Genomic DNA, 57671 nt, shown 5'->3' with positions numbered 1-57671 from the left:
GCGCGGATGGCCCGGAACGCGCTCGACCACCTCGCTGCCGCGGCCACCGACGGGCCCGGTGAGGTCCCCCCGGTCGCGCTGCCGGAGCTCCGCGCGCGCATCACCGACGCGGTGGCGTCGCTGCCGGCTCCGGTGCGCGTGGAGGGCGGTCCCCTCGGCCCCACGACCCTGCCGGCGGCAGCCGCTGACGCCATCGCCTCGGCTGCGTTGCAGGCAGCCGTGAACAGCGTCCAGCACGCCGGCGACGGGGTCGCGCGGTGGATCACGGTCGACGAGGTGGTGGGAGCAGTCGTCCAGGTCGAGGTCGCCGACGACGGCTCCGGCTTCGACGTCGACGCCATCCCCGCGGAACGCCTGGGCGTCCGCCGGTCGATCGTCGAGCGCGTGGCCTCGGCCGGCGGCCTCGCCGAGATCAGGACCGCTCCGGGCCGTGGCACGCACGTGGTCCTCACCTGGCCGGCACCCGCGGCGGTGGACGCGTGAAGGTCTCGGTCCCCGCCGGCGTCGCGACCGGGCTCGCCGCGCTGTTCTCGCTCTACCACCTGGTCCTCGCGACGACGACGCTGTTCTGGGTCCCGAACGTCGGGCCGATCATCGCCTGCATGGTCCTCTACGCGGCTGCCACGGGTGCGGCGCTGCTCGTGCGCGGGTCGGCGCTGCCGGTCTGGACGGCGTGCTTCGCCCTGGCGACGGCGATCATGATGCCGCTCGTCGCGGCGCCGGTGGTGGACCCGTCCCCGGGGGCGGACCACGTGAACGGCACCTGGTGGGTGGCCGCCATCGGCACGCTCATGGTCATCCTCGTCGTCCGCCAGCGAGCCCCCTTCGCCTGGGTCGGTGTGCTGGCCCTCACGATCACGACCGTCGCCTGGGCCGGCATCGACGCGTTCGGTGGCCTCGGGGTCCTCGGCAGCGTCTCGTGGGTCGTCATCGCGTCGGCGTTCACCGCGGCGATGAACCGTGCCATCCGGATCCAGCGCGACTTCATCCGCGCCGAGCAGGAGACCGTCGACTGGCAGGCCGCGCAGGACGCCCACGTGTTCGAGCGGCAGTTCCGCCTGAGCCAGACCACGCGGATGGCCCGGCCGATGCTGCAGCGGATCATCGACTCCTGCGGTGGTCTGTCCGACGACGAGCGCACCGAGTGCCTGCACCTCGAGCAGGCCATCCGTGACGAGATCCGCGGCCGCTCGCTGCTCTCCGACGACGTCCGCGACGAGGTCATGCGACTGCGGCGCCGCGGTGCCGTGGTGCAGCTCCACGACGACGGCGGGCTCGACGAGCTCGAGGTCGACGATCTCCGCCGCATCCACAGCGAGCTCGCCGACGCGTTGCGACAGGCGCACGACGCCGACAACGTCATCGTGCGGACGGTGCCGGAGGGTGCCGACGCAGCCGTGACGGTGGTCGGGCTGCGGCTCGACCTCGCCGCGAGCGAGTCTGCGGCGCTCGGCGCCGGCTCCGACGACGAGGACGACGACGACTCCGCCGTCGCCGTGTGGCTCGAGATCCCCCGGCACGAGACGGTCTGAGCCGGCGTCGCGACGACATGGTCGTCGTCGTACGACAGCGACGGTGTCGCGACGGCCTGGAGGCTCGGCGCGGGTCCGCCTCGTCGGGCGCCCGGTCGGCGCGCCGCCACGTCAAGCGACAAGGTCGAGGTCGTACGACAGCGATGGTGTCGTTCCGAGTCGGGAGCGGGGCCGGGCCCGGGAACGACGCCGCGAGCGCGGGACGAGCCCGGAAACGGGGAACGGGCCGGTCGAGAACTCGACCGGCCCGTTCACGACCCGAGGCAGAGCGGCAACCCGAATGTCGCCCTGGCTCGCAGCGGTCAGTGACGTCGTACCCTAGTCGGCCACTGACCGGCGATGTTCTTCTGAGAAGGACACCGAACACTGATTACTATGCCTGCTGCCAAGCCCCGTGTCAGTCGTCATTATGGGGGACAATTCCTGCGGGTTCTGTCCCCATCGGCGTTTCCTGCCCCCCGGTCGAGGGGTGCGCACGCGGGGAAGTGCACGCTGCAACGCGGAAACCGGCGGATACCGGTGGGTACGCGAGGGGTACAACCAGTGCCGTCGTCGTACCCCTGGTGTGCAGACGGCTCAGCGGAGGGACCGCGACCAGGCTCCCGGACCGTGCGGCAGCGGACCGCGGAGCCCGCGCGCAGCGGACTCCCACCCGACCCGCGGGGAGACCTCGACGCGTGCCGGACCCGCCGCAGCGGCTTGGTCGGCCTGGTGCTGCAGCACGGCGATGACGGCCGCGAGTTCCTCGGGCGACGGGTCCCCGGCGACGACACGGACGTCCGCGACAGCACCGCCGTCCGAGACGTCGCCGGCCGTCGCCCCGTCCAGCGAGCCCGTCACAGGGGGATGTTCCCGTGCTTCTTGGGCGGCAGCGTCGCGCGCTTGCCCCGGAGTGCCCGGAGCGCCTTGATCACGGAGACGCGGGTGGCGTGCGGCTGGATGATGCCGTCGAGCTCGCCGCGTTCGGCCGCCAGGTACGGCGAGGCCACGTTGTACGTGTACTCGTTCGCCAGACGGGAGCGCACGGCGGCGACGTCCTCGCCGGCGTCCTCGGCGCGCTTGATCTCGGACCGGTACAGGATGTTGACCGCACCCTGACCGCCCATCACGGCGATCTCGGCGGTCGGCCACGCCAGGTTGATGTCCGCGCCGAGCTGCTTCGAGCCCATCACGATGTACGCCCCGCCGTAGGCCTTGCGCGTGATCACCGTGACGAGGGGGACGGTGGCCTCGGCGTAGGCGTACAGGAGCTTGGCGCCGCGGCGGATGACCCCGGTCCACTCCTGGTCGGTGCCGGGCAGGTAGCCGGGCACGTCGACGAGGGTCAGGATCGGGATGCTGAACGCGTCGCAGAACCGGACGAAGCGCGCGGCCTTCTCGCCGGCGTCGATGTTCAGCGTGCCGGCCATCGCCTGCGGCTGGTTCGCGATGATGCCGACCGTGCGGCCCTCGACCCGACCGAACCCGATGAGGATGTTCGGCGCGAAGAGCGGCTGGACCTCGAGGAAGTCCCCGTCGTCGACGACGTGCTCGATGATCTGGGTGACGTCGTACGGCTGGTTCGTCGAGTCCGGGATGACGACGTCGAGCTCGCGGTCCGCGTCGGTGGTCTCGAGCTCGGGGGCGACGTCGTACGCGGGGGCGTCGGAGAGGTTGTTGTCCGGCAGGAAGCCGATGAGCGACCTGGCGTAGTCGAGCGCGTCGGACTCGTCCTCGGCCAGGTAGTGCGCGACACCGGACACGGCGTTGTGCGTCTGGGCGCCGCCGAGCTCCTCGAAGCCGACGTCCTCGCCCGTGACGGTCTTGATGACGTCGGGGCCGGTGACGAACATGTGGCTGGTCTTGTCGACCATGATCACGAAGTCGGTGAGCGCGGGGGAGTACACCGCACCGCCGGCAGCCGGGCCCATCACGATCGAGATCTGCGGGATGACCCCGGAGGCCGCGGTGTTGAGGCGGAAGATCTCGCCGTACTTGCCGAGCGCGACGACGCCCTCTTGGATCCGGGCCCCGCCGGAGTCGAGGATGCCGATGATCGGCACACCCGTCTTCATGGCGTGCTCCATCACCTTGATGATCTTCTCGCCGGCGACCTCGCCGAGGGAGCCGCCGAAGACGGTGAAGTCCTGCGCGTACACCGCGACCTGGCGGCCGTGGATGGTGCCGAAGCCGGTGACGACCGCGTCGCCGTAGGGCCGCTTGGCCTCCATGCCGAAGGCGTGGGTGCGGTGCCGGACGAACTCGTCGAGCTCGACGAAGGAGTTCTCGTCGAGGAGCTGCTCGATCCGCTCGCGCGCCGTCGTCTTGCCCTTGGCGTGCTGCTTCGCGATGGCGGCTTCGCCCGCTGCGGTCACGGCTTCGTGGTACCGCACGCGGAGGTCGGCGAGCCGGCCGGCCGTCGTGGAGAGATCGGGGGTGTCACCTTGAGTCACCCGCTCACCCTACCGGCGTGCCGAGACCGGGCCGTTGGAGGACCCGCACGGTTCCTGCCCGTACATTTGCACGCATGTCCACACCCGAGCTCCCGCGTTCCCGTGCCGCCGTCGAGTCCTCGGGAGCGGTCCTCGACGTCCGGGAGTCGACCGGGTCGACGAACGCCGACCTGCTCCAGGCAGCGTCCGGCCTGCCGCACGGCAGCGTCGTCGCGACGCTCGACCAGACGGCGGGCCGCGGACGTCTCGACCGCTCGTGGACGGCCCCGACCGGGCAGACCCTCGCCGCCAGCGTCCTGGTGCGCGCCGACCTCGACGACCGCGACCGCGGCTGGCTGCCGCTCGTGGCGGGCGCGGCGATGCGCGACGCGGTGCGCGCGGCCCTGGAGCCGGCACCCGACGACGTGACCGACGGAACGGACGCGAGTCGAGCCTCCCGACCGGATGGGACGGAACGGGTGCTCGTGAAGTGGCCCAACGACGTCCTGGTCGACGGCCGCAAGGTCTGCGGCATCCTCTGCCAGGTGGCGGACGACGGCGCGGTCGTCGTCGGAGCCGGCGTGAACCTCACCATCCCAGCCGACGCGCTGCCGACGCCGAACGCGACCTCGCTCGTCGCGGCGGGCGCGACCGGCGACGCGGCCGGCCTGGCAGACGCGGTGCTGTCCGGCTTCGTCACGGGCGTCCGGGAGGCCGTGGTCGCCCTGACGACGGGCGGTGCGGACGCCGACGCGGTCCGGTCCCACGTCCGGTCCGTCTGCGGCACGATCGGCGCGCGGGTCCGGCTGGAGCTGCCCGACGGCAGCGTCGTCGAGGCGGACGCCACCGGGATCGACGACGACGGCCGCATCACGATCCGGGATCGAGACGGCGTCAGCAGGGGCGTCGCCGTCGGGGACGTCACCCACCTGCGGTATGCATGACGCCATGACCGCCGAGCCCCCGCCAGAACGCGTCGTCGCGCGGCTGCGGCCGCACGCGCGCAGCCTGGTGCGTCCCGCGGTCTTCGTGGTGCTCGTGGCAGCGGCCGGCGGCTTCGGCTTCGGGGTGTTCCAGGCGCAGTACGCCTGGGTCAACGCCGTGATCGCAGTGCTCGTCGTCGCGCTGGTGCTGTTCGGCGGCATCGTGCCGCTCGTCCGCTGGATGACCCGCCGCTACGTCGTCACCACCAGGCGGCTGGTCGTCGTGCACGGCCTCGGCACCAGGACGCGTCGGGAGCTGCTGCACTCGCGGGGCTACGACGTGACCGTGCGGCGCCGTGGGCTGCAGGGGCTGTTCCGCTCCGGGGACGTGCTCGTGTTCCCGGGGGACGACCCGGCCGTGGTGCTGGCCGACGTGCCCCACGCCGACCTGGTCGTCGCGGTGCTGCACGACATGGTGGAGGCCCACGAGGCCCGGCGCCGACACCGCGAGCCGGACTGGGACGAGATCGTCGGCGGACCCGACCGGCCGTCGTGGGGCGACGTGCACCGTCGGTAGTTCCGGTACCGTCGTCCCGTGCGCATCTCAGTCATCGGCTGCGGTTACCTCGGTGCCGTGCACGCCGCTTCCATGGCCAAACTCGGACACGAGGTCGTCGCGGTCGACGTCGACCCGGTGAAGATCGAGCGGCTCGCCGCCGGCGACGCCCCGTTCTTCGAACCGGGACTCCCCGAGATCCTCAGCGAGGCCCTGGCTTCCGGGCGGATCCGCTTCACCACGGACATGTCCGAGGTCGCGGGCGCCCGCGTCCACTTCGTCGCCGTCGGCACGCCGCAGGGGCCGACCGGCGCCGCGGACCTGACGTACGTCGACGCCGCCGTGGCTGCGCTGACGCAGTACGTGGCCGCCGACGAGTTCGTCGTCGGCAAGTCCACCGTCCCGGTGGGCACCGCCGCCCGCCTGGCGGAGTCGGTGTCCGAGGCCGTGCCCGGCGCGACGCTGGTCTGGAACCCCGAGTTCCTCCGCGAGGGCTTCGCCGTGCAGGACACCATCTCGCCGGACCGCCTGGTGTACGGCGTGCCGTCGGGAGCCGCGGGGGAGTCCGCCGTGGCCGCGCTCGACGAGGTCTACGCCACGACCCTGGCCGAGGGGACCCCGCGCCTGGTGGTCGACCTGGCCACCGCCGAGCTCGTCAAGGTCAGCGCGAACGCGTTCCTGGCGACGAAGATCTCCTTCATCAACGCGATGGCCGAGATCGCCGAGGTCGTCGGCGCCGACGTCACGGCGCTCGCCGACGCGATCGGGCACGACGCCCGCATCGGCCGCAAGTTCCTGAACGCCGGCCTCGGGTTCGGCGGGGGCTGTCTGCCGAAGGACATCCGCGCGTTCCAGGCCCGGGCGACCGAGCTGGGCGTCGGTGAGTCACTGGCCTTCCTGGCCGACGTCGACGCCATCAACCTGCGTCGTCGCGCCCACGTCGTCACCCTCGCCGAGGAACTGCTCGGCGGCGACGTCACCGGCAAGCGCGTGGCCGTGCTCGGGCTGGCCTTCAAGCCGAACTCGGACGACGTCCGTGACTCGCCGGCGCTCGACATCACCGCGCGACTGCACGAACTCGGCGCCGTCGTCTCGGCGTACGACCCCGAGGCCAACGGCACGGCCGCCCGCATCCACCCCGAGGTGCACTACGTCGACAGCGCGGACGAGGCCGTCCGTGGGGCCGACCTGTTGCTCGTGCTGACCGAGTGGAACGAGTTCCGCGAGCTCGACCCGACCGCGGTGGCGTCGCTCGTGGCGCGGCCGGTCGTGGTCGACGGCCGGAACTGCCTGGACCGTGACGCCTGGACGGCCGCGGGCTTCGAGCACCACGGCATGGGGCGCTAGGCCCCCTGCCGGGTCAGCGCCGGTCGGCGACCGCGTCCCGCAGCACGGCGCGGTAGCGCTCGCCGATCCGCTCCGTCGAGAAGTCCTGCGCCGACGCCGTCGCGCCGTCCTGCCACCGCGCGCGGGCGTCGGCGTCGGTCAGCGCCCGACGGAGACCGGCGCGGAGCTCCGGCACGTTGCCCGGCGTGACGAGCACCCCGGAGACGTCCTGCTCGACGACGTCGCGGATGCCGGGCAGGTCGCTCGCGACGATCGCGGCACCGACGGCGGCGGCCTCGAGCAGGGTGACCGGCAGGCCCTCCTGGTCGCCGTTCGCCGCCGCGACCGACGGCAGGGCCACGGCGGTCGCGGACGCCAGCGTCTCGAGGACCTCGGTCTTGCCGCGCTGCCCGAGGAACGTCACCGGGAGCCCGGCGGCCTGGCGCTCGAGCCGCTCGCGCCAGGGGCCGTCACCGACCACGACGAGCTCCCACGGCAGGTCGTCGATGCCGCGCAGCGCCTCGAGGAGGTTGCCGAAGCCCTTCTTCTCGACGAGCCGACCGACGGCGACGACCCGGCCGGGGCGCCGCTCGACGCGGTCGCGTGCGGCGAGGGCCGGCGCGAGGTCGACGCCCATCGGGATGACGCTCGAACGGGCCTCGGGCACGCCCCACTCGGTCAGGCGCTCACGCATCTCGCCGTTGACGGTCGTGACGCGGGCGGAGCGGGAGAACACCCAGCGCTTCAGCGCCACGAGGGGCGCGGCGCGCAGGGCGTAGACGTCGCCGCCGTGCGTGGTGACGACGATCGGGACGCCCGGCGCGGCGAGCACCGCGACGAGGGCCTGCGGGATCGCCCAGTGCGCGTGGACGACGTCGGGGCGGAAGGCGCGCACGGCACGGCGGACGGCGACGTACTGCGCGGCGAGGAGCGCCGGCACCTGCACGATGCGCGAACGCCGTTCCTTGAGGTTGTCGAGGATGGCGCCGTCGGCGAGGTCCTCGAACCGGCGGGGGAAGTAGGGGAACCGCACGACCCGGACGCCGTCGATGGTCTCCGAGCGGGCGCCACCGGACACCCGCGGCGTGAGCACGGCGGTGTCGAACTCGGTGGCTTCCTGTCGAGCGAGGTCGAGCACGAACGCGGGGACGCCGTCGTCAGGCGTCGCGGGGAACGTCGACGCGAGGACGAGCAGACGGGGGCGGTGGGACGCGGGCATCTGGCGGTGTCCTCCGGGGATCGGTGGGCGGTCGTCGAGGGGCGCGCCGCGGTTGGTACCCTGCTGTGGGCCCGTGCCGAACGACCAGAAGGCAGGCAGCGGGCCAGACCCCGAGCAGGAGACCCGTGCGCGTACTGATCCACAATAGCGATTCCCCCCACAACCGAGGCGACCGCGCCATCCTGGCGGGGAACATCGAGCTCGCCCGGCGTCGCTGGCCCGGCGCCGAGATCGTGTCGCTCTCGCAGTACCCGGAGCGCGACGCGGCCTGGTTCGGCATCCGGTTCCTGCCGGTGTCGCCGTACAGCACGGGGATCGGGGACATGCTCCGGCTGCTCCGCGCCGCACGGGGCGCCGACGTCGTCCTGTGGGGCGGCGGCGAGATCCTGAAGGACTACACGAACAAGCTCGGGCTGGTCTACTGGCTGCTCAAGCTCGTGCTGCTGCGGCTGGTGAACCGCCAGGTCATCGGGGCGTTCCAGGGGATCGGGCCGACCTCGGCCGACGTCAGCAAGCGGCTCATCCGCGCCACCGTCGACCTGACCTCGGTCTTCATCGTGCGCGACGACGAGTCCCGCGAGAAGCTCCGGTCGTGGGGTGTCCGGACGCCGGTGATCTCCTCGTTCGACCCCGCGGTCGTCGGGACCGTGACCACGCCGGACGCCGACGTGCTGGCCCGGCTCGAGCGCACGACCGGGCTCGTCGCGGAGCGCCTCGACGGCTCGATCGGCATCGGCGTGCGCCGCTGGTTCCACTACAAGCGCAGCGGCTGGATCCCGTTCCGCTTCGTCCCGGCACGCCTCCGCGGGTCGCAGGCCGAGTCGGCCGAGCTCGCCACCTACCGCGCCGCGCTCGCGGAGCTGGTCGACCGGGTCGTCGACCGCTGGGATGCCGACGTCGTCTTCTACCCGATGCACATGGAGGCCTCCGAGGGCGACGCCGCCTTCGCCCGCGAGGTCATCGCGCGGATGCGGCACGCCGACCGGGCCTTCGTGGTCGACGCCGACGAGTTCTCGCCGGCCGAGTACGCCGGCCTGATGTCCCGCAGCCGGCTGTTCATCGCCAGCCGCCTGCACTCCGCGATCGTCGCCACCATCGCCGGGGTCCCCGCGACGGTGCTCTACTACGTCGACAAGGGCCGGCTGTTCTTCGAGCAGATCGGCATGCAGCGGTACGCCCGCCCGATCGAGCAGTCGCTCGAGCCGACGTTCGTCGAGGACGTCCTCGCCTCGCTCGAGGACCTCGACGAGCACCGCGACCAGGTCGTCGCCGACCTCGCTGCCGGGGTGGCGTCGATGACCGAGCGACTGCAGGCCGACTTCGCCGAGGGGACCGAGGGCGTCCGATGAGCCCGCGCATGCGTGCGGTGGCGCGTCGGGTCATCCCGATCGTGTTCTACGTCCTGCTCGCGCTCTTCCTGTTCCTCTACGTCCGCAGCGTGGACTGGGGGCAGCTCGCCGGCATCAAGTGGAACTGGTGGTGGGTCGCCGTCGCCACGGCAATCAGCCTCGGGTTCCGGTACTGGGGCGTCGGGATCTGGTTCTACCTGCTCCGCCGGCTCGGTGCCACGGGGCTGAAGGGCAGCGGGGTCACGCTCACGCACGTCTACGCCAAGAGCTGGATGGGCCGTTACATCCCGGGCGCCGCGACCTGGATCATCGGCAAGGTCTACTTCGCGTCGAAGCACGGGGTGTCGAAGGCGCGGCTCGGCGTCAGCGGGCTGCTCGAGGGTGCGCTGCAGATCGCCGCGACCCTGGCGCTCGCCCTGGTCCTGCTGCTCATCGACCCGAGGACGCACGCGCTCGACCCGTGGATCATCGTGCTGATGATCGTCGCGTTCGTCGGCTGCGCGGTGTGCCTGATCCCGCGGGTGTTCGTCTTCCTCATCAGCACCGCGCTGCGGATCCTGCGCCGGAAGCCCCTCGACGACGACGTGACCCCGAACCTCGGCACCGTGCTCGGCGGCGCCGGGCTCTACGTCGCCGGAGCGGTCCTGTCGGGCACGGCGTACTACTTCATCACCCTGGCGGTGTACCCGTCGCTGAAGCTCAGCGACGCGACGTTCGTCATCGGTGCGGCCAGCATGGCGTCCGCGATCAGCATGCTCGCGGTGTTCGCGCCCGGCGGCCTCGGGGTGCGCGAGGGCGTGCAGGCGCTCCTGCTCGCGCTCGTGATGCCCGGCCCGATCGCGCTCGTGGTCGTCGTCGTCACCCGCGTCTGGAGCCTGGCCGTGGACGGCCTGTTCCTGCTCTGCGCGTCGGTGCCCATGTGGTTCCGGCCGAAGCCGGACCGCCTCGACGAGCCGACGGTCGAACCGGCGGCCTGACCGGTAGCCACACCCGCACCGGCACCGGCACCGGCACCGGCACCGGCACCGGCACCTGCCCCACCGGACCCGACCACGGCCGTCCGACCCGCACCGCGCGGGTCAGGCGGCCGTCGTCGTGACCGGGGTGGGGCCTCCCGGCTGGTGCGTCCGTGACCCGCGGACGATCGCGACCACCGCGACGACGAGCCCCACGGCCACCAGGACGAGCAGCGCGGCGACGACCACCGGCGACACCGGACCGAGCGCCGCCCAGCGGTCGATGCCCGCGCGGGTCGGCAAGAGGGTAGCGGCGTTCCAGAACCAGGTCCCGACGACCACCAGGCCGTACACGCCGACGGCGGGGGCGGCGAGGGCGAGCGCCACGGCGAGCACGCGACGCCCGGCAGCCGTGCGGGGGATCCGCTGCCAGGCGACCGCGCTGAGCGCGATGAGGCAGATGACCGCGGGGAAGTAGTAGCGGCCCTGGGTGGCGGCGACCTCGGTGGTGGTGAGGTAGGCGTGCGCGCTCGTGTACGTCTGGATGCCGATGAGCAGCGCCGGGAACACCGCGAGCACGACGACGGCTCGGAGCTCCGGCCCGCGACGGAACGCGAAGCCGACCACGGCGGCCAGGGCGACCAGTGTCAGGACGCTCGTGAGGACGTCACCGATGCTGACCTGCGCCTTGATGCCGGGGCTGCCCCAGAACGTCCTGGCGAGGGTGCCCCAGCTGACGTCGAGGAAGTGCCCGAGCGTCGGGTGCTCGCCCGGTGGGAAGTCCTTCGGCGGCCGCATCGCCGCGTACCCGTTCGGCTGCAGGCGGTGGTACGCGACGAGGTTGTGGACCCACCACCAGGCGCCGACGACCGCACCGGTGCCGAGGACGACGAGCGTCCGCACCAGCCGGGTCCGGAGCGGCAGGACGCCGGCACCGGCGACGAGCACGACGAGCGCGACGAAGGGGATCGCCGGCAGCCCGGTCCCCTTGACCCAGATGAGCGCACCGAGGACGACACCGAGTGTGACCGTGGTGCGCCAGCGCAGGTCCCCGGTGAGGAGCCGGGTCGCGAGCCACACCACGACGCCGGCGAACAGCATGACGGGGGCGTCGTTCGACACCGAGGACGCGATGGACGCGAGCTGCGGCGTCGCGAACAGGGCGAGCGCACCGACGAGGGCGGCGACGGGCGACCGCGTCAGGCGGCGCACGGACGCCCACGCCAGGAGCGGCAGGGCGGTGACGGCGACGACGTCCACCAGGCGCAGCGCCAGGACCGCGTGGTCCCACCGCAGGTCCGCGAAGTGCACGGCCTTGAGCGTCACCGCGTACACCAGGTAGGCGGCCGGCGGGTGCTGGGTCATCTGGTTGACGGTGTCGGAGACCCCGGGGGCACCGCTGAGGAGGCCCGCGAACGTGGACCACTGGTCCGACGGGAGCGTCGCCTGCTGTCCGGCGGCGGCCTGGACGGCGTTCAGCACGTGCAGGTCACCGGGCGCTGACCAGGCGTCACCGAGGGCCAGGTGCACGGCGGCGTCGATGTGCGCGGTCTCGTCGGGGGCCTGGAACACCGGCACGACGAGGGCCCAGACGAGGAGCCAGAGCCCGAAGGTGACCGTGACGACGGCGATGGTGACCCGCTCCCACCTCGCGGCTGGCGGGGCGGACGGGATCGAGGACTGCACGCAGCAAGCCTAGGGGAGCGCCCAGCGGCACGGCCGGGCGGGACGGTGCGCCCCGGGACGGTCAGGCGTCGTGGGACTGACGGGCGCCCTGGTCCTGCTGGACGCCTCGGTCCTGCTGCGCGCCTCGGTCCTGCTGCGCGGGGACGTCGCCGTCGACGCGGTCGCTCTCCTGCTGGACCCGGTCGGGGTGGTAGACCCACGCCTTGTACAGCCAGAAGCGGAAGGCGGTGCCGAGGACCAGCCCGATCACGTTGCCGGAGATGTTGTCCGCCAGTGCCGAGGTGTAGCCGAGCGCGTAGTGCGACACGGCGAGGCACCCGAGCGAGATGACCATGCCGCCGAGCGACACGACCACGAACTCCAGGCCCTCCTTCGCGGCGACCGAGCGGCGCTGGTGGCGGAACGTCCAGTACCGGTTGCCCATCCAGTTCACGAAGATGGCGACGACCGTCGAGACGACCTTGGCCCAGAACGGCCCGGAGTGGACCTCGTCCGGCGAGAACACCGTCGCGCGCAGCAGGTTGAACACCGCGAAGTCGACGACGAAGCCGACCGCTCCGACGATGCCGAAGCGGGCGAGCTGTGCGATGAGACGCCGCACGCGGCCTCCTGGATCCGTAGAGTTGTCGCTGGCCGGTCCGCAGGACGGCGCGTGGTCGATCGGCGATCGGCCACCCGGAATCGTAGACGACCGGGTCTCCCGGCACGGTGAGAACGACGGAAGGAACACACAGCATGGCGTTGCGCGTCGGAGTCGTCGGTGGAGGGCAGCTCGCCCGGATGATGGTGCCGGCGGCGGTGGAGCTCGGGATCGACATCCGGGTCCTGGCCGAGGGCCCGGACATGTCCGCGGCGATCGCCGCGACGGCCGAGGGCGACTACCACGACGCCGAGACGGTGCTGGCCTTCGCGCGGGACGTCGACGTCGTCACGTTCGACCACGAGCACGTGCCGCAGGACGTCCTGCGCACCCTCGTCGCAGCCGGCGTCGCGGTGCGCCCCGGTCCCGACGCGCTCGCCGTGGCCCAGGACAAGATCGTGATGCGCACCCGGCTCACCGAGCTCGGGCTGCCGGTGCCGGACTGGGCCGCCGTCCACAGCCCCGACGAGCTGCGCGCCTTCCTCGACGCGCACGGTGGCAGGGCCGTCGTCAAGACCGCCCGCGGCGGCTACGACGGCAAGGGCGTCCGCGTCGTGACCGACCCCGCCGACGTCGACGACTGGTTCGTCGCGGTCGGGGAGACCGGCGGCGCGCAGGCGCTCCTCGCCGAGGAGTTCGTGCCCTTCACCCGCGAGCTCGCGCAGTCCGTCGCCCGCCGTTCGTCCGGTGAGGTCGTCGCGTGGCCGCTCGTCGAGACCGAGCAGCGTGACGGCGTCTGCGCCGAGGTCATCGCCCCCGCCCCTGACAGCGCCGGTCGCCTGGCCGACCTCGCCGAGTCGATCGCGGTGCGCATCGCCGAGGAGCTCGACGTCACGGGGGTGCTCGCGGTCGAGCTGTTCCAGACCGGTGACGAGCGGATCCTCATCAACGAGCTCGCGATGCGGCCGCACAACACCGGCCACTGGTCGATCGACGGCGCGACGACGAGCCAGTTCGAACAGCACCTCCGCGCGGTCCTGGACCTGCCGCTCGGTGCCACCGGCACGAACGCACCGGTGGCCGTGATGGTCAACGTCCTCGGTGGTCCGGCGGACGGTGACCTCGCTGGACGCTACCCGGCGGCCCTCGCGGCCTTCCCCGAGGCGAAGTACCACTTCTACGGCAAGGCCCCGCGCCCGGGCCGGAAGATCGGGCACGTCACCGTGACCGGCGACGACGTCGACGACGTCGTCTACCGGGCGCGGAGCGCAGCGGCGCACTTCGACGACTGACCCGGCCGGCGCGGCCGACGGCGGCGAGCGGACACCGGACGGGAGGCTCGTGGCTGGCCCGCCACGAGCCTCCCGTCCGGTGGGTCCCCACGTCCACGGCGGCTGCCACCCGTCCAGGTGGCACCCGCTCTGGCGGCTGGTCGGCGTCCGCACGGCGTGGTGCCATGGACGGGTCAGGGGAAGTCCGTCCAGGGGAGCCGTCCATGCCACGCCGTCCGCGCGCCAGCGCCCGTACCGGTGCTGCCACCGTCGCAGCGGCCGTCGTCGCGCTCACCGTCGGGGCCGTCGTCCTGCCCGCGGCACCCGCCGGTGCGCTGACATCAGCGGCCGTGCACACCGCGTCCTCAACCGCGCTCTACGGGAACGGGCAGTACACGTCGCCGACCAGTGAGGCGGCGAAGGCCGCCACGGCGCTGGCGTCGTCGGACCCGGCCGGTGCGCGGGCCGCGTCGACCATCGCGCGGTACCCGGTCGCGACCTGGCTCGGCGAGTGGACGACCGGTGCCGCGCTGGACCGGACGCTCGACACCGCGACCGCCGGGGCCGCCGCGAACGGGACCACCGCCGTCTTCGTCACCTACGCCATCCCGCAGCGCGACTGCGGCGGGTACTCGGCCGGTGGGTTCGACGAGACGTCCTACGACGCGTGGGTCGACCGGATCGCGTCGAAGCTCGCGGGCAAGCGCGCTGCGGTCGTCGTCGAGCCGGACTCGCTCGCGATGCTCAGCAACGACCGGTGCACGGCAGCCCTCGACCAGCAGCGGTACCGGATCCTGTCCCGCGAGGTCGCCGCGTTCACCGCCGCCGGGGTCCCCGCGTACCTCGACGCCGGCAACTCGAACTGGGTGCAGCCCGCGACGATGGCCGCCCGGCTGACCAGCGCCGGCGTGCGGGACGCCCGCGGCTTCTTCACGAACGTCGCGAACTACTACCCGGCCGCGCAGGAGCAGGCCTACGCCGAGAAGGTCTCCGCACTGACCGGCGGCGCGCACTACGTCATCGACACCTCCCGGAACGGACAGGGCTGGCGCGGCACCTGGTGCAACGCCCCCGGCGCCGGTCTCGGGACGTCGCCGCGGGTCGTCGCCGACGGCACGGCGCTCGACGCGCTCCTCTGGGTGAAGACCCCGGGTGCGAGCGACGGCACCTGCAACGGCGGCCCGACCGCTGGGGCGTGGTGGTCCGCGTACGCGCAGGCCCTCGTCGCGAACGCGCGGGTCGGCACGCCCCCGGCGCTGCGGTCGCCGATGGGGACGCTCGACGCCGCGACCGGTGCCGGCGAGGCCGTCCGGGTGCGCGGGTGGGCGTTCGACGAGGACGCCCCGAGCCGGGCACTCGGGCTCCGCGTCACCGTGGACGGGCGGGTCGCCGCTCGGTCCACCGCCGCGCTCACCCGGCAGGACGTCGCCGACACGTACGGCGTTGGGGCCGAGCACGGGTACGACCTCGTGGTCCCGGCGAAGCCCGGTCCCCGCACCGTCTGCGTCACCGCGGTCAACACCGGACAGGGGCGCGACGTCCGGCTCGGCTGCGAACGGACCACGGTCTTCGGCCACGACCCCGTCCTCCGAGTGTCGTCGGCGACGGCGACCACCGGCGGCATCACCGTGCAGGGCTCCGCGTACGACGGCGACGACACCGCGGCGTCCGTCAGCGTCACGCTGCGGGTCGACGGGGCGGTCGTGCGGCGGTTGGCAGCGTCGCGCACCCGGACGGACGTCGACGTCGCCGTGGGGGCCGGACCGTCGCACGGGTTCCGGACGGTGCTGCCGGCGCGGGCCGGGAAGCGCTCGGTGTGCGTCCGCGCGACGAACATCGGTGCGGGGCGGGACGTCACCACGAAGTGCCGGACCGTGACCGTGCGGGGGCGGTAGGCGGGGCGGTCGCGTCGGGTCGGCTCGGTAGGCTCGTCGGGTGACCGACTCCACCGCTCCCGCGCCCCTCGTCTCGATCATCATGGGGTCCGACTCGGACTGGCCCACGATGCGCGCCGCCGCCGACATCCTCACCGAGCTCGGCATCCCGTTCGAGGCCGACGTCGTGTCGGCGCACCGCACGCCGGACAAGATGATGCGCTTCGGCCGCGGCGCTGCAGCCCGAGGCATCCGCGTGGTGATCGCCGGCGCCGGCGGTGCCGCGCACCTGCCGGGGATGGTCGCGTCGGTGACCACGCTGCCCGTCATCGGCGTGCCGGTGCAGCTCGCCCGGCTCGACGGGCTCGACTCGCTGCTCTCGATCGTGCAGATGCCCGCCGGGATCCCGGTCGCGACGATGGCGATCAACGGCGCGGCCAACGCCGGGCTCTTCGCCGCGCGCATCATCGGGTCGTCCGAGCCCGCGGTCGCTGCCCGGCTCGCCGACTACGCCGCGGGCCTCGAGGAGCTCGTCGAGGCCAAGGCGGCGGCGCTGCGCGACCAGCTCTGACGGCGGCGGGACATGCCGCCTGCTGCCTGTCGCTCGTCACGGCTTCCCTGAGCGGCGTCGTGCCGCTCGGGGTGGCCGCGCGGCCGTCGGGGTGTCTCGACGGCCGCGCGGCGCGCTGACCGACTACTCGCGCTTCGCCGCGAACTGCCGCAGGTTCGTCATCGAGGACCGGTAGACGTCCTGGTCGCCCGGGAACACGCCCTCCGCGGCCCACTGCCAGAACCGCCACTGCGACCAGCTGCGCCCGAGCGTGCCCGGCGAGGAGAAGTCCCGGCTCGGCCACATCGCCACGAACAGCGGGTTCTTCGAGAACGCCCGGCTGTCGTTCGTGCACTTCTGCCACCAGTCCGTGGTGGTGTAGATCGCCGGCCACCGACCCGTGCGCTGGTGCACGGTGTCCGAGAAGCTCCGGATCCACGTCCGCATCCGGCTCCAGCTGAGCCCGTAGCACGCGCCCTGCGCCGCGCTGCCGTACTCGATGTCGAGCAGCGGGGGCAGCGTCCACCCGTCGGGGTTCCACTGGCCCATCGACTTGAAGAAGAAGTCCGCCGTGGCGCGGCCGCTCGCCTGTGCGGGCTGTGCGTAGACGTACCCGCCGCGGATGAAGCCAGCGGCGCGGGACTGCTCGTACTGCTGCACGTACGTCCGGCTCTGGTAGGTCACGCCCTCGGAGGCCTTGATGTACGCGAACCGCGCGCCGGTGCGGTAGGCGGCGCGCCAGTCGACGTCGGGCTGCCACGCGCTGACGTCCATGCCCTGCACCTGGTACGGCGGCGGTCCGCCCGCAGCGGCCGAGGTGGTGGCCTGCGGGCTGGTGCGCATGGTCGTGCCGGCAGCGGCGCCGGCCTGGGCGGCGCGAGCGGCGATGCTCGCGCCCATGGTGTGGTCGCCGACGGCGTCCATCGTCGCGAGTGAGGGGTCCGGCGTGCCGGTGGCGGCGGACGCCGTCGAGGCGGGGCTGGAGCTGGCGGTGCTGACGGTGCTGGCAGTGCTGCTGGTGGCGGCGTCAGCGGAGGGCAGGGAGGGTCCGGCGACGAGCACCCCCGAGCACACGGCGACCAGGGTGGTCATCCACCAGCGACGGGACAGCCCGGCTGCGGGCATGTCGGAACGGGGTGTGGGCATGACGTCTCTCCTCGTCGAGCTCAGCACGACGAGGCCTGACCCCCGGCGCGTCCGATGATGCTACCCAGGGCTTCCGACAGGCGCGATGCCCCCGTCCGCGCCGACGAGTGGTCAGGAGGCTCGGGTCGCCCCCGACAGGCCGTCCACCGTCACCGTCGTGGTGGCGCCGGACACCGACACGGACGCGGTCCAGACGGGAGCCGTCCCGGGGCCGCCGAGCACGAGGGAGCCCAGGGCGCTGCCCGGGACGGCGGCGATCGCCTTGGTCGCCGCCGCGGCGGCGTCGACCTGCAGCGACTTCGCCCTGGCGGCGTTCACCGCGGCGGTGGCGGCGTCGGCGTCCTTCGGGAACGGTCCGGAGGTGACGCGGCCGAGACTGGCGGACACGACGGACTGGGTCTGGGCGCCGTCCGGACCGGCGACGAGGACGGTCCAGGAGTCGCCGGACCCGATCAGCGAGACGACCGTGCCGCCACCGGCAGCGGCGACGCCCTGCTTCGTGACGTTCGCCCAGTCGATGGTCGCCGGCGCGTCGGCACCCCCGCCGTTGCCCGTCCCGGTGCCGCTGCCGCTGCCGTCGCCGGGGTCGTCGGTCGGCTGGGCTGCTGGCGTCGACGGGGCAGGAGCCGGGGCCGCCGTGGCGGTCGAGGACGGTGCCGTCGTGGGGGCGGCGGTCCTGGTGGCGGTCGGCGTGGGGGAGGCGGACCGAGTCGACGTCGCCGAGGTGCTCGGGCTCGGGGTGTCCCCGCCCGTGCAGCCGGCGAGCACGACGGTCAGGCCGAGACCGATGGCGATGGCGGTCGGGATGGTGCGGGCCGTGGCTGCTGGGCGTCGTCGGGACATGAGCCGATCCTGACAGTGCCCGACGGGTGTCGACCGGAGGACACGGCGGTGGTCGTGATCGATGCCGAGCCGTGATCGACGCGGCGCCGGCTCAGAGGTCGGCGTGCAGGGCCCAGGTCTCCTCGGCGGAGTCGCGCCAGTCGAACATCCGGGCGCGGTCCGGTCCCGCGACGGCGAGCTGGCCGGCCAGGAGCGGGTCGTTGACGACCTGGTAGACGGCCTGCGCGAGACGCTCGGGGTAGGACTCGCGCGGCGACGTGGCGACGGTGACGCCGGCGTCCGAGGCGACCTCGCGCACGGCGGCGTCGTCGGAGTGCACGACCGGCGTGCCGAAGCTCATGGCCTCGATGACCGGCAGACCGAAGCCCTCGGCGAGGCTCGGGAAGACGAACACCGATGCGCGTGAGTACGCCACGGCGAGGTCTGCGTCGTCGATCCGGCCGAGCACCTTGACGCGGTCCGGCGTGAGGCCGGCGCCTTCAGCGAGGCCGTGCACGTCGACGTCGCCCCAGCCGTCCGGGCCGGCGATGACGAGCGGCACCTCGGCGGGGGCGTCGTGGTGCGCCATCGCCTCGATGAGGAAGCGCAGTCCCTTGCGCGGTTCGAGGGTGCCGACGGCGAGCACGTAGCGGTCGGGCAGCCCGAGCCGCTCGGCGCGGAGGTCGGCGTCGACGGGCACCGTGAGCCGTCCGCTCGTCGCACCGCCGATCACGCGCAGGCGTTCGTCGAAGCGGTGGATGCTGTTGAGCTCCGCGGCGACCGCGTGGGTCGGCACGACGACCGCGTCGGCGTACTTCCACGCCCGACGGACCATCGCCTTGTGGAAGTGCACGCCCCGTGGCGTCAGGGTCTCCGGGTGCGTCCACGGCACCGTGTCGTGCACGGTGACGACCGTCTGGTGGCCGACGTCCTGGAACCGGTTGTGCTTCACCAGGGGCGCGAGGACGCTCGGCGCGTGGACCATGCCGCGCGAAGCGCCCTTGGCCAGACCGGCCTGCCACGCGAGGGAGAGCTCGCGGCGTGGGAGCGCCAGGCGCTCGAGTCCGCCGAGTCCCGGCAGGAGCGTGGTGAGCCGCTCGATGTCCGCTGCGGGGGCGGCCGAGACGACGGCCTCGACCTCGCAGCCAGCCGGTGCGGTGGCGATGAGGTGCCGGGTCAGTTCCTCCGCGTAGCGGCCGATCCCACCCGGGACCGGGGCGATCACCTGGTCCACGATCACGCGGAGAGTGGTCATGGTGGGGCTCCTGGTGCTGTCGGCGAACGGGTCCAGACACTACCAGTCGGACTCCGGGGAGCCCGCTGAGCGGCGACCGAGTTCGGCTCGTTTCGCCGGAGTGGATACGCTTGCACCGAACGAAGGGGACTCTTGACCACCATGCCGGTCGCAGCGCGGCGCCTCCGCGGCCTCGTCGACACCACCCGCCTCGTCATCGTCCTCGAACACCGATGGACGCTGCGCGTCGGGATCCTGGTGTTCATCGCGGTCGGGGCGGTGCTGTCGGTCGTCATCCACATGCCGGTCGTCGACGGCGTCGGACACGTGCCCTACAGCGGCACGATCGCGCCCGACGAGAACCGGCACATCGCGAACATCCTCTACTACGCGAGCCGCAGCGTCTGGGCCGGACCGGTCATCACCGACGCCCCGCCGCACCTGCTCACGATGGGGGAGATCGAGCGCTTCCCGAGCTACTTCTACTACTACGCGGCGAGCTTCCCGGTGAAGGCGCTCCTTGACCTCGGGGCGCCCTACAGCGTCATCGTCGTGGCCCTGCGCTTCGCGAACGTGCTCATCGCCGCGGTCGGACTGCTCGTCGTGCACCGCCTCGTCCGCGCCCTCGGCATCTCGGCGTCCATCAGCACGCTCGTCGTGCTGCTGCTCGCGTTCACCGGCCGCTACGAGTGGCAGGCCGCCGCGGTCACCTACGACACCCCGGCGAACACGCTCTACTTCCTCTGCCTGCTGTACTGCGCCCGCCTGATCCGGTCGAGCTCGACCGCGTACGGGGACCTGGTCCGCGCCCTGGTGATCGGCATGGCCGCGATCATCGTGAAGTACACCTTCGTGCCCTTCGTGCTCGTGGCGATCGTCGTCGCCGTGGCCCTCGTCGTGCAGCGCGACGGCGTGCAGACCTTCGCGCACCCGGTCCGACGGCTGCGCGCGGCCTTCGTCGAGCACCCGCTCACGTCGTCGCTGTGGGCGCTGCTGTTCGTGGTGTCGTTCGCGGTGCTCCTCGAGCGGACCGGCATCAACCTGCTCGTCTACGGGCAGTTCAACCCGGACTGCACCAAGCTGCACACGCACCAGCAGTGCCTGTCGTTCGACATCTACCGACGGAACTACTGGGCCGCACGGGCACACAGCCTGGGCGTGCTGAACAACGCACCGCAGACGCCCTTCGACGTCTTCGAGTTCGTCGGCAGCTGGCTCAGCGCCTACTTCCAGAGCATGTTCTTCTACCGCGGACGTGAGACCGCGTGGCAGGTCGACATCTGGGTGCAGGTCGCCGGCGCGCTGGTGCTCGTGCTCGCGATGGTCGGCACGCTGCTCTCCGTCCGGATGCTCAGCCGCACGCGGGCGTTCGTCTGGGGCATGGTCGTCGCGGGCAGCTACGTCGTCGCGATGTTCTTCTTCAACCTGCGCACGTTCATCCGCCTCGACAACGAGTACGCCTTCTCCGGCCGGTACCTGATCCCGGTCCTGCCGCTCATCTACGCCTTCGCCGTGATCGGTGCCATCGCCATGTGGGGGCGGATCACCCCGGGCTGGCGGCGCGTGCTCGTCGTGCCGGCCGTCCTGCTCGGGCTGTTCGTGCTCGTCACCTACGCCGGGCCGGTCGCCTTCTTCACCTACGCCCACGGGGACGCCTGGTTCACGCCCTTCGCCATGCGCTTCCTGCCGACGTTCCTGACGGGAGCCGCCGCATGACCGGGACGACGCCCACCACCCCGACCGCGACACGGCGTCCGTGGCTGCGACGGCGGCACTGGTCCCTCGGGATCGTCGTGCTGCTGCTCGTCGTCGTCGCGCTCGGCTACGAGTACCTGTCAGCGCCCAGCACGACCCAGATCGGGGCGTGCCGGATCGTCTCGGGCGCGACGCCGTCGGAGCACAGCGAGTGCGCGGGCGACGACCTGGCCGGCAAGGACCTCTCCGGCCGTGACCTGCGTCTGGCCGACCTCAAGGGCGCGGACCTCTCCGGCGCCGACCTCTCCGGCGCGATCCTCTACGGTGCGGACCTGTCCGGGGCCGACCTCCGCGGTGCCACCTTCGCGGACTCGGACCTGACCCAGGCGAAGCTGACCGACGCGCAGCTCGACGACACGGACTTCACCGACGCCGGCATCAACGGCATGGACGTCCAGGGCACGGTCCTCGCGGCCAGCCAGTACTCGGAGTGGGTCGACAGCGACGACCCCGTGCTCGTGACGCTGACGGCCGGCACGCAGCCCGGCATCACGGACAACAGCTGCGAGCACCGCGAGGGCCTGTACTACCCGGGCCAGAACGTCGTCACGTGCTCGCTCGGGACCGACGCGAACTACGACAGCCGGCTCTCCTACGGCCGCACGATCGAGCTGAAGCAGGCGCCCGAGATCACCGCGCCGTCCGTCATCCGTCTGCGCGCGGGCCGGACCGCCATGGTGCAGCTCCGTGCTGAGAGCCCGTTCCCCGCGGTCGTGACGGCGTTCTCGTCACCCCTTCCGGAGGGGCTCGTGTGGAACCCGGACACGCAGCAGATCAGCGGGACCCCGGCGGCCTCGGCGGTGGGGTCGAGGACGCTGGAGTTCATCGCCGACAACGGCCGTCAGGTCCGGCAGCAGATGACCATCACGATCACACGCTGACCACCACGACGGCGACGAGCCCGGACCGATCGGTCCGGGCTCGTCGCCGTCGTGGTGTGCGCCGGTGTCAGGCGGCGAGGACGCCGGCCTGGACGGCCGCGTGCAGTGCCTCGCGCCAGTCACGCATCGGGGCGAGCCCCGCACGGGACCAGGCGTCGTGCCCGAGCACGCTGTACGCCGGACGGGGAGCCGGCCGGACGAACGCGGCGCTGTCGGTCGGCAGCACCCGCTCGGGGTCGAGACCGACCTCGGCGAAGATCGCCTTCGTGAAGTCGTACCAGGAACCCTGCCCGGCGTTCGTGCCGTGGTAGACGCCGGCGGGGGCGTCGGCGTCGAGGAGCGCGACGATCTGCCGTGCCAGGTCCCCGGTCCACGTCGGCTGACCGACCTGGTCCGTGACGACGCTGACGGTGTCGTGCGAGCCCGCGAGCCGGACCATCGTCTTCGCGAAGTTCGGGCCACCGGCGCCGTAGAGCCAGGCGGCGCGCACGATGTACGACGAGTCGGGGGCGACGGCGCGGACCGCGGCCTCGCCCGCGGCCTTGGTCCGCCCGTAGGCGCCGAGGGGGACCGTGGGCTCGTCCTCGGCGTACGGGGAGGTCCCGGTGCCGTCGAAGACGTAGTCGGTGGAGACTTGCACGAGCTTCGCGCCGGCCGCCACGGCCGCGGTCGCCAGGACCTCGGGCCCGCGGGCGTTCACGGCGTGGGCGTCGTCCTCGTGGGACTCGGCGTCGTCCACCTTCGTGTAGGCGGCGGCGTTGACCACGACGTCGTGCCCGGCCACGGCGGCGTCGACGGCCGCCTGGTCGGTGATGTCGAGGTCGGCGCGGGAGAGGGCGGTCACGTCACGTCCGGCGAGGGCCTGCTGGAGGTCCTGGCCCAGCATCCCGGCGGCGCCGGTGATCAGGTAGCGGGTCATGGCGTCGGCGTCAGCGCAGGGCCGCGCGCTCCTTGAGGGGCTCCCACCACGCACGGTTGTCGCGGTACCACTGCACGACGTCGGCCAGCCCCTGCTCGAACGGCACCTGCGGCTCGTAGCCGAGCTCGGCCTGGATCTTCGAGATGTCCACCGAGTAGCGCAGGTCGTGTCCGAGCCGGTCGGCCACGCGGTCGACGTACGACCAGTCCTTGCCGGTGGCGTCGAGCAGGAGCTGGGTGAGCTCCTTGTTCGTCAGCTCGGTCCCGCCGCCGATGTTGTAGATCTCGCCGGCGCGGCCGCGGGTGAGCACGAGGGCGATGCCCCGGGTGTGGTCGTCGACGTGCAGCCAGTCGCGGATGTTGTCGCCCTCGCCGTACAGCGGCACGTGCCCGTCGTCGATGAGGTTCGTGACGAACAGCGGGATGACCTTCTCGGGGAAGTGGTACGGCCCGTAGTTGTTCGAGCAGCGCGTGATCGAGAGGTTCAGCCCGTGGGTGCGGTGGTAGCTCCGCGCGAGCAGGTCGCTGCCGGCCTTCGACGCCGAGTACGGCGAGTTCGGCTCGAGCGGGCGCTCCTCGTCCCACGAGCCCTCGGCGATGGAGCCGTAGACCTCGTCGGTGGAGACGTGGACGAAGCGCTCCGTGCCGTGGCGGAGCGCGGCGTCGAGCAGGCGCTGGGTGCCGACGACGTTCGTCTCGACGAAGATGCCGGAGTCACGGACCGAGCGGTCGACGTGGGACTCGGCGGCGAAGTGCACGATCGCGTCGATGCCCGGGACGACCTCGTCGAGCTTCGCGGCGTCACGGATGTCGCCCTGCACGAAGGAGTACCGCGGCGAGTCCGACACCGACGCGAGGTTCTCGAGGTTGCCCGAGTAGGTCAGTGCGTCGTAGACGACGACCTCGGCGCCTTCGAGGCCCGGGTAGGCGTCCTGCAGGGTGCGACGGACGAAGTTCGAGCCGATGAAGCCGGCTCCTCCGGTGACGAGGATCTTCACGCTGTGTGCCCTTTCGTGGCCGATGGCGGTCGGCTCGGGGCCGACGACGGTCGGCGAGCAGTCTAGCGGGGCACCGGAGCGCGGCGGCGGGACGACCCGGGGGTGTGGGCGCTCCGAGGCGTCACCGGTCCGCCTTCAGGATCACGAACTTCCCGGTGAACCAGCGCTGCGTGACCGTCCAGCCCGCGGCGCGGAGCTGCCGCTGCAGGAGTCGCGGTTCGTCGTCGGTGCGTTGGCCGACGAACCAGATCCTGTCGACGTCGTCGGTGGACGGCAGCGGGTCGCGCACGTCGGACCGCTCCGCCCACAGCTGTCCGAGCGACACGGCCGAGCGGCGGAGCGAGAGGTCGCGCATGCCCGCGAACGCGTCCGGGTAGGCGGCCGCGACGAACTCCGTGGTCCGGTTCGGGTGCCGCGGCAAGGGCCCGTACCAGATGGCGTCCCTGGTGCCCGGCGGCTCGGCGGCCCGGCCGTCGGTGAGGACCTGCGCGGCGGCGGCCCAGGTGGAGCCGTCCTTCGCGGTGGGGGTCCGCTGGGCGACCCAGATCGGGGTCACGAGGGCCGCGAGCGCGACGAGCGCGACGATCGTGACCACCCGCCACGGCACGCTGGTCAGCGCGAGCGCGACGAGCACCGCGACGAACGGGCTGCAGAACGTGAGGTAGCGCGGGTCGTAGAGGGGACGGACGAGCAGGGACACGACGACGACCACCACCGTCGGGACCACGACGACCGGCAGGGCGACGGCCAGCGCCGGGACCCGTCCGCGCAGCCGCGGCACGACGAGCGTGGCGACCACCCCGGCGACCACGAGGGCCCACGGGACGACCGCCCACGGGCCGGTCCCGCCGAACCACTGTCCGACGAACACCCGCTGCGCGAGCGCGGCGTCGAGGCGGAACGCCCCCATCCAGTACAGCTGCCCGGTCTGGCCGCTCACCATGCGGACGAAGGGCAGCAGCACGAGCCCGGCGACGAGTGCGGCACCCGCCCACCACAGGGCGGCGCGGGCCTCCGCGCGTCGGTGCCGCCCGAGCACCAGCAGGCCGATCGTCACCGCGTGGGCGAGGACCACCAGGTCGGTGTAGACGAACAGCAGCCCGGCGAGGACCGCGATCACCGTGTACCCGACCCACCACGCGACCGCCGTGCGCCGACGCTCCCGGGTCCGGTCGAGGGCCACCACGAGCACCAGGGTGAGCCCGACCGCGGCGAGCGTGGACGTGGCGCTCGACCGGCCCTCCGTCCCGGCGAAGAGCAGGCGCGGGACGCAGCACGTGAGGACGCCCGCGACGACGGCGGTCCAGGGCCCGGCGAGACGCTGGACGAGCAGCACGGTCAGGCCGGCCGCCAGCCCGACGGCGATCGCACTCGGCAGCCGCAGGGTGAAGGGGCTGTAGGGGACGACCTCGAACCACAGGTGCAGCAGCAGGTAGTACGCCCCGTGCACGCCGTCGACGTGGTGCACCATGCGCCAGAGCTCGGGCAGGGACCGTCGGACCCCGCTCATCGTGGCGCCCTCGTCCGCCCAGGCCGACGGCACCCACGACCCGGTCATCGTGACGAGGAGGCCGAACACGGCGACCGCCGCCGCGGCGAGCACCGTCGACCGGTCGGTGCGACCACCGGCCGGCTGCAGCCCGGGAGCGGCCTCCACGGGTGGTGCAGGCGCCGGCATGCCGGTCACCGTAGCAGGGTCAGTCGCCGTACCTGGCGAGCTTCTGCAGGTCGAGCTGTTCCTCTGCCAGGGTGCGGTTCAACCGGGTCAGGTCCGCCACCACGCCGATGGTGATGGAGAGCAGGGCGCTGATCATCAGGACCATGCCGAGGATGAGCGACTGCAGGTGGTTCCCGCCGCTGTCCGTCCACAGCAGCACCAGGTAGCGCACGAACGGGATGAGCCCGGCGATCCCGAAGACCGCACTGACCCAGGCGAACAGCGCCATCGGCCGGTACATCAGGTACACGCGGGCGATCGCCGAGCCGGACTGGAACATGTGCTGCCAGATGTTCTTGAACAGCCGCGACTCGCGGGTCTTCGCGTTCGTGGTGATCGGGATGCTCGCGATCGCCAGGCGCTTGTAGCCGGCCTGCACGATGGTCTCCATGCAGTAGCTGAAGCGGGTGACGATGTTCAGCCGGATGAGCGAGTACTTCGAGTACGCGCGGAAGCCGCTGGCCGCGTCGGGCAGGTCCAGGCCCGCCGCGCGGCTGGCCACCCAGGAGCCGAACCGCTGCATGACCTTCTTGAACCCGGAGAAGTGCTCGATCGTCCGGGTCTGCCGGTCGCCGATCACGATGTCCGCGTCGCCGGTGATGATCGGCTGCACGAGCTCGGTGATGTGCGCCTGCGGGTACTGGTTGTCCCCGTCGGTGTTCACGACGATGTCGGCGCCGTGCAGCAGCGCGTAGTCGACGCCGTCGCGGAAGGACCGGGCGAGGCCCATGTTCGTGGTGTGCCGGACGAAGTGCGTCACCCCGTGGGCCTTCGCGACCTCGACCGTCCGGTCCGTGGAACCGTCGTCGATGATGAGGATCTGGATCTCGTCGATGCCCGGGATCGACCGCGGGATCGTCTCGAGGACCGCAGGCAGCGTCTCCTCTTCGTTGAGGCAGGGGATCTGGACGAACAGTTTCACGAGGCGGTGGGTTCCCTGGGTTGGTCGGCCGGTGGGTTCCGGCCCGGGCACGCGGCACCCGGCGCTCTGACGGGCACACGGACGTCCCAGTGTATGCAGAGTGTTCCTCGGTCCGTGCCACGATGAGGGCATGGCTCCTCTCCGGTCGACCGTCGCCCGCCTGCTCGGCCGGGGCGCGCCGCAGCCGCAGACCCCCTCGACACCCCCTCCGCTCGTGGGCTTCGTCGTCCACGGAGCGGGCGGGGTGCACCCGGCGTCCGCGCACATCCGGGTCACCGGACGGATGTCGGCGCTCGCCGCGTCCGGTGCCGCGCGCGTCGCCCAGGTCGACCCGGTGCGCTGGGCCGACGGCTCGGACACGGCCCACCTCGACGCGATCCTGGTGCAGCGGGACGCCTTCCCGCTCGGGTCGCTCGACGCCGCCTTCGCCCGAGCGGCAGCGGAGGGGACCCGGATCGTGGCCGAGGTCGACGACGACTTCTTCACCGCCGAGGCCCGCGACCGCCTGGCCCGCGCCGAGTACGACCCCGACCGGCTCGCCGCCGTGCACCGCCTGGTGCGTGGCGCCGACGCAGTCGTCGTCTCGACCGAGCCGCTGCGCGCGGTCCTCGCCGCGCAGGGGATCGAGGCGGTCGTGGTGCCGAACGGCGTGCAGCCCGGACTCTGGGCGCACGAGCCCGTCGTGCCCGCGCCGGACGGCCCGCGCCGTGTCCTCTACATGGGCAGCGCCACGCACGGCGGCGACCTCGACCTGCTCCGCGAGGTGTTCGACGGCTTCGTGGACGACGACGGCCGGGCCGTGCGGCTCGAGGTCGTCGGGGTGACGCAGGACGACGCCGACGCCTGGTACGACCGACTCGCGCTGCCGGAGGGCGCCACGCACTACCCGCAGTTCGTCGCGTTCCTGCGTGAGCACGCGCACCGCTGGTCGGCCGGGGTCGCGCCCCTGACGGACGACCGCTTCAACGACGCCAAGAGCGACCTGAAGTTCCTGGAGTACTCGATGCTCGGGCTGCCCTTCGTCGGGTCCGACCGGCCGTCGTACGCGGGCGTGGACGCGCACGGCGGCCTCCTCGCCGCCGACGGCACCGACGCCTGGCGGTCGGCACTGCGCACGGCCTTCCACGACCCCGAGGAGCGGGTCCGCCGCGCCCAGGCCCACGTGCTGGCCGAGCGGGTGGTCGCCGAGGGCCGCGACGAGCCCGGCGAACGCGCGTGGCGGGCGGCCCTCGGGCTGACCTGAGCACGACGGCCGGGCGTCGTGGACATCACCGGCCGGCTTGCTACGCTGCTCCGGTGCAGATCCGCGAACTGAAGATCCAAGGCGCGTGGGAGTTCACCCCCGTCCAGCACGGCGACGCCAGAGGCGCTTTCCTCGAGGCCTACCGCGCCGACGTGCTCGAGGACACGGTCGGGCACCCGCTCGACCTCCGCCAGGTGAACATGTCGATCTCCGCCAAGGGCGTCGCCCGCGGGATCCACTACGCCCTCGTCGCCCCGAGCCAGGCGAAGTACGTCACCGCCGTGCGCGGCGCGTTCATCGACTACATCGTCGACATCCGCGTCGGGTCGCCGACCTTCGGCCAGTGGGACTCGGTCCGCATCGACGACGTCGACCGCCGTGCGGTGTACCTGTCCGAGGGCCTCGGCCACGCGATCGTCGCGCTCGAGGACGCCTCCACCGTGAACTACCTCGTCAGCGCCCACTACGACCCCCAGCGCGAGAAGGGGATCAGCATCCTCGACCCCACCGTGGGCCTGCAGCTGCCCGACGGCATCGGCGAGCCCGTGCTGTCCGAGAAGGACACCAGCGCCCCGACCCTCGAGCAGGCCGCCGAGCAGGGTCTCCTGCCGACGTACGAGGAGTGCCTCGCCTACACCGAGTCGCTCCGCACGAAGCCGCAGGGGAGCGCCGCATGAAGGGCATCATCCTCGCCGGCGGTTCCGGCACGCGCCTCTGGCCGATCACCAAGGGCATCTCGAAGCAGCTGATGCCGATCTACGACAAGCCGATGGTGTACTACCCGCTGTCGACGCTGATGATGGCCGGCATCCGCGAGGTCCTCGTCATCACGACCCCCGAGTACAACGACCAGTTCCGGGCCCTCCTCGGCGACGGTTCGGCCCTCGGCATGACGATCGAGTACGCCGTGCAGCCGAGCCCCGACGGCCTGGCCCAGGCGTTCGTGATCGGTGAGGACTTCATCGGCGACGACAGCGTGGCGCTGGTCCTCGGCGACAACATCTTCCACGGCACGGGCCTCGGCACCAGCCTGCAGAAGAACACCACGGTGCAGGGCGCGACGATCTTCGCGTACCACGTGGCCGACCCGAAGGCGTACGGCGTCGTCGAGTTCGACGACGACTTCACCGCGGTCTCCATCGAGGAGAAGCCGGCCCACCCGAAGTCGAACTACGCGGTGCCCGGGCTGTACTTCTACGACAACGACGTCGTGCAGATCGCCAAGACCATCGAGCCGAGCGCCCGCGGCGAGCTCGAGATCTCCACCGTCAACGAGCGCTACCTCGAGGCCGGCACCCTCGGCGTCGAGGTCCTCGACCGCGGCACCGCGTGGCTCGACACCGGCACGTTCGAGTCGATGATGCAGGCCTCCGAGTACGTCAAGGTGATCGAGGACCGTCAGGGTCACAAGATCGGCTGCATCGAGGAGATCGCCTGGCGTAACGGCTGGATCGACGACGCCGCACTCGCCGACCTCGCCGCCCCGCTCGCCAAGAGCGGCTACGGCGTCTACCTGCAGAACCTGCTCCGCAGCTGACCGTGGCGTTCCGTCGCCTGCTCGGCTGGCCCGGTACCTCCGCGACCACGGACGGGCCGGACCGGTCCGCCGGAGCCGCGCCGAGCCTCCCGGTCGACACGTCGCTGGTGACGGAAGCCCCGCGACCGGACGCGGACGGCTTCGACGTCGTCGTGACCGTGGCCGAAGCCGCCTTCCGCACCGGCGCTCACCTGCCGCTGGTGCGCGCAGCCCGCGTCGCCGGCGCCCGTGTCGTGGTCGTGAGCCCGTACGACGTGCACGCCGGCCCGCAGAGCACGTACCCGCCGGTCGTCGCGGGGGACGACCACGACGTGGCCCGGGCCACCGTCGCCGCCACGTGGGGCGGCGCGGTCGCCGCCGCTCGCCCGCGGCTGCGGTCGGCGGTCGTCGTCGTGCAGGACGCCGGCATCCTCCTGTCGGAGGATGCCCTCCTCCGATTGGCGGCAGCCGTCGTCCGATCAGACGATGGCGACCAGGACCGCCGGGAGGCAGTGGTCGCCCTGCCCGTCGTCCGGACCGGTGACGACGTGGTCGCCAGTGCCGGCGCGGTGCTGGTCCGCGGGACCGCCCCGGTCGCGTCGCTGCTCCGCGGACACCCGTACGAGGACGTCGAGCCGCTCGACGGAGCGCGCGTCTTCGCCGCCGACGAGCCCTGCTTCGCCGTCCGCACCGCCGCGCTCGCGGTGCCCGTCGTCACCGTCGACACCCGCACCGCGGTCGCCCGCCTGACCCGCGACTCCGCGGATGCCGGCGGTGGGGACTGCGTCGTGCTGCCACTCGGTCGCGTGTACCGGACGTCGGTACTGCGCGAACGGCGCTACGACACGCACGCCGCCGACGCGCTCACGGTGTGGCGGGACCGGGCCGACGACACCGTCGTCACGACCCTCGCCCGGCTGGGACTGGAACCCGGCGTCCCGGCGGCGGACCCGGTCGGCGCACCCGTCGCGCTCCGCGAGCCGGTCGTCCGGGCGGAGTGGCTCCGCACCGTCGACCGCGGCGACCGGCTCCGCTGGTCCGTCCGGATCGCTGCTCACCCGGGCCCCCGCGGGGACGACTGGGGCGACACGTTCTTCGCGCGCGACCTCGCCGCGGCGCTCCGCTCCCTCGGCCAGGACGTCGTGGTCGACCACCGTGAGTCCCACGTGCGCCCGTTCTCCGAGCACCTGGACGACGTCGCGCTGACGCTCCGCGGCCTCGACGACACCCCGGTGCACCCCACCGCCACCAACGTCCTCTGGGTGATCTCGCACCCCGACCTCGTGACCGCTGCTGAGCTCGCGCGGTACGACCTGCGCTTCGCAGCGGGGCCGGTCTGGGCGACGCGGGTGACGGCGGAGACCGGACTCGGCGTCGAACCGCTGCTGCAGGCGACGGACCCCGCACGGTTCCACCCGGGGCCGGTCGACCCGGCCTTCCCGGACCTCGACACCGCGTTCGTGGGCAAGACCCGGCGGGTGTTCCGGCCCGTCGTGCGCGACGCCTTCGACGCCGGTGTCGACCTCGCCGTGTGGGGCGAGGGATGGGAGTCCCTGCTCCCCGACGGCGTCCACCGCGGCGTGTTCGTGCCGAACGACCAGCTGCCGGCGCTCTACCGCAGCGCGCGGGTGGTCCTCAACGACCACTGGGACGACATGGCACGGGACGGCTTCGTGTCGAACCGGCTGTTCGACGCGGCGGCGTCCGGCGCCCTGGTCGTCACCGACCCGGTGCCGGGCGTCGCGGAGCTGTTCCACGGCGCGGTGCGGCCGTACGGCAGCGTCGAGGAGCTGCGCGAGCTGGTCCGGCTGGGGGAGTCGGCGTCCGAGGCGGACCGTGCGGCGCGCGGGGCCCGGATCGGCGCGGAGCACGCGTTCCTGCGACGGGCGGAGACGCTGCTCGACGCGGTGCGGCGGGAGCGCGCGCGGCGCTGACGGTACCGCGGGTGCTGCTCGGACTGATCCAGGGCTCAGCGGCTGCGGAGCCGGCGTGCCAGGGCGGCCGCGCGGTCCGCGAGCTGCACGACGCGACGGTTCCGCTGCGCCTCGGCCTCGCGCCGGAAGCCCTCGGCCCGGTCGCGCTCGAACTGCACCGTCGACCGCAGGGTGTCCGCCGTCGCCTCGCCCGCGCGGACGGCGTCCTCGAGGGCCTCGATGCGACGGTCGCGGGCGACCACCGCACGCCCGACGGTCTGGAGTCGGCGGACCTCGGCCGGAGCGACCAGGGGGTCGGCCTCGCCGTCGAGTGCCGTCGAGCCGGCCCGGCGTAGCACCTCTGCGATGCCGTCGTCACGCGTGAAAGACCCGACCGCGGCCTCGTCGTCCGTGACGAAGCGCAGGGAGAACACCGCCTGCAGGAGCCCCTCGCGCAGACGGCGGTAGTCGGTCATGCCGTGGTGACGTGGGCTCGGGGTGAGCTCGGGGTTCGCCTCGTAGGCCCGCCCGCTGACCTCGACGCGGTGCTCGTACTGCTTCCACGAGCGCCACGGCAGGTGCAGGACCTCGAGCGCGAGCTCCTCGGGCACGGGCGCGCCGTTCGCGACGCTCGCGCGGTGGTTGCCCTGGACGACGGTGACCCCGGGGTCGCCGACGTGCACGGTGTTCGGCGTCGGCGGCGCGGCGAGACCGGCGTCGCGGAGCTCGTCCGCCGTGCGCTCGTCACGCCAGTGCAGCCGCTCGATGCCGGCCCCTGACCGCGCCATCCGCCCGGTCAGGTTGACGACCGGCACGAAGAACGCACCGATGACCGGGTCGAGCCGTTCGAAGACCTGGCGGACGGTGAGCGAGCGGTCCACCGGCAGGACGAACTCGTCGGCGTCGGCGTTGACGACCCAGTCGGCGTGGTGCACGGCCGCGGCGTCGCGGGCCATGCCGGTGACGACGGTGCCCTGCTGCTTGCGGTGCACCGGGTCATGGCGGAGGTCGACCGTGACGTCCGTGCGCGCGGCGAAGGCGGCGAGCAGCTCGGCGGTGCCGTCGACGGAGCCGTTGTCGGTGATCACGAAGACGTCGAACCCCTGCGCCACGTGGTGGTCGAGCCAGGCAGGGAGGACGTCCGCTTCGTCGCGGACCATCAGGGTGACGGCGAGGATCATGTGCTGCGCTCCGGGTCGGGGAGGGGAGAGACGGGTTCGGGTTCGTGCGCGGTTCGGGTTCGCTGCGAGGCTACCGGGTCAGCGGGTGTGGGTGGCGCGGGCGCGGATCGCCAGTGCCGCCCGGAGGGCCACCCGGAGCGGCCAGAGCCACCACGCCGAGTACTTCTGCGCCAGGAAGCGGTACGCGCTCTCGTGGTGGGCGCGCCGCATCCGCTCCGAGGACCCCTGCGTCGCCGTGCCGCCCACGTGGGTCGCCGTCGCCGCGGGCTCGTACACGTTGCGCAGGCCGAGGCGGCCGATCCGCCAGCCGAGGTCGACGTCCTCGAAGTACATGAAGTACCCCTCGTCGAAGCCGCCGAGCCGGTCGAGGACGTCGCGACGGACGAGCACGCAGGCACCGGACAGCCAGCCCGCGTCGCGTCGAGCGGAGTGGTCGCCGTCCTGCCGGTAGCGCTTCGTCCAGGGGTTGCCCTGCCACACGTTGGCGAACACGGCGTGGCCGAGTCCCGTGCGGAGCGACGGCAGCAGGCGTGCGGAGGGGTAGACGTCGCCGTTCGGCTCGAGCAGCTTCGGACCGACGGCACCGATCGTCGGGTCGGCCCTGGCGGTGTCGAGCATCCGGTCGAGGGCGTTCGGTTCGAGCACGACGTCCGGGTTCGACACGAGCACCCACCGGACGTCGGGGTCGAGCGTGGCGACGGCCCGGTTGACGGCGCCGCCGTAGCCGAGGTTCGCGCCGACCGCCACGAAGCGGGCGCCCGCCGCCTCGGTGACCTCGCGGAGGTGCGCCGCGCTCGCGGAGTCGTTGTCGGCGACGACCACCTCGACGTCGTCGTCGCTCGCGCGGGCGGTCGACGCCAGGAACGGCGGCAGGACGTCGTCGGAGTTGTACGAGACCGTGACGATCGCGGTGCGGTCCTCCCGCGTGCCGGTCATGCGTAGACCTCGACGTGCCGCTCGGCGCAGGCAGCCCAGGTGAACCCCGCCGCGCGTCGTCCGGCACGGGCGATGCGGTCGGCGCGCGCGGCACGTGCGGCCGGCTCGTCGGCGAGCATCGTGGCGAGGGCGTCCTGGATCGGGACGGCGTCCGGGTCGGTGTAGGTCACGGTGTCGCCGCCGACCTCGGGGATCGCCAGGCGGTCGGTCGTCAGGACGTCGGCACCGGAGGCCATGGCCTCGAGCACGGGCAGGCCGAAGCCCTCGGCGATGCTCGGGTAGACGACGGCGCGGGAGCCGCCGAGGAAGGCGCGGAGCTCCTCGAGCGGCAGGTAGCCGAGGTACCGGAGCGGCGCCCCGGGGTGGTCGCCCGCGCGCTCGAGCAGTGCCCTGGCGGTGTCGTCCCAACCGAAGCCGCCCGCGACGAGCAGCGGCGGTGTGGCCGGCTCGGCGGCGGTCAGCGCGGTGTGGGCGGCGATGAGCTCGGGGAGGCGCTTGCGCGGCTCGACGGTGCCGAGGAACGCGATCCAGTCGTCGCCGTCGGCCATGCCGTGCGCGGCGCGGAAGGCGCGGAGCTCGTCGTCGGTCGGCGGGTGGAAGACCCCACGGTCCACGCCGAGGTGCGCGACCACCGTGGGACGTCGGGGACGACCGGCCAGGCGGTCGAGCTCGGCGACCGTGGCGGCGCTCGGGGCGATCGTCGCCCGGGCGAGACGCCGTGCCAGGCGGGTCCACGCGCGGAAGAACCGGACCTTCAGCGCAGAGTGTGCGCCGGGGTCGGAGAAGAAGGTGGCGTCGTGCAGGGTGACCACCGTGCGTGCCGCGTGCAGCACCGGGAACGTGTAGTGCGGGCTGTGCAGGACGTCCGCCCCGACGCGGCGCAGCATGCCGGGCAGGCCGAGCTGCTCCCACACCAGGCGCAGCGGCCGTGACGACGTCCACGTGGGCGCCGGGTGGTACCGGTGCGTCGGCGCGGTGTCACGGAGCCACGCGAGGTCGGCGGGCTTCACGACCACGTCGACGCGGACGTCGAGCGCCGCGAGCCCGTCGAGCAGCCCGGCGATGTAGCGGGCGACGCCGCCGCGGTTCGGCGGCACGGACGTCGCGTCGACGAGCACGGGGAGTGCCCGCACGTCAGCCCTTGACCTGGCGCTCGGTGCTCCGCGTCCAGGCGATGCCGGACTGGCGGTCCTCGTCGACCACGGTGAAGCGGGCGGCCTCACGCTGGATGACGATGTGCTCGCCGGTGGCCTTCGCCAGGAACACGTGCACGAAGTACGCGCCACCGCCGAGTCGCACGTCCGTCAGCCGCCACTCGACGGTCGCCGTGCCGTTCAGCGGGTCGTGCTTCGTCTCGAGCTGCCGGCTGTCCACGCCGAACGCGGGGTGGCCGAACTGGTTCTCGATCTTGATGCCGGCGCGCCACTCGGGCAGCGGGGTCGTGTGCGAGAAAGTCGCGCGCACGACGAGGTCGTCACCGGGGCGGTGGTCCTCGCCCGGGGCGCGGCCCGGGATCTCCAGTTCGACGTGCTCGACCTTGCCGGGGTTGGCGTCCTCTTCGGGGTGCGATGCCTCGGCCTCGGCGACACGACGGCCCTCGAGGATCTCGCGGAAGTTCTTCACCGCGAGGCGGGCGGACCCCTGGAACATCACCTCGCCGTGGTGCAGCACCACGGCGGAGTCGCAGAGTTCCTGCACCTGACCGAGCGAGTGGCTGACGAGGATGATCGTGCGGCCCTGCGCCTGGAACTCGCGGATCTTGTCGAGGCACTTCTTCTGGAACTGCTCGTCACCGACGGCCAGGACCTCGTCGACGAGCAGGACGTCCGGGTCGGTGTTGATCGCGACGGCGAAGGCCAGTCGGACGTACATGCCCGACGAGTAGAACTTCACCTGCGTGTCGATGAAGTCGCCGATGCCGGAGAACTGCAGGATGTCGGCGAACCGGGCCTCGGTCTCCTCCTGCGACTGGCCGAGGATCGCCGCGTTCAGGTAGACGTTCTCGCGGCCGGTCAGGTCGGGGTGGAAGCCGGCACCGAGCTCGATGAGCGCGGCCAGGCGGCCACGGCGTTCGACGCTCCCGGACGTCGGCTCGAGGATGCCGCCGATGGTCTTCAGCAACGTCGACTTGCCGGAACCGTTCGGACCGAGCAGGCCGATCGTGGTGCCGGCCGGGATGTCGAGGCTGATGTCCTTCAGCGCCCAGAAGTCCTCGCTGTGCCGGCGTCCGGCACGGCCGAGCGTGACGATGCGCTCCTTGAGCGAGTTGTCCTTACGGATCGTGAAGCGCTTCGAGACGTTCCTCACCGTCACGACGGCGGGGGCGTCGGAGAACGGGGAACGGGTCTCCTGCGTGAGGCTGTTGTCGATGCTCATCGGGTCAGATCTCCTGGGCGAAGTTGCCCTGCAGCTTGGCGAACACGCGCTGGCACACGAGGAGTGCGACCAGGCCGACGAGCGCGGCGATGACGAGTCGGAGCAGCAGGTGTCCCGGGTACTCGGCGTCCGGGCCGGCGGTCCAGAAGGCACGGTGGATGCCGAGGACGGCGAGGGTGATCGGGTTCGACGTGTAGAGGGCGAGCAGCCACTCGGGGGCGCGGGAGGCGACCATCTGCCAGCTGTAGACGATCGGCGAGCCCCACATGAGCAGGAGCACCAGGACCTCCACGAGGTACTGCATGTCCCGCAGGTACACGTTCGCCGCGGCGAGCAGGAGCGCGAGTGCGGTCGCCCAGATCAGGACGACGAGCGTGGCGGGGATGAAGTAGAGCAGGTCCAGGCGGACCCAGGCGAAGCCGCTCTGCAGGATCGCCGCGGCGAGCAGCACGATGAGCTGCACGCCGAAGTTGAACAGCGCCGCACCCACGCTGGCCAGGGGGTAGATCTCCCGCGGCAGGTAGACCTTCTTGATCAGGCCGCCGTTGGACACGATGGACGCCGTGCCCGATGCGACGATCTCACTGAACAGCCCGTACAGGGTCAGTCCGGAGAACACGTAGATGGCGAACTCCGGGATGTTGCGCGACGCCTGCAGGATCTCGCCGAGGACGTAGTAGTAGATCGCCAGCTGCACGAGCGGTCGGATGAGCGTCCACGCGAAGCCGAGTGCGCTGTCCTTGTACCGCGACTTCAGGTCGCGGCGGATCAGCAGGTCGAGCAGCTGTCGATGCGCGAAGATCTCGCGGATCGACCCGAGGACTGCCGTGGCGGGACGGCCCGCGGGGACCATCCGTTCCTGCCGGAGGCGGTCGAACCGCTCGGTGACGATGTTGCTCAAAGGGGATCCTTCAGTTTCGACGCGGGAGACGGGTCACTGTACCTCGGTGACCGGGGGCCACCGCCGGACGTCAGCGCCCGTTCTTGCTCTCGCGCATGATGCGCACGCGGTTCTGCACCTTGTCCCGGAGCCCGGTCATGCCGTGCTCGCGGAGGTACCAGGTGGCCAGGCGGACGTCGCGGGACAGCCCGTGGCGGCTGTTCGCGATCTGGTGGAACTGCATCTCCCGCTGGCGGGCCGGGCTGAGGGCCACGCGCGGACGGCCACCGGCGGCGACGGACCCGGCGGGCACCGCGGCCTCGTGGGCGCGGTCGGCGGCGACGGTCGGGTCCTTGCAGAACTCGACGAGCGGGGCCAGGGCACGCTCCCAGGTGAAGTCCTGGCGGACGCGGCTGACGGCGTCCCGCGCGGCCTGGGCGGCCTCGGGGTCGTACAGCATCGACTCGAGTGCGGCGGCGAGGGCGTCCACGTCGCGCTCGTGGACGGCGACGCCCATGCCCTCGGCGGCGACGAGGTCACCGAAGCTGTCGCCGTCGGTCGTCACGATGGGCAGGTTCGCCCACATGTAGTCGAGGATGCGCGTGCGGAACGAGAACGTGGTCTCGATGTGCGCGAAGTGCGTTGACACGCCGGCGTCGGCCTCGAGCAGGTAGTTCTGGCGGTCGTCGAGCGCGACCCACTGCTCGTTGAAGAACACGTGCTTGCCGGTCAGGCCCAGCTCCGCGCTGATGCGCCGGGTCTCGGCGACGATCGCCATCTCCGGGACGTCGGGGTTCGGGTGTGCCACCCCGAGGAAGAACAGGCGGATGTCGTCGTGCGTCTCGGCGACCTTCGCGATGGCGCGCACCAGCGACGGGGTGTCGAACCAGTTGTAGATGCCGCCGCCCCAGATGACGACCTTGTCGTCCTCGCCGATGCCGGGCGTGACGCCGCGGATGGCCTTGCGCGTGTGCTCGGGCGGCGTGGAGTCCATGCCGAACGGGGCGATCGCGATGAGCTTGTTCAGGTTGTCGTCGGCGAGGTAGTTGTCCGGGTTCACGCGACCGACCGCCGCGAGCTGCCCGAGCCAGAACAGCCGCTGCCGCTCGGAGGCGCAGAGGAAGAAGTCGCCGCGCTCGAGCTGGGCGTTGATCACCTCGGTGGTGGAGGTGACCTGGTTGCGCCAGCCGACGTCGCCGTTGTCGCGGGCCTGCTCGAGCTGCTCGAGGTGCATCGGGTCGTACAGGTCGACGACCATGATCTTGTTCGAGCGCTGCAGCGTCGTGAAGTGGTGGAGCGCGTAGCCCTGGAAGAAGATGACGTCGGCCCACTCCTCGTGGTCCTTCATCGCCCGCTCGTGCTGCAGCGGGACCCGGATGACCTCGAAGCGGTCCGACTTGCGGTTCGCCACGTTCCAGGTCACCAGGCGGACGTCGTTGTGCTCGCTGAGCGACTCGGCGATCTTCCACGCGCGCATCCCCGGGCCGGCCATCTTCTCGCCGAGGGCGTCGCCGGTGATGACGAGCACGCGGTTGCGGTGCATCGGCTGCTCGACGTCGAAGGCCTGGATGATCGCCTGGTAGCCCTCGAGGAAGTAGCCGTCCTCGAAGAGCGGCTTGAAGGCGTCCCCGAACAGGCGGAAGACCTCCTTGTCCGTCTTGACGCGCTGCCCCTGGATGCGGCGGCGGTCCTCGGAGAGCCGGGGGAGGTCGGTGACGAACTGGTCGAGCGCGTAGAGCCCCGCGACGGTCTCCTTCGACATCGGCGTCGTCGGGTCGAACTCGTCCGGGGCGCCGGTGAAGTGGCGGATGTCGAACTCGGACGAGTCGCGACCGCTCTTCGCCACCGCGCGGCGGGCGAGCAGGGCGAGGGCAGCCGGCAGGAACACGCCGAGGTTCTCGTCGGAGAGGTTCTTGTAGAGCAGGTGCAGGGCGTTCCGCTCGAGCAGGTACATCTCGCGGTGGTCGCCGAACGACTTCATCGAGCCGTGGTGCTTGTGGAACACGACCGAGCGCGGGGCGAACCGGACGCGGTAGCCGAGCAGGTTGAGGCGCCAGCCGAGGTCCACGTCGTCGTAGAACATGAACAGGCCCTCATCGAACCCGCCGACCTCGAGGAAGACGTCGCGCCGGACGAAGAGCGCCGAACCGGTGCCGAAGAGCAGGTCGCGCGGCTCGTCGAACCGGCCGTCGTCGAGCTCGGCGATGTGGTTCTTGTAGCCCATCCCGAACCAGCTGAGGCCCGACTCGACGAAGTCGATCGTCTTGCCCTCCCAGTCCAGGACCTTGCTCGCCACGGCGGCGACGCGGGGGCTCGGGGCGAACCCGGCGATGCCCTCCCGCACCCAGGCCACGTCGGGCTTGGCGTCGTTGTTGAGGAACGCCACGACGTCACCGCTGGCCTCGCGTGCACCGAGGTTGCTGCCGCCGGTGAAGCCGAGGTTCTCGGGGGAGACGATGATCTTCACGTTCGCCTGAGCACCGAGCGCCGCGCGGAGCCGGGCCTCGCTGTCGTCGCCGGAGCCGTTCTCGACGACGACGATCTCCAGGCGGTCCGCCGGCCAGTCGACCTCGCTGAGCCGCGCGATGCACTCGAGGGTGTCGTCGGTCCCGCGGAAGTTGATGACGACGACGGACACGCGAGGCGCGAAGGTTGACACGGACGAACTCCATACGTCGGCTGGCGATGACGCCCCGGAAGGCGGGCCTCACTATACCGACGCGTCCTGGTGGTCGCGGGGCCTGGGACACTGGCGGGGTGGACGCCTCCGTGATCATCATCGACTGGCACCAGCCCGCCCTCACCCGCCGGGCGATCGAGTCCGTGCTGTCGCAGCGCGTCGACGCCGAGACCGAGGTGGTCCTCGTCGTGAACGAGGCCGACGACGCCACCATCGCCTCCTACCGCGCCGACCACCCCGGCATCGTCGTGGTCCCCGAGCCGACGAACTCGGGCTTCGCGGGCGGTGTCGCCCGGGGGATCCGCGCGGCCTCCGGCGAGGTGCTCGTGCTCCTCAACAACGACGCCGTCGCCGACCACGGGTTCCTGGACCGCGGACTCGCCGCGCTCGCCGCCGGCGGCCCGCGGACGGCCGCGGTCGCCGCGACCGCCGTGCTCGAGGGCGGGTTCGCCCCGGTCCCCGAGGGCGCCGCGCGCGCGGACGACGACCTGGTCGCCGTCGACGGCCGACGCTGGCGCCGCACCGAGACCGGCGGGCAGACGCTGGTGAACGGGACCGGCGTCGTCCTCGACCGCAACGGCAACGGGCACGACCGCGACTGGCTGCGCCCGATCGACGCGGCCCCGGAGCACGCACCGCTGTTCGGCTTCTCCGGCGGTGCGGCGTTCCTGCGTCGGGACGCGCTGGCCGAGGTCGGCGGCTTCGACGAGTCCCTCTTCATGTACTACGAGGACCTCGACGTCGCGTGGCGGCTCCGGCTCGCCGGCTACACGATCGGCGCGGCACCGGACGCCGTGGTCGTGCACCGGCACGCCGCCAGCTCCGGCAGCGACGCACCGCTCGTCCGCTTCCAGAGCATGCGGAACCGGCTCGCCGTCACCGCCCGCAACGGCTCCGGCCGGATGCTCGCCCGCGTGGCGGCGCGCACCGCCGTGCGCCTGGTGCGCGACCTGCTCCGTCCCGGTGCCGCGCAGCTCACGCCGGCAGCGTGGCGGCGACTCGTCCTGGAGGCCCCTTCCGTCCTCCGCCGCGCCCGTCGCCTCCGTCGCGGCGACGGTCACGGCAGCGCGGTGCGTCGACACGTCGAGGCCACCGCGACGACCGCCGCCTGAGCGCCGTCTCAGGTCGCGGCCCTGGAGGCGGCCACCGGCGGTCCGCAGCGTCCGTGCCGGACCCGGGCCGGGCCTCCCGTTCGGGGGTGCGTCTGGGGGCTGTGTAACCACTGTGACGGAGGTAGTCTGCTGAGACACGTGTGTCGCGGCCGCGAACCAGGGGTCGGCCGTGCAACCACGCTCGTGCACCGGTTTCCCACACCCCGTCGCCGCCCCCGGAAAGGCCCCCCGACGTGAAGAAGGTCCTCGCCATCGCCGCGAGCGTGCTCGCCGTCGCGAGCGTGCTGGTCGGATTGCAGATCACCGCACCGTCCGCCGACCAGCCGAGCGCCAGCGCGCTCAGCGGGTCCACGTTCAACGCCGGCAACATCATCTCCGACGCGAACTTCTACGACGGCAACGCCATGAGCGCCACCGCCGTGCAGGCGTTCCTGGACACCCAGATCGGCGCGTGCGCGTCGAGCTCGTGCCTGAACGTCGGACGCTTCAGCATGAACTCCCGGGGCAGCGACCCGATGTGCTCCGCCCTGAGCGGTGGCACGTCCCTGTCGGCCGCGGTGATCATCACCCGCGTCGCCACGGCCTGCGGGATCAGTCCGAAGGTGATCATGGTCACGCTCCAAAAGGAGCAGACGCTGATCAACGGCGGTGTCGCCAGGAACCCCTCGGCCGCTCGGCTCGAGCGTGCGATGGGCTACGCCTGCCCCGACAACGTCGGCGGGCACTGCGACCCCGCGTACGCGGGCGTCGGCAACCAGATCTACTGGTCGGCCTGGCAGTGGAAGCGCTACGGCAACCCGGCTGGCACCAGCAACTACTTCACCTGGTTCAACCCGGGCGGCAACCGGGCGATCCAGTACAACGTCCCGGTCAGCTGCGGCACCAAGTCCGTCCCCGTGCAGAACAAGGCCACGGCCGCGCTGTACTACTACACGCCGTACACCCCCAACACGGCGGCGCTGAGCAACCTCTACGGCACGGGGGACTCCTGCTCCGCCTACGGCAACCGGAACTTCTGGCGGCTCTACACCGACTGGTTCGGGTCGACCACCGGTGCGACGACCACCGCGAAGGGCAACCTCGACGCGGTCACCGCCACGTACAACGCGATCACGGTGTCCGGCTGGGCACTCGACACCACCACGACCGCGAGCACGCGCGTCGTCGTCACGGTCGCCGGTGCCTCCACCTCGATCGCGGCGAACGCCACGCGGGCGGACGTCGGCTCCGCGTACGGGCTCGGGTCCAAGCACGGGTTCAGCCGGACGATCTCGGCGCACTCGGGCACCCAGCAGGTCTGCGTCGTGGCGAAGTCGGCCAACGGCAAGACCAGCGCCGACCTCGGCTGCAAGACCGTGACGATCGCCGACGGCTCGCCGTTCGGCACCCTCGACTCCGCGACCGCGAACCAGGGCGGCACGCTCAGCGTCCGTGGTTGGGCGATCGACCCGGAGACGGCGTCCTCGATCGGGGTTCGTGTCTACGTCGACGGCAAGTACGTCACGCGGGTCGCGGCGAACCAGGCGCGCTCCGACGTGGCCGCGGCCTACCCGAAGTCGGGGGCGGCCCACGGCTACGCCACCACCTTCGCGGCGACCGCCGGGTCCCACCAGATCTGTGTCCGGGGCGTCAACGTCAAGGCAGGGTCCGACAAGCAGGTCGGCAGCTGCAAGCGGCTGACGGTCGCCGGGTCGAACCCGGTCGGCGCGATCACCGCCATCGCGACGACGTCGAGCTCCATCCGCGTGCAGGGCTGGGCCATCGACGGTGACCGGCTCGACCCGATCGCCGTCTGGGTCAGCATCGACGGCCAGCGGCACGGCATCATGGCAGACCGCGCCCGACAGAGCGTCGCCACGACCTACCCGGCATGGGGCGCATCGCACGGCTTCTCCGGCACGTGGAAGGCGTCGATCGGCAAGCACGAGGTCTGCGTCACGGCGCGGAACGTCGGTGCCGGCACCGGTGACGTCTCCGTCGGCTGCAAGACCGTCGCCGTCACGAACGCCAGGCCGATCGGCAGCCTCGACGCCGTCAAGGGCGTCTCGGGCGGCGTCCAGGTGAGCGGCTGGGCCCTCGACCAGGACACCCCGGCCGTGTCGATCCCCGTCGACGTGTACGTCGACAGCGTCGGCAAGCGCGTCACCGCCACCCGCGCACGGGTGGACGTCGGCTCGGCGCACGCCGGGGCCGGTGACCTGCACGGGTACTCGTTGAAGCTGCCCGCGAAGGCCGGGTCGCACAAGGTGTGCGCCTACGCCATCGACTCGCAGGACGGGCCGAACGCGACGCTCGGCTGCACCACGGTCACGACCCCGAAGTAGCGGGACGGCAGCGATCGACGCCAGCGCTCGGTGGTCCGTCGCCACCGGGCGCTGGCGTCGTCCTGCCTGTCTGGGACTGCCTGCCTGTGCCTGTCCGTCTGTCTGTGCCTGCCTGTCCGGTGTGGCACTCGGCGTCAGGGACGCACCCCTGTGAGAGGATCGTCCGGTGCTCGAGACCAGTCCGCCCGACCAGGGCACGGCAGCCCTCGCGAGCCCCGACCGTGCCGGATCCGTCCGCCGTCGCCGCGCGCTCGCCGTCGTCGTCCCCGTCGTCCTCTGGGTCGTCATCGCCGCGGCCGGCTGGCTGCGCCTGACCCGGCAGGTCCGGAACACGGTCTGGGCGGAGGACGGCAAGGTCTTCCTCGAGGAGCAGTACGACCTCGGCGTGCTCGGCGCCCTCTTCCACGACTACGCGGGGTACCTCCACGTGGTCCCGCGTCTGCTGGTCGCGGTCGCGTCGCACGTCGCGTCCGTGGACCGCTTCGCCGTCACGGTCTCGATCCTCTGCGTGCTGGTGACCGCCGCGGTGGGCGCGGGCGTGTACGTCCTGACCGAGGGCGTCCTCCGGTCCGTCGTTGCGCGGGTGCTCCTCGCCTTCGTCCCGACGCTCCTGCCGCTCGGGCCGATGGAGATCCAGGCGAACGCGGCGAACCTGCACTGGTTCCTGATGTTCCTGATGCCGTTCATGCTGCTGACCCCGGTGCGGTCGTGGACGAAGGGCATCGTGCTCGGCATCGTCGCGCTGCTGTGTGGACTGACCGAGATCCAGGTCGTCGCGTTCTTCCCCCTGTTCTTCCTCGGCATCAGGAACCGGCACCGCTGGCCGGTCATCGCCGGCGCGTTCATCGGCGGCGCGGCGCAGGTCGTCACGACGCTGATGCACCCCCGCGCCCCCGCCTCGGTGCCGCACAACTCCGTGCTCGACATGGTGCTCGGGTACATCGTGCAGCCGTTCGGCGGGACGTTCACGTGGAGCATGCCCACCATCGGCCGCCTGATCGCCGAGCACGGCGTCGTGGTCGTCGTGCTGCCGTTCGTGGTCGTCCTGCTGCTCGTCGCCGCCGGCTTCTGGGCCGGGCTCGGGTCGCAGCGCTGGACGCTCGCCGCCATGATCTGGGGATCCGCCGCCGTCTGGTTCGGCGCCGTCCTGCTCAACCCGAACGAGATGCTCGCCTTCGCGCACTTCGACGACGACCAGTGGCGGGGTATCTGGACCTTCCGCTACAGCGCTGCCGGCTCCATGTACGTCCTCGCGGGGATCGTCGTCGTCGCCGATGTGTTCCTCGCCCGTCGTCGCCTCGCCCTCCGCGTGGTCGGCCTCGTCACCGCGGTCGTCGTGGTCGCGCTCTTCGCGCTGAACTTCTCGATGGACAAGGCGAACCGGCAGGGCGGCCCGTTCTGGGAGCAGCAGGTCGAGTCCTCCCAGACCGATGCCACGTGTGCCGCGGCGCCCGACGGCAACGCGACCATCGAGATCGCCCCGGGCCCGCAGTGGGCCGTCACCGTGCCCTGTGCCCTGATCGACGGGGGTGCCGCGCGCTGAGCGCGGTGACCACCGGACACCGAGAGAACCACCATGAGCGAACCCTCCCAGCCCACCGTCCTCGTCATCGTGCCGACGTACAACGAGGCCGAGAACATCCACGACATCGCGGGGCGCGTCCTCAGCACCGTCCCCGCCGCGCACCTGCTCGTGGTCGACGACGGCAGCCCCGACGGCACCGGTGACCTCGTCGACGAGCTCGCGGCCACCGACGACCGCGTGCACCTGATGCGCCGCTCCGGCAAGCTCGGCCTGGGGACGGCGTACGTCGCCGGGTTCCGCTGGGGGCTGGAGCGCGGCTACGACCTGCTCGTGGAGATGGACGCGGACGGCTCCCACCCCGCCGACCGGCTGCCGGCGCTCATCGCGGCCGTCGCCGACGCCGAGCCCGCGGCGAACGTCATGCTCGCGATCGGGTCGCGCTGGATCGAGGGTGGCTCCGTCGTCGACTGGCCCAAGCACCGCGAGCTGCTCAGCCGCGGCGGCAACGGGTACGCGCGGATCATGCTCGGGCTCGACGTGCACGACATCACGGCGGGCTTCCGGGTGTACCGCGCCGACGCGATCGCGAAGATGGAGCTCGACGCCGTCGACTCGAAGGGCTACTGCTTCCAGGTCGACATGACCCTCCGCGTGCACGACCTCGGCGGTCGCATCGTCGAGGTGCCCATCCGCTTCCGCGACCGCATCCACGGGGTGTCGAAGATGAGCCAGGCGATCGTCGTCGAGGCGATGCTGCGCACGACCCAGTGGGGATTGCAGCGCCGGTTCGGTCGGCGCCGCTCGACCGCCCCGAAGCGCGGCTGACCGGTCGCGACACCCCGCGCAGGTCCGCCGAGCGGTCCGTGGTCGTGTCGCGTCGCTCGCGAGCGGTCGCGACACCCCGCTCAGGTCCGCCGAGCGGTCGCGTCCCGTCGCTCGAGTGCGTCGCGAACGACGTCGTGTGGCCGCTCGGCGATGCCAATGCGGTGTGTCGTGGCCGCTCGGCGTCGCTGAGGTCGCACTTCGTGTCGCCTCGTCGCCCGGTGACCCGACACGGCGTGCGACTTCAGCGCTGGTCGCGTGGCGGGCCGACGGGTCGCGTTCCGTCGTGACCCGCCGCCGGACGGGAGGCTCGCTGCCGGTCCGGTGACGAGCCTCCAGTCCGGCGGTCCCCGCCCTGGTCTCGGCGAGGGAGCGGATCTACCCACAACGGCTGCGATGGGAAGCGAGATCGCGCGTCGAGGGTCGGAAGGAACGACCTGCTACGTGCGAAACGACCTGCTACGCGCGGGACGACCTGCGCTACGCGGGGGCGGGGGCGGGGCCAGGGGCAGAGGCGGGGGCGGGGGCAGGCGCAGGCGCGGACGCGGGCCCCCGCACCGCACTGTCACTGCGCAGGAACACCACCACGAGCGCGACGAGCAGGGCTGCCCGGCCCCAGATGCCGACCGCGAGCGCCTGGTCCGCCCACGTCGTGGCCGTCTGGCCGATCGCGCCGTAGTACTGCGTCCGGAACCAGCCGACGTTCGCGGCGAGGTCGACGACCAGGTAGCTCGTGACCCACCAGCCGCCGACGCGGAGCAGCACGAAGAACGGCAGCAGCCACAGCACGTACTGCAGCGAGTCGACCTTGTTGCACACGATGTACGCCGCCAGCAGCGCCGCCGAGGACTGCAGCCACGGCGTCGTCCCACGGCGGAGCGCGATGACGACGGTGGCGACGAGGACCCCGACAACGGCGAGGGCGGTCGCGGCGGTCGAGAGCTCCGTCATCCGGTGCTGGAAGCCCGCGTCCCCGCTCGACGACCATGGCAGCAGCCCCCAGTACCAGACGGACAGCGTGGACGCCCCGGTGGCCCGCTCGGCCTGGAACCGGATCGGCGCGAGCCACCCCGCCGGGTTCGCCAGCGCCAGGGGCACGTTCGCGAGCACGGGGACCAGCACGCCGGCCCCGAGCGCCGCGGCCGCGTGGCCGACGCGGGTGCGCAGCGGCCGGGGGCGGTCCAGGAGCGCGGCGAGCACGACCGGTGCGACGAACATCAGCGGGTAGAGCTTGAACGCGGCGCCCGTGCCGAACGCCAGACCGGCGAGCACCAGGCGCACCACGGGTCGGTCGGCCAACCGCGGGCTCGTCATCGCGAGGACGCCGAGCACGGTGCAGAGGACCGGCAGCAGGTCCCAGTTGTAGACGGCGTAGAGCGCCAGCGGCGGGGTCGCGGCGAACAGCCACGCGCGCCGGCCGGCCAGCCGCACGAGCAGGAGCGTGACGACGACGGCGAGGACCGCAGCGACCACGGCGGTCAGGACGAGGTAGGCCCGTGCCGAGTCGACCGGCAGCGCGGTGAGCCAGATCCAGAGACCGCCGAGCGTCGGGTACTCCACCGCGCCGCCCTGCAGGTCGGGCGGGTCGCTGGTGTACGTCCCGTTGAGGTAGGGGAGCACGTGCGCGCCGAGGTCGCGGGCGTTCCACAGCGCGGCGACGTCGGACCAGCAGCCGGTCCGACCGATGAGCTCGGCGCGCGTGGTGCCCATCGGGGCGGGGACGGTGCACGGCAGCTTCACGAGCAGGTCGAACCCGGTCAGCAGCACCGCGACCAGGCACAGGACGACCCGTTCGACCAGGCCCGGTCGTGTCTCAGCCACGGGGGAGCCGCCGTCGCCAGGAGCGTCGTCGAGCCGCGATCACGAGCACGGCGGTGAAGACCATGAGCCCGGCACCGTGGAGCAGGTAGCTCTCTGCGGTGCTCGTCACCGCGAGCAGCACGAGCACCGCGGCCGGCCACACGTAGGCCACCCCGGGGAACGTGGTCGCCGTCAGCCACGCCCGCGCGAACGCGAGCACCGCGGCGCCGAGCAGGATGAGCATGCCGGCGAGCCCGATCTGCAACCAGGCGTCGACGAACGCGTTGAGCGCCGAGGGGTACGGCAGGCCGTCGGGTGCCAGGACGACGTCGAACGGCACCAGCTGCTCGACGGGCCAGGTGCCGACCCACCCCCAGCCCTGGATCGGGTACTGCTCGATGAGCCCCCGCAGCTGCGACCAGAGCGACAGCCGCGACGCACTCCCGCCGGCAGCGCCGATCTCCGAGAGGATCCGGTGCCGGGCGAGCACCGCCACGACACCGACCACCACGACGAAGACCCCGAGCACGCCGTTCACCACCGGCCGGGTCCGCGGTTGGGCGTGCCGGAGCGCCCACAGCGCCAGGGCGGTGACGGCGAGGGCGATCATCGCGAGTCCGGTGATGGGGGACTGCACGAGCATGAGCGCGATGACGGCCAGCGCCGTCGACCCGATCGCCCGCCACATCGTCACCGACCGGGTGAGGAACTCCACGACGAAGGTCACCAGGGCGACCGCGGCGACGAACCCCATGAAGTTGCGCGTGCCGCCGATGCCCTGGATGGGACCGCCGTACGCGATGTCCCCGCGGATGCCGAAGCCGGGGATGGGGACGTCGAGCACCAGCCCGGACAGGACCTCGAGCCCGAGGGCCACGACGAGCAGGATGCGGAAGGCGTCCCCGGCGGCGCGGATCACCTGCACGAGGTCACGGCCGAGCGCCAGGTACAGCCCGAGCCCGATGAAGCCGACCGTCGCCACGAAGCCGCGTAGCGCGACCCACGAGTACTCGCTCCACAGCACGCTGAGCGCGCAGTACCCGACGAAGGCGAGCAGGGAGAGCGGCAGCACGCCGTGCCACTCGATGCGGTAGCGCTGCCCGAGCAGGCTGAGACCGCCCAGGACGACGAGGGTCACCAGGACTGCCCAGGTGCCGGCCGAGCCGACGAGCGCCCGAACGGTCGGCTCGCCGAACGCGAAGAGCAGCATCACGGTCGCGAGCGCCTGGCTGAACCGCCCACCGGCCGAGAACCCGATCCAGGCGGACAGGTACCGCCGCGCGAGCGCGCGCCTGGTCACCCTGCCGTCCGTCACCCGACCATCTTGGACCACGCGGCCGGTCGCCCGCCCCGCGGTGCCGGTGCGTCGACATCGCGGAGCGCGATGTCTCCGATATCGTCGATCCGCGATGACACGGACGACGACGAGGCTCCGCACCGTCCTCGGCGTGGTCGTGATCGCCCTGGCCGCGACGGCGACGGCCTGGGTCCGTCTGGGACCCGTCAGCCGTGGCACCGGCTGGGCCGAGGACACCGGGCTGTTCTTCCGCGAGCACCTGGCGCTCGGCCCCCTCGGCAGCCTGTTCCACCCCTACGCCGGGTACCTGCACCTCGTGCCCCGCCTCGTGGTCGACGCCGCGTTCGCGCTGCCGATCGACCGCTACGCCCTGACCGTCTCCCTGGTCTGCTGCGCCCTGGTCGGCGTGGTCTGCGCCGCGCTGTTCGTGCTCGCCCGCGACGTCGTCCGCCCGTGGCCGCTCCGCCTGGTGCTCGCCGCCGTCCCGGTCCTGCTGCCGAGTGCGCCGTGGGAGGTCACCGGGAACGCCGCCAACCTGCACACCTTCGCCCTCGTGCTGTCCCCGTGGCTCTTCGCGTACCGCGCCAGGACCCGGTGGGGCGCCGCGCTCGCCGCCGTCGCCGCGGTCCTGGTCACCTGCACGGAGATCCAGGCCGTCCTGTTCCTGCCGCTGCTCGTGGTCGCGTGGCTGCCGCTCCGGCAGGCCGGGCGGGTGCGGCTCCTCGCGCTCCCCGTGACGCTCGCGGCGCTCGCCGGGGGCGCCGCCCAGGTCGTCACCGCGCTGACGACCGAACGCACGTCGACCCCGGGGGACCCGAGCCTCGTGGACGTCGTGGCGGGGTACCTGTTCACCGTCGTCGGCGGCATCTGGTCCGCGGACGTCGGTGCCGTCGGGCGTGCGGTCGTCGCGGACGGGTGGGTCGTCCTGGTGGTGCCGACGGTCCTGCTGCTCGCCGTGCTGGTGGTCGCGACGATCTGCGCCCGCTGGCGCGGCCGCGTGCTCCTGGTCGCGCTGCCGGTCGGGTCCGCCGTCGTCTGGGGTGCCGCGATGGTGGCCAACGCCTCGGCCGACGCCGCGTGGTCCAGCGCCGACCCCGCGGTGCTGACCGGGGCGACGCCGTCCCGCTACGCCGCGGCTGCCGGCCTGCTCCTGACGAGTGCGGTGGTCGTCGCGGCGGCGACGCTGGTGGACCCCGGCCGTCGTGCAGCCCGGCAGCCGTCCGACCCGGTGCGGCTCGACCGGACGGGAGGCCCGGCCCGCGCCGTGCGCGCCGGGACCGGTTGGCTCGTGGTCGCCCTGGTGGTCACGGCGTGGGTCGGTGCCGCTGCACCCGGTCCGACGACGCGGGACGGCGGGCCCGAGTGGCAGCCGCAGTTCCGCGACGCCAGGGCGGCCTGCCGTGCGGACCCCGACCGGCGGACCGTGCTCGTGCGGACGGCGCCGTGGAGCGCCCGCGTGCCGTGCACCCTCGTGCTCCGCGACGGCTGATCCCGACCGCGGGACGGAGCGGAGCGGTCAGCGGGTGGCGGACCCGCGGAACTCGCGCTTGGCCAGGGGCGTGCGGGGCCCGTCGCCGACCGAGACGGGTTCCTCGCCCGCCAGCACGATGCGCGACTTGATCGCGATGAGCGCGAACAGCACCCAGTTGCCCTGGTAGAGCAGCCGCGACTCCGCGACCGACTGCACCAGGAGCGCGGCGACGACGAGCAGCGGCAGGAGCGTGACCGGGTCGAAGCGGCGCGGCTGCAGGCTGGCGTCGTAGCCGATCCTCGTGGCGCAGGACCACGAGCGGTTCAGCGTGGTCAGCACGTACACCGCGAACAGGACCAGCCCGACGATGCCGGTCTGCATCCACACGTCGAGGTAGGCGTCGTGCGCCTGCAGGTACGTCACGCCGTTGCGCGGCGCGAGGTCGGCCAGCTCGTGGATGCTCGGCCACCAGTAGCCGATCCAGCCGAGACCGAGGACGGGGTGTTCGTGGACCTGCCCGAGGACGGCCGTCCAGATCTCGCCGCGACCGGTGAAGTCGGGGCTCTTGCCGAGGACCCCCGCCACGACGCCGCGCGACAGGACGCCGACGACCACGACGACGATGGCTACTCCCGCGATCGCGAGGTACCTCGGCGTCCGGCGTTCGGTCGGCACGCGCCGGATGACCAGGGCAGCCAGGAGCACGAGGGCGACGACCACGGCGGCGACCACGACGGTCGAGGAGCGGGTCAGCACGAACACGACGGCAGCGACGACGAGCCAGCCGATCGCCTGGTTCCGGCGCAGCCGGCCCTCGGCGAGCTGCAGGGCCACGGCGATGGCGGCCAGCAGCGCGACCATGGCGAGCAGGTTGGCGTTGCCGGGCAGCCCCTGGATGCGGCCACCGGTGAACAGCTCGGCGCGGGAGAAGTAGAAGGCGTCGGGGATCTTCCGGTCGCCGTAGTGGGTCCAGATCGGCGCGATGGGGTGCCGCACGACGATCGCCACGACCGCCTCGAACACCAGGGACAGGCCGAGGACCCACCGGAACGCCAGGCTGATCGCGTCGAGCACCCGGCGCCAGGTCAGGCCGGAGGCGATCGCGAACGCCACGAGGGCGCAGAGGACCTGCGCGACGAGGCTCGCGATCGTGGCGAAGCGCCAGTGCGACCAGACGACCGACACCAGGCACCAGGCCAGGAAGAACCAGAGGGACCGCGGCGTCCGGCGGATGGTCGGTCGGGCCCGGACGACGATCGCGACGCCCCAGGCGCCCTCGAGCGCCCAGACGACCGCGGCGCCGTACCAGGTGAGCATGTTCGGGAGGGCGTCCCCGGCGAACAGCGTGAAGAGCACGGCGGTGGCGAAGGCGAAGACCTCGCGCTCGGGAACGGAGCCGCGCGCCAGGGGCCAGGTGTTCGTCACGAGGACAGGCTAACGCCCGGGGACGGCAGCGCTCACCGTCCGCCCGACTCCAGCGCTCGCGCGATCCGCGCCCCGAGGTACGGCGCGAGCGTCGTGGCGTAGGTCGCGGTGAGGTGGGTCGGGTCCCGGTGCACGACGACACCGCCGACGACCGCGGGGCAGCTGGTCGCGGTGCAGTACCAGTCGGTCATGTCGACGTACCTGGCCTTGTCGCCGATCGCGGCGACCGCCTGCTCGGACCCGTCGAAGGACGCCGTCGCCTGGTCGCGGGGGAAGTCGCACGACGTGGTCGTCGGACCCTGCATCAGCGCGAGGCAGTCGAGGGTGTCGTCCCGCGCGACGGGGTTGTCCCGGATCGCCACGACGGGCACGCCGCGGTCCGTCGCCGCGCGCCAGGCGCCGACGAGCCCGTCGACGACGACCTGGTCGTTCGTGCTGCCCGCCGGCACGACGACCGGGCTCTTCGTCGTGGCGTGGGTGACGACGACCCCGTCGAGCTCGTCGGCGTGCGCCCCGATCCAGGCGGTGGCCGCCCGCTTCCAGCCCTGGCAGGTGTCGGTGTAGGCCTGCGACGGAGCCCACTGCTCGGCGGTCGTGAGGTAGCACCCGATGTGCCCGGCGACGTCGATGCGCCAGTGCCGCTGCTCGGCGATCGCGCGGTACGCGGTCATCAGGGCGTTGTTGTGCGAGTCACCGACGGCCAGCAGGTGCTTCCGGTAGCCCTTCTCAGGTCCCATTGAGCAGACGTTGAAGTCCGCCGTGCGGTTCGACCAGCACGCGCCGCTGTTTGCGTCGTCCTTCGCCGCCGCGGCGGGCGCCGGCACGCGCACGTCGGCGAGGCGGGGGTTGACGCACGGGTCGGCCGACCCGATCCGGGCGGCGGCGCCGAAGCAGTCGACGTCCCCGGTCTGCAGCCGCTCCTGGAACGCCGCTGCCTGCGTCTGCTGCACCTGGAGCGCCCCCAGGGTGGACGCCCCGAGCGCCACGACCAGGACGGTGCTGAGCAGGCCGTACACCGCGACGCGGCGCGGTCGGAGCGCCAGCACCCACGGCGAGGAGCGCAGCGGTTCCTCGACGAGCAGCGTCGTCACCGCGGCGACGACGAGCGAGCCGACGAGCACCACGAGCTTCGTCCTGGTGCCGAGGGGGTGCCCGACGACCATCGGCAGCAGCACCACGGCGGGCCAGTGCCAGAGGTACACGGCGTAGGAGATCCGGCCGAGGAAGGCGACGGGTGCGACGCGACCGAGCACCGCGAGGCCGGAGTGTCCGCCGAGCAGCACCACGAGCGCCGCCCCGACGACCGGCAGCAGGGCCGCGGTGCCGGGGAACGGGGTCGCCGGGGTGATCGCCCACAGGGCCGCCAGCAGCAGGACGAGACCCAGCCACGAGCCTCCAGACCGGACCAGGCGGGCCACGCGCGTGCGGGGAGCCGACAGCACCAGGGTGGAGGCGAGCCCGCCGAGTGCGAACTCCCAGGCCCTGGTCGCCGTCGAGAAGTAGGCGATGCCGGGCGCGGTCCGCGTCTCGACGACGCACCAGACGAGCGAGACGACCACGACCGCGCCGAGCAGCACACGGGCCGTCCGCACGGGCGAGTGCCAGCGCGTCCGGCGCAGGACGAGGCCCACCAGCACGAGCACCAGCGGGAGGGCGATGTAGAACTGCTCCTCGACCGAGAGCGACCAGAAGTGCTGGAACGGGGAGGGCTGGTTGTCCGAGGCGAGGTAGTCGACCGAATCGGACGCGAGCTGCCAGTTCTGGACGTAGACGGTCGAGGCGATGAGCTCACGGCCGTACTGGCCCCACAGCGTGCTCGGGACGGCGAGCAGCACCGCGGTGCCCGTGGCGAGCAGGGTCAGGAACGCCCCGGGGAGCAGGCGCTTCGCCCGTCGCGCCCAGAAGCGGCCGAGGGCGATCCGTCCGGTCGCCACCTGTTCGCGGAGCAGGTGCCCGGTGATGAGGTAGCCGGAGATGACGAAGAACACGTCGACGCCGACGAAGCCGCCGGGCAGCCGGTTCGGCCACAGGTGGTACAGGACCACGGCGAGGACGGCGAAGGCACGCAGGCCCTGGATGTCCCAGCGGGTGCCGGTGTGGGTGCCGGCGCTGGTGCTGGTCGTGCTCGCGCTGGTCGTGCCCGCGCTGGCGACCGTCCGGGACGGGGTCATCGAGCGGACTCCGCGAGCGCGTCGCGGATGCCGCGCTCCAGGAACGGCCGGAGCGTCTTGGCGAAGGTGTTCGTGATGTGGGTCTTGTCGCGGTAGACCAGCACGCCGCCGATCACCGCCGGGCAGGTCGTCGTGTCGCAGTACCGGTCGCTGAGGTCGATGACGTGGGCCTTCGACCCGACGCGGGCGGCGGCGCGCTCCGAGCCCTCGAAGGGGGCGAAGCCGGCGCTGCGGGTCTGGTCGCACTCGGACGTGGTCGCGCCGTGCATCTTCCCGACGCACGTCACGATGCCCGGCGCGGGGATCGGGTTGTCCCGCACGGCGATGACGGGGACACCGGCCGCGGTCGCCGTGCGCCAGGCCTTGACGAGGCCGTCAACGGTGGCGTCCTCGGCGTTCTCGTCCGTCGTCGCGAGGACCGGCCTGGACGTCGCCGAGTGCGTCACGAGGACCGCGGACAGGTCCGTCGCGTGGCTGCGGACGAAGGACATCGCCTTCCCCTTCCACGTGTCGCAGCTCTGCTGGAGCCCCTGGCTCGGTGCGGACTGCTCGGCCGCGGTGAAGTAGCAGCTCGGGTGGCCGGCGACGTCGATGCGCCAGTTGTTCCGCTTCGCGATCCGCTCGTAGACGTCGATGAGGGCGTTGTTGTGCGAGTCACCCATCGCGATGAAGTACCGGTCGTAGCCGCTGGTCGGACCGAGCGTGCAGCGGGCGAACTGGCCGCCGCCGTCGGACCAGCACGCGTCGCGGTTCGCGTCGTCGCGGCGGGCGATGGTGGCAGCCGGCACCCGCACTTCGGCGAGGGCCCGGTTCACACAGGGGTCGTCCGAGCCGATGGCGGCCGCGGCGCCGAAGCACCGGACGTCGCCGCGGGTCAGGCTGGTCGCGAACTGCTCGGCCTGCGCCTGCTGCACGTGCAGGCTGGTCAGCGTGCCGACACCGAGCGACGCCACGAGGGCGGTGACGACGACGCCGACCAGCGCGACGCGTCGAGGCCGCCAGGAGCGGACGCGGTGGTGGAACCGCAGGGGCTCCTCGACGAGCATCGTCGACAGGCTGCCGACGACGACCGCGCCGAGCAGGATCCCGACCTTCTCCGGCGACGTCAGCGGGTGGCCGGTGACGAACGGCACGATCACGACCGCCGGCCAGTGCCAGAGGTAGACCGCGTAGGAGATCCGGCCGAGGTGGGCGACCGGGGTCACGCGGCCGATCGCCTCGAGTTCCGTCCCGGCGCCGAACAGCACCACGAGGGCGGCACCGGCGACGGGCAGCAGGGCGATCGAGCCGGGGAACGGCAGGTCCGGGGTGACCAGCCAGAGCGACACGACGAGCAGCGCCGCGCCGAGCCACGCGCCGAGGAGCCGCGTGGTCCTGGCAGCGGTGGTGCGCGCCACCGGGAACCGCACGGTCGAGGCCAGCCCGCCGAGCGCGAACTCCCACGCCCTGGTCGCCGTCGAGAAGTACGCGACCCCCGGCGTGGTGTCGGTCTGCACGACGCACCACACGAACGACAGGACCACGACCGAGCCGAGCATCACCCGGACGACCGTCACCGCGCTCGCCCGCCGACGCACCAGCCAGAGCACCACGATGAGGAGGACGGGGAGGGCGATGTAGAACTGCTCCTCGACCGAGAGCGACCAGAAGTGCTGGAACGGCGACGCCTGGTTGTCCGACGCCAGGTAGTCCACCGAGTCCGCGGCGAGCTGCCAGTTCTGCACGTAGACGGTCGACGCGATCAGCTCGCGGCCGTACTGGCCCCACAGCGCGCTCGGGACGAACGCGAGCACCGCGCCACCGGTCGCCAGGATCGCCAGGAACGCCCCCGGGAGCAGGCGCTTCGCCCGCCGGGCCCAGAAGGACGCCAGGGCGACCCGTCCCGTCCGGTGCACCTCGCGGAGCAGGTGGCCGGTGATGAGGTACCCGGAGATGACGAAGAACACGTCGACGCCGACGAAGCCGCCGGGCAGCCGGTTCGGCCACAGGTGGTAGACGACCACGGCGAGGACGGCGAAGGCCCGGAGCCCCTGGACGTCCCAGCGGGTGGTGTCGCGGATCCGCGGACGCGTGGGCGCAGTCGTGGTGGCGTCGGGCGCGACGAGCGGAGCGGACATCCCGGAAAGTCTATGTATCGCGGATCGTCCACGGGGACGACACCGGCTGCCGATACGCTCGGGACATGTTCCTCGGCATCACCAACACCCCGCGCGACTACGCGTGGGGATCCGTCACCGCCATCCCCGAGCTCCTCGGCCGCACCGTCACCGGCGCCCCGCAGGCGGAGCTCTGGCTCGGGGCGCACCCGGGCAGCCCCAGCGTGGTCGTCAACCCCGCCATGGTCGGCGGCGCGGACACCGTGCTCGACTGGATCGCCGCCGAACCGCAGGTTGCCCTCGGCGGGGACCGCACCGGCCTGCCGTTCCTGCTCAAGGTGCTCGCCGCCGCGGCACCCCTGTCGCTGCAGGCCCACCCGACGCCGGAACAGGCGCGCGACGGCTTCGAGCGTGAGGACGCCGCCGGCATCGCGCTCGACGACCCCGCCCGCAACTACAAGGACCCGTACCCGAAGCCGGAGCTCGTCGTGGCGCTCAGCGACCGGTTCGAGGCCCTGAGCGGCTTCCGGCCCGTCGAGGCCACACTCGCCGACGTCGAGACGCTCGACGGCGGCAGCGGACGCCTCGGCCCGCTCGTGGCGCACCTGCACCAGGGGCTCGAGGACACCGTGCGCTGGCTCGAGGACGCCGACGGGTCCGCGCTCGCGGTCGTCGACGCGGCCGGCCACCTGGCGGAGGGGCTCGTCGCCGCTGCCGGTGCGACCGACTCCGTCTCGCCGAACATCGCGACCGTCGCGGCGCTCGCCGAGGCGTACCCGGGGGACCCCGGCGTCGTCGTGTCGCTGCTGATGCACCGCGTGACGCTCACCCGCGGCCAGGCGATGTACCTGCCCGCCGGCAACATCCACGCGTACCTCGACGGCCTCGGCATCGAGCTGATGGCGCCGTCCGACAACGTGCTGCGGGGCGGCCTCACGCCCAAGCACGTCGACGTGCCGGAGCTGCTGCGCGTGCTCGACTTCACGGCGTACCCGGCGCCGCTCCTCGAACCCGAGGAGATCGCCCCCGGCGTCGACCGCTTCGCCCCCGCGGGCGTCGGCTTCGCGCTCGTGCGGGTCACCGGCGACGGACGACCGGTCGGTCTCAGCACCGGCGGCGTCGCACCGCTCTCCGGGCCGTCGATCGCGATCTGTACCGAGGGCGTCGTGACCCTGGTCGGTGCGACCTCGGCGACGCTGCTTCGCCGGGGCGAGTCCTGCTTCGTGACCCCGGACGAGGGCGACGTCACCGTCGAGGCCGACTCCTCGGACGGCGTCACCTCCACGGTCTTCATCGCGACGGGGGCGTAGCGGCTCCTGGCGGCGGGGCCGCGTCCGCTAGCGTGGCGACCATGAGTTGGCTGGTCACCGGCGGTGCCGGGTACATCGGATCCCACGTCGTCCGGGCGCTCCGCGCGGCGGACATCGACACCGTCGCGCTGGACGACCTCTCGAGCGGCTTCCGCTCGTTCGTCCCCGACGACGTCCCCTTCGTCGAGGGCACGATCCTCGACGGCGACCTCGTCGCGCGGACGATCCGGGAGCACGGCGTCACGGGCGTCGTGCACGTCGCGGGCTTCAAGTACGCCGGCGTCTCCGTCGAGCGCCCGCTGCACACCTACGAGCAGAACGTCACCGGCATGGCGACGCTCCTCCGGGCGATGGCCGACACCGACGTCGACAAGGTCGTGTTCTCCTCGAGCGCCGCGGTCTACGGCACGCCGGACGTCGAGACGGTCGTGGAGTCCACGCCGAAGAACCCGGAGTCGCCGTACGGCGAGTCGAAGCTCATCGGCGAGTGGCTGCTCAAGGACATGGAGGTCGCGCGCGGCTTCAGCACGACGTCCCTGCGGTACTTCAACGTCGTCGGCTCCGGCGTGCCCGACCTGTACGACGCCAGCCCGCACAACCTCTTCCCGCTCGTGTTCGACGCGCTGCTCGCCGGTCGCACCCCGCGGATCAACGGCGACGACTACGCCACGCCCGACGGCACCTGCGTCCGGGACTACGTGCACGTGGCCGACCTGGCGCACTCGCACGCGATCGCGGCGGCGAAGCTCGAGGCGGGGGAGCCCCTCGAGCGTGCCTACAACCTCGGCAGCGGTGACGGCGTCAGCGTCCGGCAGATCATGGACGCCATGGCCCGCGGCACCGGCATCCCGTTCGAGCCGGAGGTCGCCCCGCGCCGCCCCGGTGACCCGGACCGGATCGTCGCCACGGGCGAGGCCGCCGCGCGCGACCTCGACTGGGCGATGCGCCACACCCTCGACGAGATGGT

The 57671-nt window shown here is 72.5% G+C and carries 46 protein-coding genes (2 of these 46 cut by a window edge); 23 read left to right on the top strand and 23 right to left on the bottom strand.

The features are described 5' to 3' along the window. On the top strand, window positions 1–483 hold the end of the coding sequence (locus BIU98_RS03575) for an ATP-binding protein (protein WP_071271563.1). 744 nt of this gene lie to the left of the window's left edge; the window shows 483 of its 1227 coding nt (coding positions 745–1227); its start codon lies beyond the left edge, outside the window; it ends in the stop codon at window positions 481–483. Next, the gene (locus tag BIU98_RS03570; RefSeq protein ID WP_071271560.1) at window positions 480–1532 is read left to right on the top strand and encodes a hypothetical protein; all 1053 of its coding nucleotides are present in this window, start codon (window positions 480–482) and stop codon (window positions 1530–1532) included. The genes BIU98_RS03575 and BIU98_RS03570 overlap by 4 nt, the downstream gene beginning before the upstream one ends. Window positions 1533–2108: 576 nt before the next feature. Here the strand turns inward: BIU98_RS03570 and BIU98_RS03565 are convergent. Both BIU98_RS03565 and BIU98_RS03560 read right to left on the bottom strand, forming a co-directional pair. Further along, window positions 2109–2372: an acyl-CoA carboxylase subunit epsilon gene (locus BIU98_RS03565; protein ID WP_254787781.1), complete on the bottom strand. Its 264-nt coding sequence runs from the start codon at window positions 2370–2372 to the stop codon at window positions 2109–2111. Continuing rightward, window positions 2369–3964 (bottom strand): acyl-CoA carboxylase subunit beta, encoded by a 1596-nt coding sequence (locus BIU98_RS03560; RefSeq protein WP_071271557.1) that lies wholly within the window; start codon window positions 3962–3964, stop codon window positions 2369–2371. The genes BIU98_RS03565 and BIU98_RS03560 overlap by 4 nt, the downstream gene beginning before the upstream one ends. 74 nt (window positions 3965–4038) lie before the next feature. Here BIU98_RS03560 and BIU98_RS03555 point away from each other — a divergent pair, with 74 nt between their 5' ends. Genes BIU98_RS03555 through BIU98_RS03545 form a run of 3 tightly spaced genes read left to right on the top strand, consistent with a single transcriptional unit; the run spans window position 4039 to window position 6769 of the window. Further along, on the top strand, window positions 4039–4887 hold the full coding sequence (locus BIU98_RS03555; protein WP_071271554.1) for a biotin--[acetyl-CoA-carboxylase] ligase: 849 nt from the start codon (window positions 4039–4041) through the stop codon (window positions 4885–4887). A 4-nt stretch (window positions 4888–4891) separates the two neighbouring features. Further along, window positions 4892–5443 carry a PH domain-containing protein gene (locus tag BIU98_RS03550; protein ID WP_071271551.1) on the top strand — a complete coding sequence of 184 codons (552 nt, stop codon included), beginning with the start codon at window positions 4892–4894 and terminating at the stop codon, window positions 5441–5443. 18 nt (window positions 5444–5461) lie between these two features. Next, window positions 5462–6769 (top strand): UDP-glucose/GDP-mannose dehydrogenase family protein, encoded by a 1308-nt coding sequence (locus BIU98_RS03545; RefSeq protein ID WP_071271548.1) that lies wholly within the window; start codon window positions 5462–5464, stop codon window positions 6767–6769. 13 nt (window positions 6770–6782) lie between these two features. Here the strand turns inward: BIU98_RS03545 and BIU98_RS03540 are convergent, their stop codons facing one another. Beyond that, window positions 6783–7967, bottom strand: a complete 1185-nt coding sequence (locus tag BIU98_RS03540; RefSeq protein ID WP_071271545.1) for a glycosyltransferase — start codon at window positions 7965–7967, stop codon at window positions 6783–6785. A gap of 125 nt (window positions 7968–8092) precedes the next feature. Between BIU98_RS03540 and BIU98_RS03535 the strand changes: the two genes are divergently transcribed. Next, the gene (locus BIU98_RS03535) at window positions 8093–9316 is read left to right on the top strand and encodes a polysaccharide pyruvyl transferase family protein (RefSeq protein WP_175481280.1); all 1224 of its coding nucleotides are present in this window, start codon (window positions 8093–8095) and stop codon (window positions 9314–9316) included. After that, window positions 9313–10293: a lysylphosphatidylglycerol synthase domain-containing protein gene (locus BIU98_RS03530; RefSeq protein WP_083392934.1), complete on the top strand. Its 981-nt coding sequence runs from the start codon at window positions 9313–9315 to the stop codon at window positions 10291–10293. Before BIU98_RS03535 ends, BIU98_RS03530 begins: the two co-directional genes overlap by 4 nt. A gap of 102 nt (window positions 10294–10395) precedes the next feature. Here BIU98_RS03530 and BIU98_RS03525 read toward each other — a convergent pair whose 3' ends face one another. Together BIU98_RS03525 and BIU98_RS03520 are read right to left on the bottom strand one after the other, a co-directional pair. After that, window positions 10396–11958, bottom strand: a complete 1563-nt coding sequence (locus BIU98_RS03525; protein WP_071271536.1) for a DUF2142 domain-containing protein — start codon at window positions 11956–11958, stop codon at window positions 10396–10398. Between the two features lie 61 nt (window positions 11959–12019). Then, entirely contained in the window at window positions 12020–12559 is a 540-nt protein-coding gene (locus tag BIU98_RS03520; RefSeq protein WP_139200543.1) for a GtrA family protein, read from the bottom strand. Between the two features lie 134 nt (window positions 12560–12693). Here BIU98_RS03520 and BIU98_RS03515 point away from each other — a divergent pair, with 134 nt between their 5' ends. The 3 genes from BIU98_RS03515 to purE all read left to right on the top strand — a co-directional run bounded on the left by BIU98_RS03515 (window position 12694) and on the right by purE (window position 16254). Further along, window positions 12694–13830: a 5-(carboxyamino)imidazole ribonucleotide synthase gene (locus BIU98_RS03515; protein WP_071271533.1), complete on the top strand. Its 1137-nt coding sequence runs from the start codon at window positions 12694–12696 to the stop codon at window positions 13828–13830. Window positions 13831–14033: 203 nt separating this feature from the next. Then, on the top strand, window positions 14034–15704 hold the full coding sequence (locus BIU98_RS03510) for a glycoside hydrolase family 6 protein (RefSeq protein WP_071271530.1): 1671 nt from the start codon (window positions 14034–14036) through the stop codon (window positions 15702–15704). An 82-nt stretch (window positions 15705–15786) separates the two neighbouring features. Continuing rightward, a complete protein-coding gene (gene purE / locus BIU98_RS03505) occupies window positions 15787–16254 on the top strand; it encodes a 5-(carboxyamino)imidazole ribonucleotide mutase (RefSeq protein ID WP_175481282.1) in 468 nt (155 codons plus the stop codon). A 123-nt stretch (window positions 16255–16377) separates the two neighbouring features. Here purE and BIU98_RS03500 read toward each other — a convergent pair whose 3' ends face one another. The 3 genes from BIU98_RS03500 to BIU98_RS03490 all read right to left on the bottom strand — a co-directional run bounded on the left by BIU98_RS03500 (window position 16378) and on the right by BIU98_RS03490 (window position 19456). Next, window positions 16378–17379: a GH25 family lysozyme gene (locus BIU98_RS03500; protein ID WP_083392932.1), complete on the bottom strand. Its 1002-nt coding sequence runs from the start codon at window positions 17377–17379 to the stop codon at window positions 16378–16380. 111 nt (window positions 17380–17490) lie between these two features. Then, complete coding sequence (locus BIU98_RS03495; RefSeq protein ID WP_071271524.1) at window positions 17491–18222, bottom strand: hypothetical protein; 732 nt, start codon at window positions 18220–18222, stop codon at window positions 17491–17493. Window positions 18223–18313: 91 nt separating this feature from the next. Beyond that, window positions 18314–19456: a glycosyltransferase family 1 protein gene (locus BIU98_RS03490; RefSeq protein WP_071271521.1), complete on the bottom strand. Its 1143-nt coding sequence runs from the start codon at window positions 19454–19456 to the stop codon at window positions 18314–18316. Between the two features lie 132 nt (window positions 19457–19588). Between BIU98_RS03490 and BIU98_RS03485 the strand changes: the two genes are divergently transcribed. Together BIU98_RS03485 and BIU98_RS03480 are read left to right on the top strand one after the other, a co-directional pair. Next, complete coding sequence (locus BIU98_RS03485; protein WP_139200542.1) at window positions 19589–21151, top strand: hypothetical protein; 1563 nt, start codon at window positions 19589–19591, stop codon at window positions 21149–21151. Further along, the gene (locus BIU98_RS03480; protein WP_071271515.1) at window positions 21148–22071 is read left to right on the top strand and encodes a pentapeptide repeat-containing protein; all 924 of its coding nucleotides are present in this window, start codon (window positions 21148–21150) and stop codon (window positions 22069–22071) included. The genes BIU98_RS03485 and BIU98_RS03480 overlap by 4 nt, the downstream gene beginning before the upstream one ends. 67 nt (window positions 22072–22138) lie before the next feature. On the opposite strand, the gene rfbD is transcribed toward BIU98_RS03480, so the two are convergent. The 4 genes from rfbD to BIU98_RS03460 form a co-directional block, all read right to left on the bottom strand. Next, window positions 22139–22990 carry a dTDP-4-dehydrorhamnose reductase gene (gene rfbD / locus BIU98_RS03475; protein WP_071271512.1) on the bottom strand — a complete coding sequence of 284 codons (852 nt, stop codon included), beginning with the start codon at window positions 22988–22990 and terminating at the stop codon, window positions 22139–22141. A 10-nt stretch (window positions 22991–23000) separates the two neighbouring features. Continuing rightward, window positions 23001–23987 (bottom strand): dTDP-glucose 4,6-dehydratase, encoded by a 987-nt coding sequence (gene rfbB, locus BIU98_RS03470; protein ID WP_071271509.1) that lies wholly within the window; start codon window positions 23985–23987, stop codon window positions 23001–23003. Between the two features lie 121 nt (window positions 23988–24108). Next, window positions 24109–25665, bottom strand: coding sequence for a glycosyltransferase family 39 protein (locus BIU98_RS03465; protein ID WP_139200541.1), 1557 nt, complete (start codon window positions 25663–25665; stop codon window positions 24109–24111). A 19-nt stretch (window positions 25666–25684) separates the two neighbouring features. After that, on the bottom strand, window positions 25685–26626 hold the full coding sequence (locus tag BIU98_RS03460) for a glycosyltransferase family 2 protein (protein ID WP_071271503.1): 942 nt from the start codon (window positions 26624–26626) through the stop codon (window positions 25685–25687). A gap of 130 nt (window positions 26627–26756) precedes the next feature. Between BIU98_RS03460 and BIU98_RS03455 the strand changes: the two genes are divergently transcribed. From BIU98_RS03455 to BIU98_RS03440, 4 genes are read left to right on the top strand one after another with little or no spacing between them, the layout of a single operon-like run. Beyond that, entirely contained in the window at window positions 26757–27869 is a 1113-nt protein-coding gene (locus BIU98_RS03455) for a glycosyltransferase (RefSeq protein WP_071271500.1), read from the top strand. Window positions 27870–27922: 53 nt separating this feature from the next. Then, a complete protein-coding gene (locus BIU98_RS03450) occupies window positions 27923–28546 on the top strand; it encodes a dTDP-4-dehydrorhamnose 3,5-epimerase family protein (protein WP_071271497.1) in 624 nt (207 codons plus the stop codon). After that, entirely contained in the window at window positions 28543–29406 is an 864-nt protein-coding gene (gene rfbA, locus BIU98_RS03445; protein ID WP_071271494.1) for a glucose-1-phosphate thymidylyltransferase RfbA, read from the top strand. Before BIU98_RS03450 ends, rfbA begins: the two co-directional genes overlap by 4 nt. Before the next feature lie 2 nt (window positions 29407–29408). Next, entirely contained in the window at window positions 29409–31319 is a 1911-nt protein-coding gene (locus tag BIU98_RS03440) for a glycosyltransferase (RefSeq protein ID WP_071271491.1), read from the top strand. A 35-nt stretch (window positions 31320–31354) separates the two neighbouring features. On the opposite strand, the gene BIU98_RS03435 is transcribed toward BIU98_RS03440, so the two are convergent. The 6 genes from BIU98_RS03435 to BIU98_RS03410 all read right to left on the bottom strand — a co-directional run bounded on the left by BIU98_RS03435 (window position 31355) and on the right by BIU98_RS03410 (window position 39330). Then, a complete protein-coding gene (locus BIU98_RS03435; RefSeq protein WP_071271488.1) occupies window positions 31355–32479 on the bottom strand; it encodes a glycosyltransferase family 2 protein in 1125 nt (374 codons plus the stop codon). 78 nt (window positions 32480–32557) lie between these two features. Then, the gene (locus BIU98_RS03430; protein WP_071271485.1) at window positions 32558–33415 is read right to left on the bottom strand and encodes a glycosyltransferase family 2 protein; all 858 of its coding nucleotides are present in this window, start codon (window positions 33413–33415) and stop codon (window positions 32558–32560) included. Then, on the bottom strand, window positions 33412–34548 hold the full coding sequence (locus BIU98_RS03425) for a glycosyltransferase family 1 protein (protein WP_083392931.1): 1137 nt from the start codon (window positions 34546–34548) through the stop codon (window positions 33412–33414). Before BIU98_RS03425 ends, BIU98_RS03430 begins: the two co-directional genes overlap by 4 nt. Before the next feature lies 1 nt (window position 34549). Next, window positions 34550–35791, bottom strand: coding sequence for an ABC transporter ATP-binding protein (locus tag BIU98_RS03420; protein ID WP_071271482.1), 1242 nt, complete (start codon window positions 35789–35791; stop codon window positions 34550–34552). A gap of 4 nt (window positions 35792–35795) precedes the next feature. Further along, complete coding sequence (locus BIU98_RS03415) at window positions 35796–36692, bottom strand: ABC transporter permease (RefSeq protein WP_254787780.1); 897 nt, start codon at window positions 36690–36692, stop codon at window positions 35796–35798. 70 nt (window positions 36693–36762) lie between these two features. Next, window positions 36763–39330, bottom strand: coding sequence for a glycosyltransferase (locus BIU98_RS03410; protein WP_083392930.1), 2568 nt, complete (start codon window positions 39328–39330; stop codon window positions 36763–36765). 98 nt (window positions 39331–39428) lie between these two features. On the opposite strand from BIU98_RS03410, the gene BIU98_RS03405 reads away from it, so the two are divergent. The 4 genes from BIU98_RS03405 (at window position 39429) to BIU98_RS03390 (ending at window position 45137) form a co-directional block, all read left to right on the top strand. Next, entirely contained in the window at window positions 39429–40463 is a 1035-nt protein-coding gene (locus BIU98_RS03405; RefSeq protein WP_071271476.1) for a glycosyltransferase family 2 protein, read from the top strand. A gap of 233 nt (window positions 40464–40696) precedes the next feature. Further along, entirely contained in the window at window positions 40697–42787 is a 2091-nt protein-coding gene (locus tag BIU98_RS03400) for a hypothetical protein (RefSeq protein ID WP_071271473.1), read from the top strand. A gap of 166 nt (window positions 42788–42953) precedes the next feature. Then, entirely contained in the window at window positions 42954–44330 is a 1377-nt protein-coding gene (locus tag BIU98_RS03395; protein ID WP_071271470.1) for a hypothetical protein, read from the top strand. Between the two features lie 33 nt (window positions 44331–44363). After that, entirely contained in the window at window positions 44364–45137 is a 774-nt protein-coding gene (locus BIU98_RS03390) for a polyprenol monophosphomannose synthase (RefSeq protein ID WP_071271467.1), read from the top strand. 477 nt (window positions 45138–45614) lie between these two features. Here the strand turns inward: BIU98_RS03390 and BIU98_RS03385 are convergent, their stop codons facing one another. Together BIU98_RS03385 and BIU98_RS03380 are read right to left on the bottom strand one after the other, a co-directional pair. Beyond that, window positions 45615–46955 carry a hypothetical protein gene (locus BIU98_RS03385; protein ID WP_071271464.1) on the bottom strand — a complete coding sequence of 447 codons (1341 nt, stop codon included), beginning with the start codon at window positions 46953–46955 and terminating at the stop codon, window positions 45615–45617. Continuing rightward, the gene (locus BIU98_RS03380; protein WP_139200540.1) at window positions 46948–48249 is read right to left on the bottom strand and encodes an O-antigen ligase; all 1302 of its coding nucleotides are present in this window, start codon (window positions 48247–48249) and stop codon (window positions 46948–46950) included. The genes BIU98_RS03385 and BIU98_RS03380 overlap by 8 nt, the downstream gene beginning before the upstream one ends. Before the next feature lie 94 nt (window positions 48250–48343). On the opposite strand from BIU98_RS03380, the gene BIU98_RS03375 reads away from it, so the two are divergent. Continuing rightward, window positions 48344–49720 carry a hypothetical protein gene (locus BIU98_RS03375; RefSeq protein WP_071271461.1) on the top strand — a complete coding sequence of 459 codons (1377 nt, stop codon included), beginning with the start codon at window positions 48344–48346 and terminating at the stop codon, window positions 49718–49720. 27 nt (window positions 49721–49747) lie between these two features. Here the strand turns inward: BIU98_RS03375 and BIU98_RS03370 are convergent, their stop codons facing one another. Genes BIU98_RS03370 through BIU98_RS03360 form a run of 3 tightly spaced genes read right to left on the bottom strand, consistent with a single transcriptional unit; the run spans window position 49748 to window position 55415 of the window. Beyond that, on the bottom strand, window positions 49748–51127 hold the full coding sequence (locus tag BIU98_RS03370) for an O-antigen ligase (protein ID WP_071271458.1): 1380 nt from the start codon (window positions 51125–51127) through the stop codon (window positions 49748–49750). A gap of 32 nt (window positions 51128–51159) precedes the next feature. Further along, complete coding sequence (locus BIU98_RS03365; RefSeq protein ID WP_071271455.1) at window positions 51160–53298, bottom strand: acyltransferase family protein; 2139 nt, start codon at window positions 53296–53298, stop codon at window positions 51160–51162. Further along, complete coding sequence (locus BIU98_RS03360) at window positions 53295–55415, bottom strand: acyltransferase family protein (RefSeq protein ID WP_071271452.1); 2121 nt, start codon at window positions 55413–55415, stop codon at window positions 53295–53297. Before BIU98_RS03360 ends, BIU98_RS03365 begins: the two co-directional genes overlap by 4 nt. A 65-nt stretch (window positions 55416–55480) precedes the next feature. Here BIU98_RS03360 and manA point away from each other — a divergent pair, with 65 nt between their 5' ends. Together manA and galE are read left to right on the top strand one after the other, a co-directional pair. Then, entirely contained in the window at window positions 55481–56704 is a 1224-nt protein-coding gene (gene manA / locus BIU98_RS03355) for a mannose-6-phosphate isomerase, class I (protein ID WP_071271449.1), read from the top strand. A gap of 41 nt (window positions 56705–56745) precedes the next feature. Then, on the top strand, window positions 56746–57671 hold the 5' portion of the coding sequence (gene galE, locus BIU98_RS03350; protein ID WP_071271446.1) for a UDP-glucose 4-epimerase GalE. The gene runs 37 nt beyond the window's last position; the window shows 926 of its 963 coding nt (coding positions 1–926); its start codon is at window positions 56746–56748; its stop codon lies off the right edge, out of view.

Origin of the sequence: Curtobacterium sp. MMLR14_010, assembly GCF_001865015.1 — a bacterium.
Lineage (GTDB): Bacteria > Actinomycetota > Actinomycetes > Actinomycetales > Microbacteriaceae > Curtobacterium.
Note: the sequence above shows the minus strand (reverse complement) of the source record. Positions and strands in the feature narration are given on the sequence as shown.

Bases quoted from the DNA above. Each gene is read 5' to 3' on its own strand.
- BIU98_RS03555 (WP_071271554.1), top strand. From the start codon at position 4,039: ATGTCCACACCCGAGCTCCCGCGTTCCCGTGCCGCCGTCGAGTCCTCG.
- BIU98_RS03550 (WP_071271551.1), top strand. From the start codon at position 4,892: ATGACCGCCGAGCCCCCGCCAGAACGCGTCGTCGCGCGGCTGCGGCCG.
- BIU98_RS03540 (WP_071271545.1), bottom strand. From the start codon at position 7,967: ATGCCCGCGTCCCACCGCCCCCGTCTGCTCGTCCTCGCGTCGACGTTC.
- BIU98_RS03530 (WP_083392934.1), top strand. From the start codon at position 9,313: ATGAGCCCGCGCATGCGTGCGGTGGCGCGTCGGGTCATCCCGATCGTG.
- BIU98_RS03515 (WP_071271533.1), top strand. From the start codon at position 12,694: ATGGCGTTGCGCGTCGGAGTCGTCGGTGGAGGGCAGCTCGCCCGGATG.
- BIU98_RS03510 (WP_071271530.1), top strand. From the start codon at position 14,034: ATGCCACGCCGTCCGCGCGCCAGCGCCCGTACCGGTGCTGCCACCGTC.
- purE (WP_175481282.1), top strand. From the start codon at position 15,787: ATGGGGTCCGACTCGGACTGGCCCACGATGCGCGCCGCCGCCGACATC.
- BIU98_RS03500 (WP_083392932.1), bottom strand. From the start codon at position 17,379: ATGCCCACACCCCGTTCCGACATGCCCGCAGCCGGGCTGTCCCGTCGC.
- BIU98_RS03495 (WP_071271524.1), bottom strand. From the start codon at position 18,222: ATGTCCCGACGACGCCCAGCAGCCACGGCCCGCACCATCCCGACCGCC.
- BIU98_RS03490 (WP_071271521.1), bottom strand. From the start codon at position 19,456: ATGACCACTCTCCGCGTGATCGTGGACCAGGTGATCGCCCCGGTCCCG.
- BIU98_RS03480 (WP_071271515.1), top strand. From the start codon at position 21,148: ATGACCGGGACGACGCCCACCACCCCGACCGCGACACGGCGTCCGTGG.
- rfbD (WP_071271512.1), bottom strand. From the start codon at position 22,990: ATGACCCGCTACCTGATCACCGGCGCCGCCGGGATGCTGGGCCAGGAC.
- BIU98_RS03465 (WP_139200541.1), bottom strand. From the start codon at position 25,665: ATGCCGGCGCCTGCACCACCCGTGGAGGCCGCTCCCGGGCTGCAGCCG.
- BIU98_RS03455 (WP_071271500.1), top strand. From the start codon at position 26,757: ATGGCTCCTCTCCGGTCGACCGTCGCCCGCCTGCTCGGCCGGGGCGCG.
- rfbA (WP_071271494.1), top strand. From the start codon at position 28,543: ATGAAGGGCATCATCCTCGCCGGCGGTTCCGGCACGCGCCTCTGGCCG.
- BIU98_RS03435 (WP_071271488.1), bottom strand. From the start codon at position 32,479: ATGATCCTCGCCGTCACCCTGATGGTCCGCGACGAAGCGGACGTCCTC.
- BIU98_RS03430 (WP_071271485.1), bottom strand. From the start codon at position 33,415: ATGACCGGCACGCGGGAGGACCGCACCGCGATCGTCACGGTCTCGTAC.
- BIU98_RS03420 (WP_071271482.1), bottom strand. From the start codon at position 35,791: ATGAGCATCGACAACAGCCTCACGCAGGAGACCCGTTCCCCGTTCTCC.
- BIU98_RS03390 (WP_071271467.1), top strand. From the start codon at position 44,364: ATGAGCGAACCCTCCCAGCCCACCGTCCTCGTCATCGTGCCGACGTAC.
- BIU98_RS03375 (WP_071271461.1), top strand. From the start codon at position 48,344: ATGACACGGACGACGACGAGGCTCCGCACCGTCCTCGGCGTGGTCGTG.
- BIU98_RS03365 (WP_071271455.1), bottom strand. From the start codon at position 53,298: ATGACCCCGTCCCGGACGGTCGCCAGCGCGGGCACGACCAGCGCGAGC.
- BIU98_RS03360 (WP_071271452.1), bottom strand. From the start codon at position 55,415: ATGTCCGCTCCGCTCGTCGCGCCCGACGCCACCACGACTGCGCCCACG.
- manA (WP_071271449.1), top strand. From the start codon at position 55,481: ATGTTCCTCGGCATCACCAACACCCCGCGCGACTACGCGTGGGGATCC.